The sequence below is a fragment of the Tropicimonas sp. S265A genome (genome assembly GCF_049800835.1).
Classification (GTDB): Bacteria; Pseudomonadota; Alphaproteobacteria; order Rhodobacterales; family Rhodobacteraceae; genus Dinoroseobacter.
In genome coordinates this window covers 112,757-167,987 of the sequence record NZ_JBNAFU010000004.1, presented here as the reverse complement: position 1 = coordinate 167,987, position 55,231 = coordinate 112,757, and the positions used below count along the sequence as shown (strand labels likewise).

The 55,231-nt window shown below is 60.5% G+C and carries 60 protein-coding genes, 1 other RNA gene and 1 riboswitch (2 of these 62 cut by a window edge); of the genes, 25 read left to right on the top strand and 36 right to left on the bottom strand.

From position 1 onward, the window contains the following. From otnK to ACP15N_RS12515, 3 genes are all read right to left on the bottom strand, one after another. Window positions 1-599 carry the 5' portion of a 3-oxo-tetronate kinase gene (gene otnK, locus ACP15N_RS12525; protein ID WP_425092629.1) on the bottom strand. Its footprint begins 673 nt before the window's first position, so 599 of the gene's 1,272 nt are visible here — the first part of the coding sequence; the start codon lies at window positions 597-599; the stop codon falls past the left edge of the window. Further along, window positions 596-1,495 (bottom strand): L-threonate dehydrogenase, encoded by a 900-nt coding sequence (gene ltnD, locus ACP15N_RS12520; protein WP_425092627.1) that lies wholly within the window; start codon window positions 1,493-1,495, stop codon window positions 596-598. Before ltnD ends, otnK begins: the two co-directional genes overlap by 4 nt. A 115-nt stretch (window positions 1,496-1,610) precedes the next feature. Then, window positions 1,611-3,281: a Hint domain-containing protein gene (locus ACP15N_RS12515; RefSeq protein ID WP_425092626.1), complete on the bottom strand. Its 1,671-nt coding sequence runs from the start codon at window positions 3,279-3,281 to the stop codon at window positions 1,611-1,613. Window positions 3,282-3,506: 225 nt separating this feature from the next. On the opposite strand from ACP15N_RS12515, the gene ACP15N_RS12510 reads away from it, so the two are divergent. Further along, entirely contained in the window at window positions 3,507-3,884 is a 378-nt protein-coding gene (locus tag ACP15N_RS12510) for a PAS domain-containing protein (RefSeq protein WP_425092625.1), read from the top strand. A gap of 27 nt (window positions 3,885-3,911) precedes the next feature. Here the strand turns inward: ACP15N_RS12510 and ACP15N_RS12505 are convergent, their stop codons facing one another. Next, window positions 3,912-4,322 carry a DUF4864 domain-containing protein gene (locus ACP15N_RS12505; protein ID WP_425092623.1) on the bottom strand — a complete coding sequence of 137 codons (411 nt, stop codon included), beginning with the start codon at window positions 4,320-4,322 and terminating at the stop codon, window positions 3,912-3,914. Window positions 4,323-4,373: 51 nt separating this feature from the next. Further along, complete coding sequence (locus tag ACP15N_RS12500) at window positions 4,374-5,954, bottom strand: lysine--tRNA ligase (protein ID WP_425092621.1); 1,581 nt, start codon at window positions 5,952-5,954, stop codon at window positions 4,374-4,376. Window positions 5,955-6,073: 119 nt separating this feature from the next. Here ACP15N_RS12500 and ACP15N_RS12495 point away from each other — a divergent pair, with 119 nt between their 5' ends. Then, complete coding sequence (locus ACP15N_RS12495; protein ID WP_425092620.1) at window positions 6,074-6,496, top strand: tellurite resistance TerB family protein; 423 nt, start codon at window positions 6,074-6,076, stop codon at window positions 6,494-6,496. Window positions 6,497-6,519: 23 nt separating this feature from the next. Then, window positions 6,520-6,699: a PLDc N-terminal domain-containing protein gene (locus ACP15N_RS12490; protein ID WP_425092618.1), complete on the top strand. Its 180-nt coding sequence runs from the start codon at window positions 6,520-6,522 to the stop codon at window positions 6,697-6,699. A gap of 4 nt (window positions 6,700-6,703) precedes the next feature. Here ACP15N_RS12490 and ACP15N_RS12485 read toward each other — a convergent pair whose 3' ends face one another. Next, window positions 6,704-7,300 (bottom strand): nicotinate-nucleotide adenylyltransferase, encoded by a 597-nt coding sequence (locus ACP15N_RS12485; protein WP_425092617.1) that lies wholly within the window; start codon window positions 7,298-7,300, stop codon window positions 6,704-6,706. Between the two features lie 140 nt (window positions 7,301-7,440). Here ACP15N_RS12485 and ACP15N_RS12480 point away from each other — a divergent pair, with 140 nt between their 5' ends. After that, complete coding sequence (locus ACP15N_RS12480; RefSeq protein ID WP_425092615.1) at window positions 7,441-8,343, top strand: trypsin-like serine peptidase; 903 nt, start codon at window positions 7,441-7,443, stop codon at window positions 8,341-8,343. On the opposite strand, the gene ACP15N_RS12475 is transcribed toward ACP15N_RS12480, so the two are convergent. Continuing rightward, a complete protein-coding gene (locus ACP15N_RS12475; RefSeq protein ID WP_425092614.1) occupies window positions 8,324-8,806 on the bottom strand; it encodes an MOSC domain-containing protein in 483 nt (160 codons plus the stop codon). The two genes, ACP15N_RS12480 and ACP15N_RS12475, sit on opposite strands and share 20 nt — an antisense overlap. 126 nt (window positions 8,807-8,932) lie before the next feature. Here ACP15N_RS12475 and ettA point away from each other — a divergent pair, with 126 nt between their 5' ends. Then, on the top strand, window positions 8,933-10,588 hold the full coding sequence (ettA, locus tag ACP15N_RS12470) for an energy-dependent translational throttle protein EttA (RefSeq protein WP_425092613.1): 1,656 nt from the start codon (window positions 8,933-8,935) through the stop codon (window positions 10,586-10,588). 204 nt (window positions 10,589-10,792) lie between these two features. On the opposite strand, the gene ACP15N_RS12465 is transcribed toward ettA, so the two are convergent. Then, on the bottom strand, window positions 10,793-11,506 hold the full coding sequence (locus ACP15N_RS12465) for a DUF6236 family protein (protein ID WP_425092611.1): 714 nt from the start codon (window positions 11,504-11,506) through the stop codon (window positions 10,793-10,795). Between the two features lie 573 nt (window positions 11,507-12,079). Here ACP15N_RS12465 and ACP15N_RS12460 point away from each other — a divergent pair. Beyond that, window positions 12,080-12,211 (top strand): hypothetical protein, encoded by a 132-nt coding sequence (locus ACP15N_RS12460; protein WP_425092610.1) that lies wholly within the window; start codon window positions 12,080-12,082, stop codon window positions 12,209-12,211. Window positions 12,212-12,289: 78 nt separating this feature from the next. Beyond that, window positions 12,290-12,418: an entericidin A/B family lipoprotein gene (locus ACP15N_RS12455; protein WP_425092609.1), complete on the top strand. Its 129-nt coding sequence runs from the start codon at window positions 12,290-12,292 to the stop codon at window positions 12,416-12,418. A 241-nt stretch (window positions 12,419-12,659) separates the two neighbouring features. On the opposite strand, the gene ACP15N_RS12450 is transcribed toward ACP15N_RS12455, so the two are convergent. Together ACP15N_RS12450 and ACP15N_RS12445 are read right to left on the bottom strand one after the other, a co-directional pair. Further along, window positions 12,660-13,058 carry an acyl-CoA thioesterase gene (locus ACP15N_RS12450; protein ID WP_425092607.1) on the bottom strand — a complete coding sequence of 133 codons (399 nt, stop codon included), beginning with the start codon at window positions 13,056-13,058 and terminating at the stop codon, window positions 12,660-12,662. A 66-nt stretch (window positions 13,059-13,124) separates the two neighbouring features. Continuing rightward, a complete protein-coding gene (locus tag ACP15N_RS12445; RefSeq protein ID WP_425092606.1) occupies window positions 13,125-13,337 on the bottom strand; it encodes a hypothetical protein in 213 nt (70 codons plus the stop codon). A 707-nt stretch (window positions 13,338-14,044) separates the two neighbouring features. Here ACP15N_RS12445 and ACP15N_RS12440 point away from each other — a divergent pair. The 7 genes from ACP15N_RS12440 to ACP15N_RS12410 all read left to right on the top strand — a co-directional run bounded on the left by ACP15N_RS12440 (window position 14,045) and on the right by ACP15N_RS12410 (window position 18,961). Further along, complete coding sequence (locus ACP15N_RS12440; RefSeq protein ID WP_425092605.1) at window positions 14,045-14,251, top strand: cold-shock protein; 207 nt, start codon at window positions 14,045-14,047, stop codon at window positions 14,249-14,251. Window positions 14,252-14,332: 81 nt separating this feature from the next. Continuing rightward, on the top strand, window positions 14,333-14,776 hold the full coding sequence (locus ACP15N_RS12435) for a TerB family tellurite resistance protein (RefSeq protein WP_425092604.1): 444 nt from the start codon (window positions 14,333-14,335) through the stop codon (window positions 14,774-14,776). Between the two features lie 130 nt (window positions 14,777-14,906). Beyond that, on the top strand, window positions 14,907-15,686 hold the full coding sequence (locus ACP15N_RS12430) for an ABC transporter ATP-binding protein (protein ID WP_425092603.1): 780 nt from the start codon (window positions 14,907-14,909) through the stop codon (window positions 15,684-15,686). A 37-nt stretch (window positions 15,687-15,723) separates the two neighbouring features. After that, window positions 15,724-16,452, top strand: coding sequence for a transporter substrate-binding domain-containing protein (locus ACP15N_RS12425; protein WP_425092602.1), 729 nt, complete (start codon window positions 15,724-15,726; stop codon window positions 16,450-16,452). A 45-nt stretch (window positions 16,453-16,497) separates the two neighbouring features. Then, the gene (locus tag ACP15N_RS12420; protein ID WP_425092601.1) at window positions 16,498-17,382 is read left to right on the top strand and encodes an ABC transporter permease; all 885 of its coding nucleotides are present in this window, start codon (window positions 16,498-16,500) and stop codon (window positions 17,380-17,382) included. Beyond that, complete coding sequence (locus ACP15N_RS12415) at window positions 17,379-18,185, top strand: ABC transporter permease (protein ID WP_425092600.1); 807 nt, start codon at window positions 17,379-17,381, stop codon at window positions 18,183-18,185. The genes ACP15N_RS12420 and ACP15N_RS12415 overlap by 4 nt, the downstream gene beginning before the upstream one ends. Before the next feature lie 65 nt (window positions 18,186-18,250). Then, the gene (locus tag ACP15N_RS12410) at window positions 18,251-18,961 is read left to right on the top strand and encodes a type 1 glutamine amidotransferase (protein ID WP_425092599.1); all 711 of its coding nucleotides are present in this window, start codon (window positions 18,251-18,253) and stop codon (window positions 18,959-18,961) included. Between the two features lie 37 nt (window positions 18,962-18,998). On the opposite strand, the gene phaR is transcribed toward ACP15N_RS12410, so the two are convergent. The 4 genes from phaR to ACP15N_RS12390 all read right to left on the bottom strand — a co-directional run bounded on the left by phaR (window position 18,999) and on the right by ACP15N_RS12390 (window position 22,740). Then, on the bottom strand, window positions 18,999-19,565 hold the full coding sequence (gene phaR, locus ACP15N_RS12405; protein ID WP_425092598.1) for a polyhydroxyalkanoate synthesis repressor PhaR: 567 nt from the start codon (window positions 19,563-19,565) through the stop codon (window positions 18,999-19,001). A 127-nt stretch (window positions 19,566-19,692) separates the two neighbouring features. Then, entirely contained in the window at window positions 19,693-20,142 is a 450-nt protein-coding gene (locus ACP15N_RS12400; RefSeq protein WP_425092597.1) for a phasin family protein, read from the bottom strand. A 209-nt stretch (window positions 20,143-20,351) separates the two neighbouring features. Next, the gene (locus tag ACP15N_RS12395) at window positions 20,352-20,798 is read right to left on the bottom strand and encodes a phasin family protein (protein ID WP_425092596.1); all 447 of its coding nucleotides are present in this window, start codon (window positions 20,796-20,798) and stop codon (window positions 20,352-20,354) included. A 127-nt stretch (window positions 20,799-20,925) separates the two neighbouring features. Then, on the bottom strand, window positions 20,926-22,740 hold the full coding sequence (locus ACP15N_RS12390; protein WP_425092595.1) for a PHA/PHB synthase family protein: 1,815 nt from the start codon (window positions 22,738-22,740) through the stop codon (window positions 20,926-20,928). Between the two features lie 102 nt (window positions 22,741-22,842). Between ACP15N_RS12390 and phaZ the strand changes: the two genes are divergently transcribed. Beyond that, window positions 22,843-24,111 (top strand): polyhydroxyalkanoate depolymerase, encoded by a 1,269-nt coding sequence (gene phaZ, locus ACP15N_RS12385; RefSeq protein ID WP_425092594.1) that lies wholly within the window; start codon window positions 22,843-22,845, stop codon window positions 24,109-24,111. Between the two features lie 60 nt (window positions 24,112-24,171). Here the strand turns inward: phaZ and ACP15N_RS12380 are convergent, their stop codons facing one another. From ACP15N_RS12380 to ACP15N_RS12360, 5 genes are all read right to left on the bottom strand, one after another. Then, a complete protein-coding gene (locus ACP15N_RS12380; protein WP_425092593.1) occupies window positions 24,172-24,795 on the bottom strand; it encodes an outer membrane protein in 624 nt (207 codons plus the stop codon). Window positions 24,796-24,910: 115 nt separating this feature from the next. Further along, complete coding sequence (locus ACP15N_RS12375) at window positions 24,911-25,669, bottom strand: LytTR family DNA-binding domain-containing protein (RefSeq protein WP_425092591.1); 759 nt, start codon at window positions 25,667-25,669, stop codon at window positions 24,911-24,913. Window positions 25,670-25,686: 17 nt separating this feature from the next. Continuing rightward, window positions 25,687-26,340 (bottom strand): hypothetical protein, encoded by a 654-nt coding sequence (locus ACP15N_RS12370; RefSeq protein WP_425092590.1) that lies wholly within the window; start codon window positions 26,338-26,340, stop codon window positions 25,687-25,689. After that, window positions 26,333-27,091: an alpha/beta fold hydrolase gene (locus tag ACP15N_RS12365; RefSeq protein WP_425092589.1), complete on the bottom strand. Its 759-nt coding sequence runs from the start codon at window positions 27,089-27,091 to the stop codon at window positions 26,333-26,335. The genes ACP15N_RS12370 and ACP15N_RS12365 overlap by 8 nt, the downstream gene beginning before the upstream one ends. Before the next feature lie 47 nt (window positions 27,092-27,138). After that, on the bottom strand, window positions 27,139-27,600 hold the full coding sequence (locus ACP15N_RS12360) for an MmcB family DNA repair protein (protein ID WP_425092588.1): 462 nt from the start codon (window positions 27,598-27,600) through the stop codon (window positions 27,139-27,141). 91 nt (window positions 27,601-27,691) lie between these two features. Between ACP15N_RS12360 and ssrS the strand changes: the two genes are divergently transcribed. Continuing rightward, a non-coding RNA gene (ssrS, locus tag ACP15N_RS12355) (6S RNA) lies at window positions 27,692-27,846 on the top strand. Window positions 27,847-27,854: 8 nt separating this feature from the next. Here the strand turns inward: ssrS and ACP15N_RS12350 are convergent. From ACP15N_RS12350 to ACP15N_RS12330, 5 genes are all read right to left on the bottom strand, one after another. After that, window positions 27,855-28,187, bottom strand: a complete 333-nt coding sequence (locus tag ACP15N_RS12350) for a hypothetical protein (RefSeq protein WP_425092587.1) — start codon at window positions 28,185-28,187, stop codon at window positions 27,855-27,857. A gap of 145 nt (window positions 28,188-28,332) precedes the next feature. Further along, window positions 28,333-28,815 carry a transcription antitermination factor NusB gene (gene nusB / locus ACP15N_RS12345; RefSeq protein WP_425092586.1) on the bottom strand — a complete coding sequence of 161 codons (483 nt, stop codon included), beginning with the start codon at window positions 28,813-28,815 and terminating at the stop codon, window positions 28,333-28,335. A 9-nt stretch (window positions 28,816-28,824) separates the two neighbouring features. Continuing rightward, entirely contained in the window at window positions 28,825-29,337 is a 513-nt protein-coding gene (locus tag ACP15N_RS12340; protein ID WP_425092585.1) for a 6,7-dimethyl-8-ribityllumazine synthase, read from the bottom strand. 2 nt (window positions 29,338-29,339) lie between these two features. Next, window positions 29,340-30,464, bottom strand: a complete 1,125-nt coding sequence (gene ribB / locus ACP15N_RS12335; protein WP_425092584.1) for a 3,4-dihydroxy-2-butanone-4-phosphate synthase — start codon at window positions 30,462-30,464, stop codon at window positions 29,340-29,342. A gap of 104 nt (window positions 30,465-30,568) precedes the next feature. Beyond that, on the bottom strand, window positions 30,569-31,168 hold the full coding sequence (locus ACP15N_RS12330) for a riboflavin synthase (protein ID WP_425092583.1): 600 nt from the start codon (window positions 31,166-31,168) through the stop codon (window positions 30,569-30,571). Between the two features lie 164 nt (window positions 31,169-31,332). Between ACP15N_RS12330 and ACP15N_RS12325 the strand changes: the two genes are divergently transcribed. The 3 genes from ACP15N_RS12325 to ACP15N_RS12315 all read left to right on the top strand — a co-directional run bounded on the left by ACP15N_RS12325 (window position 31,333) and on the right by ACP15N_RS12315 (window position 35,995). Continuing rightward, a complete protein-coding gene (locus ACP15N_RS12325; protein ID WP_425092582.1) occupies window positions 31,333-32,643 on the top strand; it encodes a capsule biosynthesis protein in 1,311 nt (436 codons plus the stop codon). A 141-nt stretch (window positions 32,644-32,784) separates the two neighbouring features. Beyond that, window positions 32,785-33,936 (top strand): polysaccharide biosynthesis/export family protein, encoded by a 1,152-nt coding sequence (locus ACP15N_RS12320; protein ID WP_425092581.1) that lies wholly within the window; start codon window positions 32,785-32,787, stop codon window positions 33,934-33,936. Window positions 33,937-33,943: 7 nt separating this feature from the next. Beyond that, window positions 33,944-35,995, top strand: coding sequence for a capsular polysaccharide biosynthesis protein (locus tag ACP15N_RS12315; protein ID WP_425092580.1), 2,052 nt, complete (start codon window positions 33,944-33,946; stop codon window positions 35,993-35,995). On the opposite strand, the gene ribD is transcribed toward ACP15N_RS12315, so the two are convergent. The 12 genes from ribD to ACP15N_RS12255 all read right to left on the bottom strand — a co-directional run bounded on the left by ribD (window position 35,992) and on the right by ACP15N_RS12255 (window position 51,484). Then, a complete protein-coding gene (gene ribD, locus ACP15N_RS12310; protein WP_425092579.1) occupies window positions 35,992-37,101 on the bottom strand; it encodes a bifunctional diaminohydroxyphosphoribosylaminopyrimidine deaminase/5-amino-6-(5-phosphoribosylamino)uracil reductase RibD in 1,110 nt (369 codons plus the stop codon). The genes ACP15N_RS12315 and ribD overlap by 4 nt on opposite strands. Next, the gene (nrdR, locus tag ACP15N_RS12305) at window positions 37,094-37,561 is read right to left on the bottom strand and encodes a transcriptional regulator NrdR (RefSeq protein WP_425092578.1); all 468 of its coding nucleotides are present in this window, start codon (window positions 37,559-37,561) and stop codon (window positions 37,094-37,096) included. Before nrdR ends, ribD begins: the two co-directional genes overlap by 8 nt. 132 nt (window positions 37,562-37,693) lie before the next feature. Then, on the bottom strand, window positions 37,694-38,113 hold the full coding sequence (locus tag ACP15N_RS12300) for a secondary thiamine-phosphate synthase enzyme YjbQ (RefSeq protein WP_425092577.1): 420 nt from the start codon (window positions 38,111-38,113) through the stop codon (window positions 37,694-37,696). Window positions 38,114-38,117: 4 nt separating this feature from the next. After that, window positions 38,118-38,552 (bottom strand): hypothetical protein, encoded by a 435-nt coding sequence (locus tag ACP15N_RS12295; RefSeq protein ID WP_425092576.1) that lies wholly within the window; start codon window positions 38,550-38,552, stop codon window positions 38,118-38,120. 44 nt (window positions 38,553-38,596) lie between these two features. Next, on the bottom strand, window positions 38,597-39,019 hold the full coding sequence (locus ACP15N_RS12290; protein ID WP_425092575.1) for a hypothetical protein: 423 nt from the start codon (window positions 39,017-39,019) through the stop codon (window positions 38,597-38,599). 99 nt (window positions 39,020-39,118) lie between these two features. Further along, window positions 39,119-41,116, bottom strand: a complete 1,998-nt coding sequence (gene rpoD, locus ACP15N_RS12285; protein WP_425092574.1) for an RNA polymerase sigma factor RpoD — start codon at window positions 41,114-41,116, stop codon at window positions 39,119-39,121. Window positions 41,117-41,255: 139 nt separating this feature from the next. Next, complete coding sequence (gene dnaG, locus ACP15N_RS12280; RefSeq protein ID WP_425092573.1) at window positions 41,256-43,238, bottom strand: DNA primase; 1,983 nt, start codon at window positions 43,236-43,238, stop codon at window positions 41,256-41,258. Window positions 43,239-43,320: 82 nt separating this feature from the next. After that, window positions 43,321-43,869 carry a sarcosine oxidase subunit gamma gene (locus ACP15N_RS12275; protein ID WP_425092572.1) on the bottom strand — a complete coding sequence of 183 codons (549 nt, stop codon included), beginning with the start codon at window positions 43,867-43,869 and terminating at the stop codon, window positions 43,321-43,323. Beyond that, complete coding sequence (locus tag ACP15N_RS12270) at window positions 43,862-46,795, bottom strand: sarcosine oxidase subunit alpha family protein (RefSeq protein WP_425092571.1); 2,934 nt, start codon at window positions 46,793-46,795, stop codon at window positions 43,862-43,864. Before ACP15N_RS12270 ends, ACP15N_RS12275 begins: the two co-directional genes overlap by 8 nt. Next, complete coding sequence (locus ACP15N_RS12265; protein WP_425092570.1) at window positions 46,792-47,061, bottom strand: sarcosine oxidase subunit delta; 270 nt, start codon at window positions 47,059-47,061, stop codon at window positions 46,792-46,794. The genes ACP15N_RS12270 and ACP15N_RS12265 overlap by 4 nt, the downstream gene beginning before the upstream one ends. Window positions 47,062-47,157: 96 nt before the next feature. Next, window positions 47,158-50,334: an efflux RND transporter permease subunit gene (locus ACP15N_RS12260; protein WP_425092569.1), complete on the bottom strand. Its 3,177-nt coding sequence runs from the start codon at window positions 50,332-50,334 to the stop codon at window positions 47,158-47,160. A 13-nt stretch (window positions 50,335-50,347) separates the two neighbouring features. Then, a complete protein-coding gene (locus ACP15N_RS12255) occupies window positions 50,348-51,484 on the bottom strand; it encodes an efflux RND transporter periplasmic adaptor subunit (protein ID WP_425092568.1) in 1,137 nt (378 codons plus the stop codon). Window positions 51,485-51,582: 98 nt separating this feature from the next. Continuing rightward, a riboswitch (TPP riboswitch) is annotated at window positions 51,583-51,683 on the top strand. Window positions 51,684-51,736: 53 nt separating this feature from the next. Between ACP15N_RS12255 and thiD the strand changes: the two genes are divergently transcribed. The 6 genes in view from thiD to ACP15N_RS12225 are tightly spaced (at most 3 nt apart) and all read left to right on the top strand, a layout consistent with a single transcriptional unit that may run on beyond the window. Next, window positions 51,737-52,537 carry a bifunctional hydroxymethylpyrimidine kinase/phosphomethylpyrimidine kinase gene (gene thiD / locus ACP15N_RS12250; protein ID WP_425092567.1) on the top strand — a complete coding sequence of 267 codons (801 nt, stop codon included), beginning with the start codon at window positions 51,737-51,739 and terminating at the stop codon, window positions 52,535-52,537. Continuing rightward, complete coding sequence (locus tag ACP15N_RS12245) at window positions 52,537-53,508, top strand: FAD-dependent oxidoreductase (protein ID WP_425092735.1); 972 nt, start codon at window positions 52,537-52,539, stop codon at window positions 53,506-53,508. The genes thiD and ACP15N_RS12245 overlap by 1 nt, the downstream gene beginning before the upstream one ends. After that, entirely contained in the window at window positions 53,492-53,686 is a 195-nt protein-coding gene (thiS, locus tag ACP15N_RS12240; protein WP_425092566.1) for a sulfur carrier protein ThiS, read from the top strand. Before ACP15N_RS12245 ends, thiS begins: the two co-directional genes overlap by 17 nt. Window positions 53,687-53,689: 3 nt before the next feature. Then, window positions 53,690-54,460, top strand: coding sequence for a thiazole synthase (locus ACP15N_RS12235; RefSeq protein WP_425092565.1), 771 nt, complete (start codon window positions 53,690-53,692; stop codon window positions 54,458-54,460). Continuing rightward, the gene (locus ACP15N_RS12230; RefSeq protein WP_425092564.1) at window positions 54,457-55,056 is read left to right on the top strand and encodes a thiamine phosphate synthase; all 600 of its coding nucleotides are present in this window, start codon (window positions 54,457-54,459) and stop codon (window positions 55,054-55,056) included. The genes ACP15N_RS12235 and ACP15N_RS12230 overlap by 4 nt, the downstream gene beginning before the upstream one ends. Next, on the top strand, window positions 55,053-55,231 hold the 5' portion of the coding sequence (locus ACP15N_RS12225) for a HesA/MoeB/ThiF family protein (RefSeq protein ID WP_425092563.1). It continues 790 nt past the right edge of the window; only the first 179 of its 969 coding nucleotides appear in the window; the start codon lies at window positions 55,053-55,055; the stop codon falls past the right edge of the window. The genes ACP15N_RS12230 and ACP15N_RS12225 overlap by 4 nt, the downstream gene beginning before the upstream one ends.

Genomic DNA, 55,231 nt, shown 5'->3' with positions numbered 1-55,231 from the left:
TCCACAACCACGTGCGCAACCCCCCCGATGCGCAGGCGCGCAAGCGCCGTCTTGAGCGCAGAGGCACCCTGTACGACCGTGTGCCGGTCAACAAGGCCTACAGGTTTCGTCACCTGAGGTTCCAGCAAACGCATCAGGTTGCTGTCTTGCATGGGCGTCAGCGGGTGATCTTTCATCGGGCTCTCAGCAAGTGGCTGGCGGCCCACAAACAGGTTTCCCATGAAAATCGCGCGCCCGTTCTCGGGAAAGGCCGGGCAATAAATCGTCAGATCTGTTTCCAACTCAACCATCAAGGCCTCAGCCACCGGTCCGATATTGCCTTCTGCCGTGCTGTCGAAGGTGGAACAGTACTTCCAGAAGAACCGCTGCGCCCCGGCCTGGCGCAACCAGGCAAGTGCGGCGCGGGTCTGGGCCAGCGCTTCGGCCACGGGGGCCGTGCGGGATTTCAGCGCGATCACCTCGAACGCGGCGGTGTCTCGCGGCGGCGCGTCCGGCACCCCGATGCGCAGTGACACAGGCATGCCGGAGCGCGCAAGCAATCCGGCCAGGTCCGTTGCCCCGGTAAAATCGTCTGCGATGCAGCCCAGAACGGTCGTCATGCGTCCCCCGGCAGGGTAAGGCCCGCATTGCGTGCATAAACCTTGGCCACGGCTGCGTCGTCCTCAGCCCCCAGTCCCTGCCCGGCCGCCGCCAGAAACTGCTGTAACGCAGCTGCGGTGATCGGAGCGCTGAATCGCGCGTCCCTGGCGATGTCGAGCACGATGCCAAGGTCCTTGGGCCAGATATTGACCGAACTGTGCGGCGTGTAGTCGCCCGCCACGATGTGCGGCGCGCGGTTTTCGAGCATCCAACTGGTCCCGGCACATTTCGAGATCACATCGAGAAACTTCTCGGGCGAGACGCCTTGGGTCATGCCAAAGGTCAGGGCCTCCGCCATCGTTGCGATGTGAACACCTGCCAGCAGCTGATTGACAGCCTTCATCGCCGATCCCGGCCCAGCGCAGTCACCCAGTACAAACACCGTCTCGGCGGTGGCGTCGAGCAGTGGTTCGGCGGCCGCGAACGCCTCTGCTGTTCCGGCGGCCATGACAGACAACGCCCCGGCTGCGGCTTTCACGGACCCTCCGGATATCGGTGCGTCGAGGTAATGCACCCCGTACTCCGCGCAGCGCGCTTCCATCTCGCGGGCGAAGTCCGGCGGGACAGTAGCGCAGGCCATGACGACCGATCCGCGGCGCATCCGCGGCACGAGGCCCGCGTCGCCAAAGAGGACACTTTCCGTTTGTGCGGCGTTCAGGACAACGATCGCCGCTGCATCGAGGCTCCCGCTCACGTCCTCCAGCAGGCCCGAACTGCCGCCTTCGGCGACGAACCTTTTAACGGCATCCGGATTGATGTCATAGCCAAACGTCTCGTGCCCGGCGCGCAGTACCGACAGCGCCATGCCATAGCCCATTGACCCAAGGCCAATCACGGCGATTTTCCGAGCGCTCATCTGCCCCTCCTCCTCGGTGGTCCGGCGTGGTGCCGCAATTGCTCCCGAAAGCAGCATAGTGCCGGAGGGGTCGACTGCAATCGGACTTTGCCGCGATGGTCGGGATCGCAGGGTACTAGGCTTCAAACAGACGGCGACGGTTCTTTGCATGGCGCGCGACAAGCCGTTTCTGCTTGCCCCCTTCTGGGATAAGGGCGGCCGGTTGCGGCAGACAGTCTGGGTCCTGCAGATCCTCAAAAAGCGCAAGAAGTTCCAACCGCGCAGCATCCGGCAGAGCGCGCAGCGCCTCGGGGCCTGCAAACATGCTTTCAGTCGCGGCCCCGTTCGAAAAGACGATCTGGTGCCGGTCAAACATGATGTGATAGTAATCCACGGTGTCGAAATCATGGGCGACCTCGACCCCGTCCAGCACCAAGAGTTTCCGGGCAGAAACGAGGACGTCGCGCGTTTCGAACATGCGCTCGGCAATCTTGGAACGGACGAGAACGCGGTGCTGTGGGGAAACCACCAGATCCCGAGCAGGCGTATTCACCCCCAATGCACCGGCTCTGATCCGGACAGGCCGCAAATTCGGGTTGTAGGCCAGATCGGCCGCATCGAGCCTGCGGCATGCGATCCAGCGAACTGGCCGCAAACCATTGTGCAGGGTGCGCACCTTGTCGCCCACACGGAGGGTTTCTATCGCGACAGCACCGCTGGCGACGTCAATCAGGGTGCCTTGCGTGAAGCAAGCCACATTCGTGTTGTCAAAGGTAATGGCGTTGCCGGTGACCGCCGCCCCGCCATTTTGCAGTGTCAGGTCGATACCACCAATCTCGGCACTGTAGTCAGTGCCACCGATAACCCCGTCAATCGTGCCGTCCGCTGCATCGGCCCTCAGCATGCCAAGTTCGGTCACGAAATCGTTGCCAGGGTCTGCATCCGCGTTGTTGACCGCATCGAGCGTCGAGGCGTTGTAGAAACCGCTCAAATCAACAAAATCGTTGTTTGTCTGATCCCCGTCGTCGATCGGCCCCGAATTGCCTGCGTTGAAATCCGTGATTGTGTCGGCGCCGGAACTCACCGCGAAGACATCATCTCCATCGCCACCTGTCAGTGTGTCTGTCCCCGCACCGCCATCAAGGATGTCGTCGCCTGCGCCTCCGATCAGGGTATCGCTGCCTGCACCACCATCGATCACGTCGTCGCCCGCGCGCCCGTCCACCGTATCGTTGCCGGCATTGGCCTGCACATTGGCGTCCTGCAACAGGATCTGGGTCGGATAATCACCTCCAGGGTCGCTCTGGATATCAACCTCGAGGACGTTCTGACCGGTACGCTCGAAATAGATGATGATGATTTCGTGCTCACCCGGCGTCAGATCAATGCTCCCGGCTCGGTTGCGCGGGGCGTGCAGGCTGTCATCATTTACCACCTGCACGCCATCCACGTACAGGATGACCCCGTCATCCGAGCGCACATCGAACGTGTAGGTTCCGGCGTTGGTGACTGTGAGCGTGGTTGTCGCGCGAATGCCGAAAAGCGCGCGGTCTCCGGTGACATCATTGCCCAGCACAGATGCGCTGGCATTGGTGGCAAGGCTGTTCAGATCATCGGTGCTGCCGGCATTGTAGATCGTGGTGCCGGGCAGGATGGATCCATCGGACGTGTCGAACCCCGCCTCCGTCAGATTTCTGGCGCTGTTCGAAAATTCGATCCACTCGAACCAGAAACCGGCGTTGCCGAACGTATTGACTGCGGACTGGTTGACACCGCCCAGATCGTCACTGCCAGTCGAGTTGACCACGAGGCAACCTCCTTCAAAAGCCCACGTGGGTCCGCACCTGCGCTATTCGCAACATATCGTCACGCGCCCCTTCGCACAGCCCCGCGTTCGCCTCCTTACACGGAAACTGAGTTCCATGTCTGCAAACCAGATCACTCTGGACACTCAAGATTGAGATTTCGTCACGATTGGCGCTCGCGAACACGCACAACAGCCCTAGCTATGCGGCGAGGAAAGGAAAAGCCCATGACCGAAACCGAGTTTGACATGGCCTATTTGCGCTCTTTGCTGGAGCAGGATGAAAGCGAGATGAGCGTGGTCTTTTCCGACCCGTCTTTACCGGACAACCCGATGATCTACGTCAGCGACGAGTTTGCTCTGCAAACCGGCTACTCCGTGGAGGAGGCTTTGGGTCGAAACTGCCGGTTTCTCCAGGGGCCTGACACCAACCCACACGCCATAGAGGCGATCCGGAGCGGCCTTCGGGCACAGACCTGCTTCACGATCGATATTCTGAACTATCGCAAGGACGGTGCGCCCTTCCTGAACCGTTTGCGGATCAGACCCATCTACGATGCGGACGGTGCCCTGTTATTTTTCGCTGGCGCGCAGAACCCGGTGTAAAATCCGCGCGTCCCAAGGAAAAAGCCTTTAGGCACCAACACTCGGGTCGCGCAGGATCTGCACGCCGTTGATCCGCCAACCTGCCTGGTTCCTGATCATCTGATACTCCAGCACGTGCACACCGCCTTGCAGGTCGCGAATAAGCACTTGCTGGTACAGGCTGCCACCGCGCTGTTCGAGTTCCAGATACCGCACCTCGTCTGGTCGCCAGACCATGGGATACCCGTTCCGTACCATCATGCCGAACCGGTCAGACGTGCCGAACATCGATTGGATCATGGGCGACGCATAGCTGAACGCCTGCGCGAAATCATCGGACTTGAACGCCTCAAGTTGCGCGCTGATCGTGGCCCGAATATCGGGGGCCGCGGATTCGTCTGCGTTGGTCCCCGTTGCGGCGAGCGCCAACAGGGTTACAAGGAAAGTCCGTCTGATCATGATCGCGTCCTCCGGTGTGTTCAGGAGAACGTATCTCGCCCTGCAGACCGGTCAACTCGCGGTCAGTTCCCCGGCGAGTGCCGCGTCGATCAGGGCAACCGTTTCGTCAACACCGTAAAGCGCTATAAACCCGCCGAACCGCGGCCCCTGGGACGCCCCCAGCAACACTTCGTAGATCGCGGTGAACCAGTTGCGCAGGGGATCGAACCTTTCCCGACCGGCGGCAAACACCTCGGATTGGAGCGCTTCGGCGTCCGGGCCTCCGGTCCACGTGGCCAAACGGGCACGCAGATCCTCCAGCGCCTCGCGTTCCAGATCTGTTGGTGCCCGGTAGGTCTTGGTGGGCTTCACGAAGTCATTGTAGTAGCGCACGGCACGCGCTACCATGACGTCGAGTTGCGGATTGGTGTCCGGGCTCGCTTCCGGAGCATACCGCTTGATGAACCCCCACAAAGCGTCCTTGTCCTCCGCAGACGCAACGCTCGCAAGGTTCAGAAGCATCGCGTAGGAGATCACCATGTCGGAGCCGGGCACACTGCTTCGGTGGATATGGTGGACCGGATTTGCAAGTTGCGCCTTAAGGTCCTGATCGGGGTAGGCGCGCAATTGTTGATGGTACTCGTCCACGGCTTTCGGGATTACATCGAAGTAAAGCCGCTTGGCCGTTTTGGGCTTCTGGTACATGAAATATGAAAGGCTTTCGGGCGCGGCGTAGGCCAGCCATTCCTCCATACTGAGCCCGTTGCCCTTGGACTTGGAGATCTTCTGCCCAGCCTCGTCATTGAAAAGCTCATAGGACAGGCTTTCCGGTGGCCTTTGCCCGAGGGCACGGCAGATCTTCGACGACTGGGTCACGCTGTCTATCAGGTCTTTGCCAGACATTTCGTAATCGACGCCAAGGGCGGCCCATCTTAGCGCCCAGTCCGGTTTCCATTGCATCTTGACGTTGCCGCCAGTGACAGGAATCTCGATCCGTTCGCCATCTGGTTCTTCGTAGACGATGGTGCCCTTCGCAACGTTGCGTTCCAGCGTCGGAACCTGCAGGACATGCCCTGTCTTCGGGCTGATCGGCAGGAATGGCGAGTAGCTTGCCTGTCGCTCGGCACCCAATGTTGGCAGCATGATTTCCATGATCTTGTCAAAGCGTTCCAGAGCGACCAGGAGCATCTCGTCGAACCGCCCTGCGGTGTAGTAGTCTGTCGCGCTGGCGAATTCGTACTCGAACCCGAAACTGTCCAGAAATTCACACAGCCGCGCGTTGTTATGCTGGGCAAATCCGGCATGGGTGCCGAACGGATCACGCACCTTGGTCAGCGGCAGGTGAAGGTCGGCCTGCAACTCTTCCTGCATGGGCACGTTCGAGGGCACCTTGCGAAAGCCATCCATATCGTCGGAAAAACAGATAAGCTTGGTGGGGATATCGCAGATTGTCTCGAAAGCACGACGCACCATCGTGGTGCGCGCCACCTCCCCGAAGGTGCCGATATGGGGCAACCCACTGGGTCCGTACCCGGTCTGGAACAACACATAGCCTTTTTCCGGCGCGCCTTTGGCATAGCGTTTGAGGACCCGGCGCGCTTCTTCAAAAGGCCAGGCTTTCGACGACATCGCCAGTTCACGCAGTTCGGTCATGGTGTTTGTGCTTTCCACTCCGCACGCAGCCCCGTGCCGCATGCGTGACGCGGTTGCTATTGCGGGCCGGGCGGGACGTCAATATTTACGGGCAGTAACACTTTGCAAAGGAAGCCCGCATGCCCGCTCTCGACACTGCCCTTTCGCCACAGGACGCTCTGGTTGCGCTCATGGTGGCGGTTTCCGCTTCTGACGAGACGATCCGCACAGCGGAGCTGCTGTCGATCGAGCAGATCGTCAACCACCTGCCGGTTTTCGCGGATTACGACATTGATCGAATGAAACAGGTCAGCCAAATCGTATTTGATCTGTTTTCCGAGGAAGACGGGCTGGATGCCCTGTTCGGGTTGATCAAGTCGGGCCTTCCGGAGCGTCTTGCCGAGACGGCCTATGCCTTGGCCTGCGACGTGGCCGCGGCAGACGGGCTGCTGCGTGAAACCGAACTCGCGATGCTGGCGGAGGTTCGCTATCAGCTGGAGGTCGACCGCCTCGCCGCCGCCGCAATCGAGCGCGGCGCACGCGCGCGGCACCTGACCCTTTGACGTGAACGAAAGGCAGTCACGACATGTCCATGGAACTTGGTCTGATTGGCGCGCTGGTTCTCGGCGCTGCCCTCTATGCCGTCTACAACATCTGGAACAGCGGCGCGAGCACGGGCGCGAAGGTCGTCTGGTCGATTGTCCTGTTCTTCCTGCCACTGATCGGGTTTATCGCCTGGCTGTTCTTCGGCCCGCGCAAGACCTGAACGCCTACCAGGCCCCGGCAGCGCGGATCGCGGTGGAGCTGTGCGGCGCAAGCGGGATCGTGACGTAGGCCCAGGCAGGGGCGTTTGAGCGACCCAAGCTGCGGATGTCTGGACCGCGCAACCGCGCCCCCGCGAAACAGCGCGCCGCCGGCGATGTCAGGGCTGCGATTTCCGCATCTGGGCGCGCCAGCACACCCACCGGAACGGTTGCCAAAATGCTCTTCCAACGGTCCCAGTGGTGAAAACTGGCCAGATTGTCGGCCCCCATCAGCCAGACGAACCGCACGCCTACATACCGTTTGCGCAAAGCCTCCAGCGTTTCAGCGGTGTAGCGTGTGCCCAGCCGTGCCTCGAGATCCGAGACCTCGACCTGCGGGTGCCGCATTACCGATCGCGCTTGGGCAAGGCGTTTTTGAAGGGGGGCCGGTTGGGTGGCCTTGAGCGGGTTGCCGGGCGAAACCAGCCACCACACGCGGTCAAGACCGAACCGCTTGAGCGCCTCTCGGGTGATATGGGCATGCCCCTCGTGCGCGGGATCAAACGACCCGCCTAGAACACCGACGCAAGCGCCGGAGGGGGCCATTGGCCAGCCTGTGCGCATGAAACCTCCCTCGTTCGCCCTGAGTGACGGCGCGCACCTGCATCGCGGCTTGTCACGTCTGTGTCAATGCACACGGTGCCCCTCTCGACAGGGCGCCAGAGTTCACGCATCCTTTCCGCATGAAAGTTTGTGCGCGGTTTTTGTCTGTTGTTCTTTCCATGCTGTTGCTGAACCCCGGGTCGGCCTCGGCCCAGGACGAAACACGCGACGATGTGAACACGCCTGAAGCCAACGCGGTTGTGCGCATTGGCGGATGTACCGGCACACTCATTACAGAGCGGATCGTCCTGACTGCGGCGCATTGCGTCCCGGCGGTCGTCACCAAGGCCCCGGAGGGGACCGTTCTGCCCTGCGAGAAGCTTTCGCAGCAGCGCAAGTTGCAAGGCCGGGCCGCCTGGCAGGACCCGATGGCATTTCATCCGATCGCGCCAAAACGCAAACCGACAATCCGATTTGGGGTCAACGAGAACCGGTTCGGGCTGGGGATACAGGCAAAGGAATACAGCCTGCCCTATTGTGCCGATATGGCGCTCCTGCGGCTGGCCCATCCGGTGCCGTCCGGCGTCGCCACGCCGATGCCGGTCTTGGTGGGGCTGGGCGACGGTCCAGGGCGCCTCAACTGGACCGAGCTTGACCTGCGGCATTCCGGCTGGGGCGAGGCGAAACACGACTTCCACGACCAACCCAAACGCCGTACTGGTCCGGTTCAGCCCTGGACCGCAAACGCCTGCCATCTGTTTACGCTTCCCCCTCTGCGCAAGGACGGCCGCAGGATCATCAACGGTGACAGCGGCAGCCCCCTGATCGCGCGGGACACTCAGGGCCGGGAGTTCGTTATCGGCGTGATCTTCGGGTCCGGCATCCCCGACGGAAAAACCTGCGGCGCGCCGTGGCTGCGTGTGCCCAAACGCCACGGGGCCTACACGCCCACTTGGCGCGGCGAAATCCCTGAAACCGATGCGACCTCACTCGGGGCATGGATCGCACATCACGCGCCCGAAGCCGCCTTGGTGTGGTCAGACCTTACTCAGGCAAAACGATGACACTGTCATTCAGCGCAATCGCCCCCGACTGAACAACCTCCGCCGTCATCCCGCCATGACCCCGCACCGCCGCGTAACCGCCGTGACCAAAAGCCTCCTCCATCCGGGAACAGGGTGCACAGGGTCCAGTGATACGCAGAACGGCCTGCGACCCGATCGCAATCTCGCGGCCCTTCAGCGAGAGCAGGTTCAGCCCGCCAATCCCCAGATTGCGCCGCAGAAGCCTGGGGTCGATCGGGTCCGGGTATCCCAGATAGCTGGCAATCGCCGCTAGGTGTTCGACCTGGAACAGGCTGACGGCACGCTTGCCCGCGCGGGCCCGATCCCCCTCCAGCCCGCCGCCGGTCAGGCGCGCGCCGGTCACCACATCAACCGGGGCACGACGCGCAGACCGCAGCCCGATCCACACAAGATGCCCGGGCTGCGCGACGCGTCCAATCAGGTCTTTCAACGGTACGGCCATGCAGTTCCCCCGGGCTGTCCGCGCGATCTTAACCCCGGCCGCGCACCGCGCACAGCCCACATTGCCCCGGGTCGCGCGAGCCGCTATCTACCATCCAACACTTGAATTCCAGCGGCGGAGAGACCCATGGCAGCCTATCAGTACGTCTACCACATGGATGGCGTGTCAAAGACCTATCCCGGTGGCAAGAAATGCTTTGAAAACATCCGCCTCAGCTTCCTGCCGGGCGTCAAGATCGGCGTGGTTGGCGTCAACGGCGCGGGTAAGTCAACGCTGATGAAGATCATGGCCGGATTGGACACCGACTTCACCGGCGAGGCGTGGGCGGCTGAGGGCGCGAAGGTTGGCTACCTGCCGCAGGAACCGCAGCTGGACGAAACCCTGAGCGTTCGCGACAACGTCATGCTGGGTGTGGCCGAAAAGAAGGCCAAGCTCGACCGGTTCAATGAACTGGCGATGAACTACTCGGACGAAACGGCCGACGAGATGGCAGCACTCCAGGACGAGATCGACGCCAACAACCTCTGGGACCTCGACGCGCAGATCGACATCGCGATGGAAGCGCTGCGCTGCCCCCCCGATGACGCGATGCCCGACCACCTCTCGGGCGGGGAACGCCGCCGCGTGGCGCTGTGCAAACTCCTCCTCGAGGCGCCCGACATGCTGCTGCTTGATGAGCCGACCAACCACCTCGATGCCGAAACTATCGCGTGGCTGCAAAAGCACCTGATCGACTACAAGGGCACGATCCTGATCGTCACCCACGACCGCTATTTCCTCGACGACATCACCGGCTGGATCCTGGAGTTGGACCGGGGTCGCGGCATCCCGTACGAGGGCAACTATTCCGCATGGCTCGACCAAAAGGCCAAGCGGCTGGAGCGGGAGGCCAAGGAAGACAAGGCCAAGCAGAAAACGCTGGCGCGCGAACTGGAGTGGATCCGCGCGGGTGCCAAGGCGCGGCAAGCCAAGCAAAAAGCCCGGATCAACGCGTATGAGGAAATGGCCAGCCAGTCCGAGCGCGAAAAGGTCGGCAAGGCGCAGATCATCATCCCCAACGGCCCGCGCCTCGGAAACAAGGTGATCGAGGTTGAAAACCTCACCAAAGCCTATGGCGACAAGCTCCTGATCGAGGATCTCAGCTTCTCCCTCCCCCCCGGCGGGATCGTCGGCGTGATCGGCCCCAACGGCGCGGGCAAATCGACCCTGTTCCGCATGCTGACCGGGCAGGAGCAGCCCGATGGCGGCAGCATCAGCACCGGCGACACCGTGCAACTCAGCTATGTCGACCAGTCCCGCGACGCGCTCGATGCAGACAAAACCGTGTGGGAGGAAATCTCGGACGGGGGAGAGATCATCGAGCTTGGCGATGCACAGGTGAACTCCCGCGCCTATTGCGGGGCGTTCAACTTCAAGGGCGGCGACCAGCAGAAGAAAGTCGGGCTGCTGTCAGGGGGCGAACGCAACCGCGTCCACATGGCCAAACTGCTGAAATCGGGCGGCAACGTCCTGCTCCTCGACGAGCCGACCAACGATCTGGACGTCGAAACCCTCCGCGCGCTGGAAGACGCCATCGAGGATTTCGCCGGCTGCGCCGTCGTCATCAGCCACGACCGGTTTTTCCTCGATCGCCTCTGCACGCACATCCTCGCGTTCGAGGGCGACGCCCATGTCGAATGGTTCGAGGGGAACTTCGAGGCTTATGAGGAAGACAAGGCGCGGCGGTTGGGGCCAGATGCCCTTGAACCCAAGCGCGTGAAATACAAGAAATTCACCCGTTAGGGTGCGTTTCTTGGAGTTCCGCTTGGGGGCGAGCGTGCGCGAAAGCGGTTTGGCCCCGCCAAATTTGGAGTGCCCACCGTTGAGGCTTAGAACACAGTAAAAGCCAAAAAGGGTGATGACTATTATGAGTGCAAGGTGAGAACCGCATAGCGGCTTAAGACTGTTTGCCGACCAGTTGTGGTTTCTTCGGGATACACGCGTTGTTCAACCAGCTACGAACTTGTTAGACGTGAAAGGCTTTATTTCATCCAGTAGGTTTCTCTCTCTGTATTGCAGTTTAATGATCGAACCAAATGGCGCTGTAGACGTCAATTTACGTATTGATCGCGGTGCTCCAGTTATCTTTAAGCCGCCTCTAAGTAAACCAATAGTTCCCCCCAAAATCGCTGCGGCTTCTGGTGCGACTCCGACGCCAGGCAATCCTTCAGAAGCCATTTCAAAGCCACGTACAGCGCCAGTGAATCCCGCCTCAACATCAAATCGAAAAGAAACTGTACTCCAGTCGTAACCAAAACGCGCTTCCTCAGTTACCCGTAACAAGTCGTGGCAAGCAGTACTTATCGACGCAACGGCCTTTGCCGCGGCTTCTTTTTGGTTCTCCGCTCGCAGAATGCTAACTTTGAATTCTGCAAGTTCATTTAGAATACGTTGTCTTTCATCCTTACGGTTTTCACGAAACCGAAGCCAATGATAAGGGTCTTCAATATCCGTGACTAAAGGTAACGCCCCAACCAACTGCATATCGATCGCAAGCCCAGCTCCGTAGCTTACCGGTTTCATCCAAATGGGCGTCGGCACGCCCAATGACCACCGTCCTTGATCTCTCTGATTAAGTGCTGTGAAAGAGTTCGTATAAAGAGAAGCTATCTGTTTTATGTGGCGTCCGCCATGTGTCGACGAAAACTGGTCTGACTTCATGAATTCGACTACACCGACAAACGGGTGCTCCGAAAGTTGGAGTAGTCCTTCTTCAACAAGCACACGTGTTCGGTTATCGAAAGATAACAGCACTCGTCCAGTGAACGGGCATGACAAGAATGGGCATGCTACGCGATCAAAGAACGTAGAAAATTGAACTATTTTGTTTACACTCAAGAAATGTGATCTGAATTCGGCAAACTTCAGCTGTGGCCGAGTCGGCTTCGCGTAAACGTTAAAGGGGTTAGTCTTCAATTCAGGCAAAGGACCTAGGATTACTCTCGTCTCACCTCGCTGGAGTATCGAGATATCTGCCGCAGTATTACGCGGCGCCGACAGGTTGAGGCAATCTACAACGTGGTGGTTCATTTGACTCTCCCGATGCCCTACTAAGGTGGGGCTTGTGACCATGAAGCACAAAATGCTGTTGTCGGATTTCTGCAAACCACAACAGAACCTCGGATGTACAAGAAGAATTCGAGGTAAAGAGCTAGGAGCTCAGAGTGGGTTTTAAGTCTGCTTGATAACCGTTCGATTCCAGCCTTTTTGCCAACTTCCACGAAAGGACGCCCGATGATCCCCAAGACCTTGCTCACCCTTTTCCTCGCCGCACCCCTCCTTCTCGGCGCCTGTGCGCAAGTTGATGAGGGTGTGGAAGAAGATGTCTCCGAGGCCGAGGCGATGGTGGAGGACCTGCCCAGCTAAGCGCGGGGCGAACCGGTCTTGCGCCTGCCTGAAAACCGCGCCTTAATCGGCGCGAAGACAACAGGAAAGACCATACCCATGAAAATCAAATCCTTCCTCGCCATCCTGCTCACAGCACCCTTCCTGCTGGCCGCGTGCAACACTGTTGAAGGTGTTGGCGAGGATGTGTCCGAAGCAGGCGACGCGATCGCCGAAGCGGCAAAGTAAGCACTTTCAGCCCCCAAATACCCTGTCGCCCGTGAATGTTTCAGCCGTTCACGGGCCACGAACTTGTTCTCACACCACCGCGAAACGGCCGTAATATCGGCAGAAACGGCGCGCAGGCTCCCTAGCTGGTAGAGTATCAGTCACGGAGAAACCCAATGCCCCAAGCGCCCCAGCCCCCTGCCCCGCAGCAGCCACAGCCGCAGGAAAAGCCGCCTGTCCGCTTCACTGACTGGGCAGCCATCTAGACCATTCGCGTCGTGGCCTCCGCAGGCACAGGGCGTGGTTGCCCGTGCTCGTCAATGGCCACAAACGTAAACGTGCCCTCGGTCACCTTTTCGCGCGCGCCGATCCGCCCGCGCAGCACCCACGCCTCCAACGCGATCCCCATGGAGGTGCGCCCGACCCGGTTGACGCTGGCATAGATGCACAGCACGTCCCCGACCTTGACCGGGCGGATGAACTTCATCGCGTCGATCGCGACCGTGGCCACCCGGCCCTGCGCCCGTTCCCCGGCGACGATCCCGGCGGCGATGTCCATCTGGCTCAGGACCCAGCCGCCAAAGATATCCCCGTTTACATTCACATCCGCCGGCATCGCCAGCGTTCTGAGCGTCAGCGCGCCATCTGGTGCGTCGGTCATGTCCCCTCCGGTCGTTGCTGCCCAACAGACTAGATGGCAGTCGCGAAGGTTGCAAAGAGGGCGCGATCACCGCGCGTTGAGAAGATCCCGTTTCAATCGCTCATGCCGTCGCCTGGCCCGGACGATCATCTCTGTTTCACCGCGCGCCCGGCGCTGTGCCAGAACCTCCAACGCCGCTTTGCGGCGGTCACGTGCCCTCTGGCGCAGATCGGGTCCGCCCGCTTGCGCCGGGAACACCAGAGGGGAGACGCCCCCCGTGCTGTTCGAAATGTCACTCATTAAACTAGCCCACACAGTGTCTTAACACCCTTCAGAAGATGCGCAGAGGGCACGCGTGGTCAAAGGAAATCAGGTTTTTTTGGGGCACTTTTTCCCGTTTGGCGACACTCCATCAGCCTGCCGGACACTGTCATGTGACCAGGGCATAATGGACGACAAAAAAGCGTCCCTCGGGACCTGAACCGGGGGACGCTTTTCGCTGTGCCTTGAGTGGCGGTGCGAACGGGACCATCGTCCGCACGGGATAATCTGTGCACCATCCTGGTGCCGGGGGCGCGCTCTGATCTGAAACCTTTGCGACGCCGAAGCCCGAGTTTGCCACACGCGCTCCGTAGTTTTGACATTCGATGGAATCCGTGGCGAAAACGAGGCAAAATCGTCGTCACAACAGTTTATTTTTAAGTCATTTTTTTGATAACTTGTCTGAGTGGTTAACGAAAGATGTCCGTTCCTGCGGATTTTCGCACATACACTTGCAATCGGTCACAATCTTGCCAGCAGCGCCGTCCGAGCGCCCAGATGCGATGGTTATTTCTTGTCAGGTGCGAAAATCCCTGCCATATCGGCCCAGCGACCGTTACCGCAATTCGACCAACTGGCTCCGATCACGGGTTCCCGGACCCGACGGGCTTCAGTCTCGACCTGCTAAAGACTGACGCCGACCCCGTCGCACTTCCGCGGACGGGTATGATCTAAGGAGAAAACGGATGGCTACTGGCACCGTTAAGTGGTTCAACGAAACGAAGGGCTTCGGCTTTATCGCGCCGGACGGCGGATCGAAGGACGTGTTTGTGCACATCTCTGCCGTGCAACGTTCCGGGCTGACCGGCCTGCAGGACAACCAGAAGGTCTCTTTCGACCTTGAAGCCGGCCGCGATGGTCGCGAGAGCGCGGTGAACATCGAGCTCGTCTGAGGCAACTCGGATATTTGGTACGGAGCGCGACCTTCGGGGCGCGCTCTTTTCGTTTCCGGCCCGCGGGCTTATATTCCCCGTATGTTTGGTGATCTACTCAAACGCCTGACGGCGCCCGAAACCGACCGGTTCCCGGAACCTGACGCACAGTTGGCCTTGGCGGCGCTGCTGGTGCGCATTGCGCGGTCGGACGGCGATTACGCCACCGAAGAAGTCGCGCGCATCGACAAGATCTTGGCGAAACGTCATGGGCTGACCCCGTTCGAAGCAGCCAAACTGCGCAGCGACGCCGAAAAGCTCGAAGCCCAGGCACCGGATACCGTCCGCTTTACCCGAGCGATCAAGGACGGCGTGGAGTACGAGGATCGTATCGGCGTGATCGAAGCGCTTTGGGATGTGGTGCTGGCAGACGGCGTGCGCGACGCGGATGAAAACACGCTTCTGCGGCTGGCGGCCAATCTGCTGGGCGTCAATGACCGCGACAGCGCCCTTGCGCGTCAACGGGTCGAGGCAACACTTTACTGAACGCTCAGGTTTTGATCACCCGACACGTTATTGGGCGGATGACCGGACGTAACTTCCGTTCCCGGCATTGCAATCTGTGAAAAATTAACCCCTACTGCGGGCTGCATCAGGGAAACGACGCCGGGCCAACGTGAACGAGCCAGACGCACCAGTCATTGAAATTCTCGAGCTCCACAAGGCCTACGGCGCTTTGGAGGTCCTCAAAGGGGTCAGCATCACGGCCAATCGCGGAGATGTCGTCTCGCTCATCGGCTCGTCCGGCTCCGGCAAATCCACGCTTTTGCGTTGCTGCAACCTGCTGGAGGACAGTCAACAAGGCGATGTACGGTTTTGCGGGGAGCCTGTGATCTGGAAAGGGCAAGGAGCCTCGAGGCGACCTGGCGACCCAAAACAGGTCATTCGTATTCGGACCAACCTGTCGATGGTGTTTCAACAGTTCAACCTCTGGGCGCACATGACCATTCTGCAAAATGTCATGGAGGCACCAGTAACCGTTCTGGGCCGAGACAAGGATCAGGTCGAAACGCTGGCGCGGAGCCTTCTGGACAAGGTCGGCATAGGCGACAAATGCGATGTCTATCCAGCACAGCTCTCGGGTGGTCAGCAGCAACGGGCCGCCATCGCCCGCGGGCTCGCAATGGAACCACGTGCACTCCTCTTCGATGAGCCGACCTCCGCCCTCGATCCGGAACTGGAGCAGGAGGTCGTGAAGGTCATCAAGGACCTTGCGGTCGAGGGGCGAACCATGCTGATCGTCACCCACGACATGCGCCTCGCGGCGGATGTTTCCGATCATGTCGTTTTTCTGCACAAGGGCCTGATCGAAGAAGAGGGCCCCCCAGACCAGCTTTTTGGCGCTCCGAAATCCGCGCGTCTGCAACAATTCCTCAGCGCGACGCAATCGCACTAAGGGCAAGAAGAAAACTATCAAAGGGAACCTCACAGCCATGAAAAAGCTACTCCTGTTGACATCACTCGCCGCCATCGCAGCCTCCACCGCCTTCGCTGCGGGTCATGGAGAGACCGTGCGCATGGGCACCGAGGGCGCCTACCCTCCCTACAACTTCCTGAATGATGCAGGCGAGGTTGACGGGCTTGAACGAGAAGTCGGAGACGAGGTGTGCAAGCGTGCCGAACTGACCTGTGAATGGGTGACCAATGACTGGGACTCCATCATTCCCAATCTGGTCTCCGGCAACTACGACACGATCATCGCAGGCATGTCGATCACCGCCGAACGTGATGAGGTCATCGACTTCACTCAGAACTACGTGCCGCCGGTGCCGTCTGCGTTCCTTGCACCCGTTGGGACCACCGACTTGTCCGAAGCGGTAATCGCCGCACAGACCGGCACCATCCAGGCGGGCTATATCGCCAGCACGGGCGCGACGCTGTTGGAGTTCGCCTCCCCTGACGAGACCATTGCCGCCGTGCGCAACGGCGAGGTTGACGCGGTTCTGGCCGACAAGGACTTTCTGACACCCTTTGCCGAAGAAAGCGCAGACCTCGAATTGGTCGGCGAAGAAGTGTCGCTTGGCGGCGGCATCGGCATCGGTGTGCGCGAGAGCGACCCTGAGCTCAAAGCCAAGCTCGACGCCGCAATCCAGTCAATGAAGGATGACGGGACGCTGAACGCGCTGATCGAAAAATGGTTGCCCGGCTCGGCGCTGTTCTGATCTGACAAGAGGTGAAGGGGGCCCCGCGCCCCCTTTGCACTTCTCATGTTCTCCTATTGCACCGATCCCTCCACGCTTTCGGGCCTGACTTGGCTCTCATGCTACCTGACCACGGGCAAGCATCTCGCATTCTACGGGTCATTCGGGACGGTGATGCTGCTGCTGGTGATCACGGCTCCCGCGGCGCTGACCTTCGGGTTTCTGGGCGCTATGGCTGCGCGGTCCCATATCGCGCCGCTCCGCTGGATCGGCAAAGTCTATACGGCAATGGTGCGGGGCATCCCTGACATCGCGTTTTTCCTTTTCGTGCCCATCGCATTGGACCAGGGGCTGGAATACCTTCGTCACAGGTGGAAATGCCCTGACTGGGGAGAGGCTGTACGCCAAGGCAACGATTTCGTTGTTTGTGCGGAGGCAAAACTGCCTCTCTCCACTTCTCCGCAATGGGTGCACGAATCCTATGGTTTCACCCTTGCCGTGCTGGCCTTCGCTTTCGTTTTCGGCGCATTTGCCGCCAACGTCCTGCACGGAGCCATGCAGGCGGTCCCGCGCGCGCAAATGGAAACAGCCGAGGCTTACGGGATGACCCGGCGGCAGAGTTTCTGGCGTATTCTGGTTCCCCAGATGTGGGTCTTCGCCTTGCCGGGCTTGTCGAACCTTTGGCAGATCCTCGTGAAGGCCACGCCATTGCTCTTCCTGCTCGGGATCGAAGATATCGTCTATTGGGCCCGAGAACTGGGCGGGGTTCAAACCGCGCGGTTTACCGACTACCCGCATGGCGACTGGCGCATGTACTATTTCCTCGGGTTGCTGGTGTTTTACCTCCTGCTCACCTGGGTCTCGGAAAAGGGTTTCGCGCGCCTGATGACGCGCTTGTCGCATGGGCAAGCCACCATGGCCGGCGAAGCGCAGCGGAAAGCCGCCGCATGAGTTGCGCCCAGACCATCCAGGATTATGCACTTCGCTCGCTCGGCTATGGAGAGCGTCTGCTTCCCAGGTCTGATTTCACCTTGTGTGAGCAATTCGTGCTGATCGGCTCGGGTTTAATCTGGAACATCTACTTCGGAGCGTTCGCGCTCATCCTGGGGTTCTTCGTCGCGACGGCTGTCGCTCTGGGCAAGGCAAGCCCGATCACGGCGGTGCGCAAACCGGCGGAATGGTTCATTTTCGTCTTCCGGGGCTCGCCGCTGTTTATCCAGTTCTTCCTGGCGTATTTCCTATTCATCCAGCTCAAGACGGTGTCGAGTTTCTTCGATCCATTCACCTCCGCCTGGTTGGGCGCGCTTGTCGTGCTGTTTCTGAACACATCTGCCTACACAGGCGAGATCTTCTATGGCGCGCTGCGTTCCGTGCCAAAGGGGGATCTGGAGGCCGCAGATGCCTATGGGCTCTCAGGCTGGACGAAATTTCGGCGCGTTACATGGCCGACGATGCTTCGACTGGCGTGGCCGTCTTACACCAACGAGGCGATCTTCCTTTTCCATGCAACAACGCTTGTGTTTTTTGCTGGCTTCCCGGCATTTCAGCAACGCGGTGATGCGCTCTACTATGCAAATTACTTCGCCGACAAAACCTTCAATCCGTTTATTCCGTATCCAATCGTGGCGTTCTACTTCATCTTGCTGACCCTCGGGGTGATCCTGCTGTTCGGCGGCGTCAACAAACGTCTCAATCGCCACCTCGCTGCGGGAAACCGCCCGCGCTTGAAACTGCGCCCGACCCTCATTCGTTAACGATGCTTGCCCGGTTTTCGCTTTGGGCGTAGCCTTTTCGGTGGGAAACAGACGGATAGGGCAGAATGCAGATCGGCATTCTAGAGTGTGGCAAGCCGCCGGATCGCGTGGTTGAGCGTCATGGCGACTACCCGGCGATCTTTGCCCGCATGCTGGCGCGGCACGGCTTCAACTTCAAAACGTATTCCGCCGAAACGCTCGACCTGCCAACGTCTGTTTACGCCTGCGACGGATGGCTCATCCCCGGCTCACGCCTCGGTGTCTACGAGAACCACGGGTTTTTGCCGCCCCTGCAAGCGTTCATTCGCAAGGCCCATTCGGCGGCGGTGCCGATGGTGGGTATCTGCTTTGGCCATCAGGTTATCGCCAAGGCGCTTGGTGGACGGGTGGAGAAATTCCAGGGAGGCTGGTCTGTTGGGCGTCATGTGTATTCATTCGAAGGACTTGGTGATCTCGCGCTGAATGCGTGGCATCAGGATCAGGTGCTTGATGCGCCGCCGGGCGCCAAGACGATTGCCACGTCCTTGTTTTGCCATCACGCCGGCCTCGCCTACGGCGACCGTGCGTGGACGGTCCAGTGCCATCCGGAATATTCACAGGAAATCCTGCATGACATGATCGCGGCGCGGCGCGGCACCTCGTCAATCCCGGAATCGCAACTCGACACCGCCGAGATGCTGCTGAGCGAGCCTTTGGATTTTGATATCATCTCGGCGGAAATCGCCCGGTTTTTCAAACGGGAGCGGCGGCCCGTGCAGAAAGCAGCGGGTGGCTAGAGGCCCCTGCCCGACCGCTTCCGTCTCGGACGCTGCGTTAGTTCATTCCTGCGAGTTTCTTTTGGAGATCCGCAAGCTGGCGTTTTATGTCCTCGATCTCGTTGCCATCCTCGGAACCGTGCGTGGCAACCTGCGAGTCCTCGGCGCTCGGTGATGTGGTTCCGGGTCCGCCAGACCAGCCGCCCATCATCGTTTCCAGAAACGCGCGTTGCTGTTTTTGCATCTGTTCGAAGCCCGGCACGGCTGCCATCGGGTTCGGCATGCTCGCCATGACCTTTTCCTGACTGTCGCGCAACATCTCGAACGAAGCCGCCAGGAATTGCGGGACAACAGAGCCTGACTTGGTAGCATAGCTGCGCACCAGATCCGTGAGAACCGAGACCGGCAGAACGTTGTCCCCCCGGCTTTCATGTTCCGCGATGATTTGCAGGAGGTACTGTCGGGTCAGGTTGTCGCCGGTCTTCAGATCGACGATCTGCACATCACGACCCTCTCGGATGAACGTGGCAATATCGTCCAGCGTCACGTAATCGCTGGTCTCGGTATTGTAGAGACGGCGGCTCGCGTAGCGCTTGATCAAAAGCGGCGTTTCATTTTCTGCCACAAGACCCCTCCTTCTTTTGGCGGTGCAGCGAAGCTTATGACAGCGCTGCAGAAAAAGGAAGCCTTACCGCTCAAAAGCAAAGGGCGGGGAAAACCCGCCCTGTACCACTTCGCGCTTAGAAAGCTGCTTACTTTTTGGAGGTCGCCTTGGCGGCCATCTTGGTCATCTCGTCAGAGGCAGACTTGATCGCAGAAGACATCTCTTCCTGCGCGTCCTTGCCCGCCGACATCAGCAGCTCGACCGTCTCCATCTGAACCTTCTTGGCGATCTCTGCATAGGCAGACACCATCTCGGCAGACATCTCAGCCTGAGCAGATGCAAATTCGGTCATCGCCTTGGAATAATCCTGCGGCTCGTCTTTCGACTTGGTGACGTCCGACATCTTGGCCAGTGTGTCCTTCGCCCATTTGGAAGACAGTTCGTTGGTCTTCGCGGCAGCTTCGAGCGCGACTTTTGCCATCTTGTCGTTCAGCTCTGCGCTTGACTTGAACGCAGTCTTGAACGCTTCACCATCCATTTTGTAGGAGGACAGCATATCGGTGATGTATTTTGAAAAATCGTCAGTCTTGGATGCCATGAATCGTATTCCTGTGCTTGCGCCCGGGTTGGGCGGCTTTTGCGCGCATACTTTAGCCTATTGCGCATGTAACACCAAAGGGTTTTTCTGCACTGCAGCATTTTTTCGCCTGCATTGTGCGCGCGAAAGTGAAAGCGGGGCGGCCCGTGAGGACCGCCCCTAAACAGAACACCAAGTTGGGAGGAGGAAGGTGTCCAGTTTACGTGCGCTTACTTTGCAGCAGCGACTTTCTTGGCAGCGCTGGTGGCTTCAGCGGTTGCTTTCTTGACGGCTGCAGTGGTCTCTTCCTGAACTTCCTTGCCAGCAGCAAGCATCAGTTCAACAGTTTCCATCTGAACTTTTTTCGCAACTTCAGCGAAAGCAGCCATGTTCTCGGAAGCCAGCTCTGCCTGAGCAGAAGCGAAATCGGTCATCGCCTTGGTGTAGTCGGTCGGCTCGGACTTGACGGCCGTCACATCGCCCAGCTTGGCGATTGTTTCTTTGGTCCACTTTGTCGAGATCTCGGTCGACTTGTCAGCCGCTTCCAGAGCCACTTTGGACATTTTCTCGCCCAGCGCTGCGGAGCTTTTGAAAGCGTCCTGCATTGCGGTCGTGTCCATCGGGAAAGAACCCATCATGTCGGAAACGTATTTGGTGAAATCTTCAGCTTTTGCCATTGTATTAGCTCCTCGCGCCCTCATCCGACCATCGGATGTTTTCTGCGTCTGCGAACTTTATACGTGCTGCGCCGCAGCAATTCAAGCAAAAATGCTGCGGCGCGGCAAAAATTATTCCTGAATGAAATCAATCGTCTGGGCGAGAAACTACGTAGGTGCCAGGTGCCGCGGCCAGAACCGGGTGAGTCGAATCGCCGGGCTGCCGCGCCTCGACCTGCTTGCCGGAGCGACGCGCAAGCCATCCTGACCAGCGTGGCCACCATGACCCGTCATTGAACGTGGCGGTTTCCATCCAGCCATCGGCGTCTTCCATCTTCGCGTCGTTCGTATAGTGCCCGTATTTCTTCTTTGACGGCGGGTTTACAATCCCGGCAATGTGGCCCGACTCCGAGACGATAAACGTCTTGTCCCGGCTTCCAAACTTTTTGAACCCCTCGAAGCTGCCCTTCCAGGCAGCGATATGATCGGTTTCGCAGGCAATCGCATAAACAGGTGTCTTCACATCTTTCAAAGACACGGTCTCGCCGCAGATCTCGAAGGTGCCGTTGGCCAGCTTGTTGTCCTGACACAAATCGCGCAGGTACTGCACCACCATTTTGCCGGGCAGGTTCGTGCTGTCGCCATTCCAGTGCAACAGATCGAACGCAGGCGGCTTGTCTCCCATCATGTAGGACCGGATCGCGGGACCGTATACAAGGTCATTGGCACGCAGGAAAGAAAATGTCCGCGCCATGAAGAAGGAGTGGAGATACCCCTTCTTGTCGACCTCTCGTTCAATACCGTCGACGAAATCATTGTCGAGAAAGACGCTCATCTCCCCTGCGTCCTCGAAATCGGTCAATGTGGTAAAGAAGGTCGCTGACTTGACCGACTTGTCGCCCCGCTTGTTCATAAGGGCAAGGGTCGCGGACAGCGTCGTTCCGGCGATACAGTAACCGACTGCATTGACCTGTGCTTCGCCCGTGATTTTCTTAACCTCGTCAATCGCGGTCAGATATCCCTCTTCGATGTACGTATCCAGGCTGACATCCGCGTAGCTGGCATCGGGGTTTACCCAGCTGACCACAAACAGGGTGTAGCCCTGTTCTACAATCCATTTGATCAGCGAGTTCTTTGGCTTCAGGTCGAGAATGTAGAACTTGTTGATCCAGGGCGGAAACAGGATCAGCGGTGTTTTGTGTACCGTTTCCGTCTTGGGCGCATACTGGATCAGTTCGAACATCCGGTTGCGGTAGACGACCGATCCTTCACTCGTCGCCAGATCCTGACCAACGACAAATGCATTTGGATCCGACAGTGTGACCAGATGCTCGCCGTGGTTTGCCTCTATGTCGCGCACGAGGTTTTCCAGCCCCTGCACAAGGCTCTCACCATTGGTTTCGACCGCGCGTTGCAGGGCGTCCGGGTTTGTTGTCAGAAAATTGGCCGGAGAAAACAAATCGACAATCTGCTTGGAAAAGAAGGACACACGGCGTTTGTCCATCTCCGCCAGACCATCGATATCGCCAATGGCCTTTTCGATCGACTCCGCCGAGATCAGGTATTGCTGTTTCACGAAGTTGAAATACGGATGGGTGTCCCAGAGCGGGTTCTTGAATCTGCGGTCGCCCGAGTGTTCATCATGCGGTGCGGCCAACTGTCCCTTGGCCAGCATGTGTTGCGCTTCCACGACATGTTTGAGGGTTTTTCCCCAATAGCCGACCTGATGTTCCACAAGTTTTGCGGGGTTCGACATCAATTCGGTGATGTAGGCCGCCATGGCCTTCATGTAGACGTCCGATCCCGGCCCTTGCAGGCCCTGATCGTGCGACTCGCGCTGTGCCAGCGCGCTTACCAATCGTTGCGAAAGCTCTTCCATTTTCGCAACATTCGCATTGAGTTTCTCTAGATTTTCACCCATTTCTTCGCTCGCGACGTTCTGCCCATCTGACTCGGTTGTCATGCCACCGAAACCCCCGTATGAATCTGGCCCGAAGGTACCGTCGCCGGCACGGGGGGGCAAAGCGACGAATTGATCCGGCTAGCCCCGGAGAAGGAGACGCACGTGAAATACCTCGTGACCTATGACTTGATGGAAAGCGTTCGAAACACGAACGAATGGCTTGGCGCGACGGCCCGCGCGATGGCTTCTTATCCAGCGCTTGGCATGGTGCCCAATCCGATGTTCAAGGTGATGGCGGGATGGGGTGAAGTCACGGAACGGACCTTCGCGCGCATGGTCGCCAAACCTGATTGGGGCATTCGCTCCGTCGTGGCCGAAGACGGTCGGGATCATCTCGTCGAGACCGAGATCGTTGTCGCGCGGCCGTTCGGCGACCTTCTGCGGTTCAACGTGCTGGGCCGTCCGGAGAAAAAGCGCAAGGTTATGCTGGTCGCGCCGATGTCCGGTCACTATGCGACGCTGCTGCGATCCACGGTTCTGAGCCTGCTGCCGGACTGCGAGGTCTACATCACGGACTGGCACAACGCCCGCGACATTCCAGTGTCGAAAGGCAAGTTCGACGTCGAAGACTATACGCTGTACCTTGTTGATTTCATGAAGGAAATGGGCCCTGACACGCATGTTATCGCGGTCTGTCAACCTGCACCGCTGACCCTTGCCGCAACAGCATACCTGGCAGGCGAAGAGCCGGAGGCACAACCTCGGTCATTGACCCTTATCGGCGGTCCGATCGACCCGGACGCCACACCCACCGAAGTCACCGATTTCGGAAACCGCGTGACGATGGGGCAATTGGAACACACGATGATACAGCGCGTGGGCTTCAAGTATGCAGGGGTGGGCCGGATGGTCTATCCTGGCCTGTTGCAGCTCGCATCCTTCATGGGGATGAACGCAGAACGGCACGGCAAAGCCTTTACGGATCAGATCGTCCGCGCTGCCAAGGGCGAAGCGGCCGACCACGATGCGCACAACCGGTTCTACGACGAATACCTCGCCGTCATGGACATGACGGCAGAGTTTTACCTTTCCACCGTGAACCGCATCTTCAAGCGGTGTGAAATCGCCAAGAACGAGTTCACCGTGAACGGCAAACATGTCGATATCGGCAAGATCACAACCGTTGCAGTGAAAACGGTCGAAGGGATGAACGACGACATCTCCGCGCCGGGCCAGTGCGTCGCAGCGCTGGACCTGTGCACGGGTCTGCCCGACAGCAAGAAGGCAAGCCACCTTGAACCCGGCGCGGGACATTACGGCATCTTCGCCGGCAAGTCCTGGCGGAACAACATTCGGCCGCTTGTCTTGGAATTTATCGACGCCAACAGTGACCCGGACTCGACCGTTGTCACCCTGACCAGCACCGGCTGACGCAAGACCAGCGGTTTTGCGACCTGCACGCGCCCGGCATCCGGGCGCGTTTTCCTAACTTCAGAACGAAACTTGCAGGCCGACGCTGACCTCAACCCCTGAGTAGTCGAGATCAAGCGTGCCTGTCCCTCCACTTTGGACAAGCGTCACAGATCCCGCATCGAAATACCGAAGCTCGGCAGTCAGTGAGAACCGGTCATTTATGGGGTAGCGCGCCCCAGCCATCAGTTGGAACATCGGAATGCCCGTGTCCGAGTATTCGCCCTCACCGGTCCCCGAGCCGATGTCGAAATCAATCTCGGTGGCATAGCCAACACCAGCGCCAAGATACGGCGCAATCGATCCAGCGGTCGCGAAATCATAGTAGCCGTTCAGGGCAACGGTCGTGGATGCCAGGTCACCGCCACCGCTGCCACCAAACGGGTCGGCGTCGGCAGTGCGATAAATGTACTCAATCTCAGACCGAAACGGGCTGCCTGCGTAATCATATCCAAGCGCACCACCAAACGCCTGCCCTGTCCCGAAAGAGGCTTCGCCAGAAATTGCCCCGACCACGTCCGGGTCGGATAGCGTAGACGCGCCCGCCGACAGGCGCCCGTAAAACTGGCCGTCGGCCTGCGCCGGGGCCGTAGACACAACGATTGCCGCTGCGACGAGCAGCCTTGAGTAAATTGGGTTTTGCATTCTGCTCTCCTGAAATGTTCGGCGGGATGGATCGCCAAGTCATTTCGAAAGCTGGCAAAAAATTCGCAGGCGTCCATCGCCGCTGCACGAACGGTAAATAGCAATGCACGAACGGTCAGAGGTTCAGGGCATCGGCAACCTGTTTGCGGCGCGCGCGCGCCACAGGCAGCACAAGACCATTGCGCAAACAGACGCGCCATCCGTTCTTGTGCCTGTCCAGTCGCTCAACGAACCGGCTGGAGACCCAGTGTGAGCGGTGAACCTGAATGCCATCGCCGACCTCTGTCATTGCCTTGGAAAACGCATAAAGCACCAGATCGTCTCCACGAGGTGTGTAGACCCGCGTATAGTGCAGCTCAGCGGACAGCGCGATGATGTCCACCAATCCGTCTTGCCGTAACTCGGGTCTGATCAGGCGGAGAAATCCGGAGGTTTCAGACCTCCGTGTGTCAACCGCTGTCGGAAGCCGAACGCCTCTCAACGCATTCAGCGCCGCCCAACACAGGATCACCGGTGGCGCCAGCGCCAGGAACTCGTCCAGCAGGCTGACAACGCCGGACATCGTGGCTTCTTTTTCATCGCCGGGCGTCGCAAACCAAAAATCGAAAAGCGTTGCGAACGGCGCGAAGGTAAGGGCCGCAAGACCAGCTGACAAAAGGATTGCGGGCCAGACAGGCACACGCGTCCAGCGGGAAAACCCGATCTGAAACCCTTGCGCCAGCGCAATGGGCATGACGACATGCAACACCCAAAACAGCATGCGCGGCCCTGTCGAGAGCCCGGAAGAGGCTTGCGGATTGAGCAGAAACAGGAAAACCACCAATGCAGCGGATGCACCGAGCAGGAACCCGATCCAACTCGTTCGCGGATCCAACCGCCGCAGGTGATGTCTTAAACTGGCGGGATGTCTGGCCACGGGTACGAGATTGCGCGGAACGGCGGAAAATCAAGGTACCGCTCGCTGCGCCCTTGCGGCGGCGATGTCGATGCGCTCGCCAGCAGTCCGCGCGGCGCGATGTAGGACAAGATCCGTTTCTCCGGTTGCTCCCGCCAGGTCAGATTGAACGCCGCTGTCTTGGGAAAGAAATAGACCTCGTGAAATACCAGGTGATCCCAAAGCCACCACGCAAGATCACGCCAATCCCGACCTTGCGCGTATTGGGCAGCAAACCATGGGATGGAGACACTGACACATGCGCCCATGCGCCCTTCGCTGTCGCGCCGGTCCCAGATATGACCCGCGTAGTTTTTCTCATTTGCCGCGCATTTTTGCGGACGCACCTGCGTGGCTCCGAAATGATTGAGCGAGGGCGACCTGTAACCAGACCGGATATCCACGGGACCAAAGGTTTCCACCAGCGGGTCCAGCAATTCCGTGGCCAGCTTGCGTCCCGAAGCCAGCGCAAGTGCGGGATCCTCTGGGATATTCGATATCTGATAGAGACTACCGATTTCAGTATGCAGAAAATCACGAAATGCAAAATATCTGCTAAGGCGCTGGCGTCCCAAATCCTCGAGCGCGATCAGGCTTTGCGGGCTACGCAAGGGTTTGTCCCCTGCCCAGTACCTCCGCGATGCTCGCCGCGATCAACTCAAGGCAGTCCGGCGTCGAAAACCGATGATCCGCCCCGTCAACAAGCGTAAGGCGCATGTCCGTCGCCTCTGCATGGTCAAGCAGACGCAGGGCGAGCGTGGTCGGGACCACCTCATCTGCGGTGCCATGCAAAAACCGGACCGGGAACGGCAAGGGCAGCGGTTCGGGAAAGACCAATATGCGGCGGCTGTCTTCGATCAACTTGTACGTCACGACATAGGGTCCTTCGTCATAGTCAGATGGCACTTCGATCCGGCCGTCCCGCTCCAGCACCGCGCGTTGTGCCTCGGAAAATCCGGCCCACCATTCGTCTTCGGTAAAATCTGGTGCAGCAGCAACCGTGACAAGCCCCGAAACGCGCTCCTTCAAAGCTTTTGCAACAACCAAAGAGACCCATCCACCCATGGACGACCCGACGAGAACCAGTGGTCCATTTGTAACAGCCGTCAACAGATCAATGGCATCCTCGGCCCATTCAGCTACCGAGCCATCTTCAAACGCGCCAGAACTTTCCCCGTGCCCGGAATAGTCGAACCTCAGAAACTTCTGGCCCCGGGTCTTTGCCCACTCCTCAAGGTAAAGCGCCTTGGTTCCCGACATATCGGAGCGGAGACCCCCAAGAAACACTACTGTGGGGCCTGTTCCTCCGGTTTTGACATAGGCAAGCTTTCGTCCGCGTGCGGTGTTCAGTGTGTCCATCATGTCGCCCGTAACTGGTGCGCATAGCGTAGGGGCACAGTGCGGGACGCTCAACCACCCAGGATCGCGTCAGGGTCCCGCAACCCTTGCAACCGACCAGCTGCCGCGCGCCCGAATTTGCGCGTCAGCACTTTGCGCCGCGCTGCTGCAAGCGCGCTAACATCCGGCATGGTCCGAATCTCTGCATCATAGCCATCGGCAAAGATCAGACCCGTGCTTTCAGGCAGCAGTTCAATAGGGAAATCAGCGTCCACCGCCCAGAAATAGCGGTCGCAATACTCCAGATACCCGGTCCACTTGGCATCCGAAACAAAGTCGGCCCGGCTTGACTTGCATTCTACCACCCACAGTTCGCCCTTTGGTCCCAGCGCCATGACGTCGACCCGTAACCCGCGTTCGGGTGCGAATTCCTCAAGGCAGGCGAAGTCGAGGCTCCGCAACATCCGACACACTCCCCGGGCCAGACGTTGACCGGGTTGGAGCAGATCGAGCGATGGGTCGTGTTGCGTCATGCGCCGAATATGAACACATCGTGAACATCTGTCCAGTGTGATCGCCGAATTGCCTTGTCCGGCCCGCCCGTACTGCCTATGTAAGCCGAGGCGGGTACTGCGGTGTTCGACACAGGTACAATTCCAGTGGCCTTAAGCAATTCCGAGGGAGCTGGCTCTGTCCGGATCCTGGTCCGTTTACCTGGCGCCCACCTGTATATACAGGTCCTCGGGAATCAACGCCTCCCCGGCACACGCGGGCCCGCCACTTTCCGTTACAGGTCTTCGGGGAAATGGCGGCGTTTCTTCTCTACCACCGGAATGTCCGACCGACGCGTGCGGGGTTGGGGCGTAGGGCGCGCCGGAACAACGATCTGTTCCTCATTCGGATCAGCCATACGCATGATCACGAACGCAAACTGCGCCCCCGAGAAGACAATCGCGTTGAACATCACCAGCATGATCGTCGCAGTGATACCCACATCCGAATTGGACACGAGCGTCCAGAGCCCGCCCACATCGAAGGTAAACAGGATGGCGACGAACAGGATCGCCAGGGCAAAGCCGATGGCGCATTGCTGAAGATAAAGGCGTACGAGGTTGGGCATGACGTGGCTCCGGGGCTTTGAGCAGACACATAGTCGGCACACCGGAATTGGCCAGTCACGGAAACGCTGCAGCGCAGAATCCTGCCGATGCAAGGTCGACTGCTTATTCGGGTTGCACTTCGCGGCGATCGCGCCCGGTCCGTAATCAGGCGTTGAACGCCTCGGGCTGGGCTTCGCGCGCCATATGATCCAGAACTGCGTTCACGAATTTGGGCTCTTTGCCTTCGGGAAAGAAAGCGCGCGCCACATCCACGTATTCGGTGATCACGACCCGGGGCGGCGTGTCGTTGGCGACCATCTCAGCACCAGCCGCGCGAAAAAGCGCGCGCAACGTCGGGTCGATCCGGTCAATTGGCCAAGCAGCAACCAGCGCACGGTCCGTCATCTGATCAATTCTCGCCTGCCAGTTCACCGCGTCGCCGATGGTCTTGCGGAACAGGTCGATATTGCCTTCGGCAAACGTGCCCTCTTCGTATTCAGCCCCGAACCGGTGATCCTCGAACTCCTGCACCACAACATCACTGCTTTGCCCGGAGGACTCCATCTGGAACAGGGCCTGAACGGCATAGAGCCGCGCGGCTGATTTCATCTGGCGACGATCCTCGGACGAGGGCTTGGGGCGTGTCATGACATGTCCTTATTGCGTGGTGCCGGCCTTGAAGCCGATACCCTTCGTCTGGCGCGCGTAACTGCGTGAAAGTGCGATCAGATGCAAGGCCGCCGCTGCGGCCCCCCCACCCTTGTTCTGCCCCTCGGGGTCTGCGCGTACGAGTGCCTGGTCCTTGTTTTCAACGGTCAGAATCCCATTGCCCAGCAGCGCACCTTGCAGTCCCAGCAACATCAGACCGTGAGAGCTGTCATTGCACACGGTCTCGTAATGGGTGGTCTCGCCCCGGATCACGCAACCAAGGGCAACGTAACCGTCATACTCAGCCTGCGCATGGGCCACCCGGATGGCGGTCGGGATCTCCAGCGCGCCGGGGACATGAACCATGTCCACCTCTGCCCCGACCTCGGCCAACACCGACCGTGCGCCTGCCTCCAACCCGTCCGCGATATCCTTGTAGTAAGGCGACAGCACGATCAAAACCTTGACCGGTTTGTCAAAACTCGGGAGCGGCATTTCATAATGGGTCTCTGATCCGGCCATGCTCAGCCCTCCTTCAAACGGCGTGAGGGAATTTTGCGGGTCCCCGTGATCGTCAGACCGTAAGCCTCCAACCCGATGACCTTCGGCGAGGGCGAATTTGTCAGCAGCACCAACTCGCTCAGTCCCAGGGATGACAGGATCTGCGCCCCCAATCCGTACTGGCGCAAAGTCTGCGGCGAGGTGGCGTTCTCAGGCACCATTTTCATCGTGGTGTCCCTGAGCAGGACCACCGCCCCGCGCCCTTCGTCGGCCACTTCACACATGGCATCACCGAACTCGCCCGCACGCCCCGCGCCACCGACGCCGATAATGTCCAACATCGGGTCAAGCGCATGCATCCGTACAAGGACGGGTTCAGGGGTGGTGATATCGCCCTTGATCAACACGATATGCTCTGCCCCCTGCGTCTCGTCGGTATAGATGCGCTGCTGCCATTCGCCACCGAATTCCGAGGAAATCACCTCTTCCTTGGTGACTTTGACCAGATTGTCGTTGCGGCGGCGATAGCCGATCAGGTCGCTGATCGTCCCGATCTTGAGGTTATGGCGTTGCGCGAAGGCGACCAGATCAGGCAGTCGCGCCATCGAGCCGTCTTCGTTCATGATCTCGCAGATCACGCCGGAGGGGTTCAGCCCCGCCAGACGACTGACATCCACCGCCGCCTCGGTATGACCGGCGCGGACCAGCACGCCACCATCTCGCGCACGCAACGGAAAGACATGGCCGGGCGTTGCGATATCCGCGGCGGATTTCGCGGCATCAATCGCCACGGCGACGGTGCGCGCGCGATCCGCGGCGGAAATGCCCGTGGAAACGCCCTCGCGGGCCTCGATCGACACCGTGAAAGCGGTTTCATGACGCGATGAGTTGTAGGAGGCCATCAACGGCAGTCCAAGCTGGTCAATCCTCTCTCCGGTAAGCGACAGACAGATCAGTCCGCGTCCGTGCTTCGCCATGAAGTTGATCGCGTCCGGCGTGGCCATCTGCGCCGGGATCACCAGATCGCCTTCGTTTTCGCGATCCTCGTGGTCGACCAGAATGAACATGCGCCCATTTCGCGCATCCTCGATGATCTCTTCGATCGACGAGATTGCATCGGAATAATGGGTAGCTGTCGCGTCCGCCATAATCGGTCCTTACTCCAGTTCGCAGGGGGCATACCGCAGGTGCGCAGGCGTGGCCAGTGGATCAATCGGCATGCGCAGAAGCTGTGCGTCCATGCGACGGAACGTTACGACCATTCCGCAAGCCGCGCGACATAGCGGGCAAGGGTGTCGATCTCAAGGTTGATGCGATCACCGACTTGGACAGCGCCCCATGTGGTCGCGGTCTTGGTGTGCGGAATGAAGTTCACACCGAACCGGCAACCGTCCACCTCGTTCACCGTCAGTGATGTGCCGTCCAGCGCGACAGAGCCCTTCGGCGCGATAAACTTGGCCAGCGCTTCAGGCGCTTCGAATGTGACGCGGGTGCTGTCCCCTTCATCCTGCATGTCCACGATTGTCGCAACGCCATCCACATGGCCCGATACAATGTGTCCTCCCAACTCATCGCCAACCTTCAACGCGCGTTCAAGGTTCACGGCGGAGCCCACTTTCCAATCACCGATGCTGGTCTTGGAGACGCTTTCCGCGCTGATCTGAACGTCGAACCAGGCCTGTTCGCCCTGCATCCCCGTCTCGATCACCGTCAGGCATACGCCATTGCACGCAATTGATGCGCCCAGATCGATGCTTGTGGGGTCATAGGAGCAGCCCAAACGCGCGCGCAGATCGCCCTGCTGGTCGAGCTGCAGCACCTTGCCGACATCCGTGATGATCCCGGTGAACATGGGGTCTCTCCTTCTTGCACAGGGTTGGGCTTGTCCTAGTCAGCGCAGCAACGCCCGACAAGGGGGCTGATCCAGTTTCTGCTGCAAGCTGGCCTTAGTTTTATCACTTGGAAAGGTACAAGGTTTAGCCATTATGTAGACAAACAAGAGCAGCCCAACCCACAATGCATCCGCCCACAGCCCGTCCCGTCGCGCCAGGTCGCCGTGTCTTTGTCCTCCTCCAGGGGCCGCATGGCCCGTTTTTTGGACAACTCGGCGAGATGCTGAAGCTGGCGGGCGCGAATGTTTGGCGCATCGGGTTCAACGCTGGAGATGCGCGCTTCTGGCCAGACGCCGACAGCTACATCCCCTACACCAAAACGCCCGAGGATTGGGACCACGATGCGGCGCGCATGCTCTCCGACCTGAATGCCACGGATGTCGTCCTGTACGGAGATGTGCGCCCAATTCACGCCAGCGCCGTCAAAGCGGCAAAGGCTATCGGGGTGCGGGTGCATGTCTTCGAAGAAGGCTACTTGCGCCCCTCCTGGGTCACGTATGAGCGGGATGGAGCGAACGGAAATTCCGCGTTGATGTCGCTGTCGATCGCCCAGATGCAGGCGGCTTTGAACGCCTACGCGCCAGAACTGTCGGCGGCCCCGTCGCGTTGGGGCGAAATGCGCCATCATCTCTGGCACGGCGCGCGGTACCAGTTCCACGTGATGATGCGGAACCAAGTGTATACAGGGTTCACGCCGCATCGCGCCTTGAATGTCCGGCAAGAGTTTGCGCTTTATCTGCGCAAGTTTCTGGGTTTGCCCGTGGTTGCAGCACGCCGCGCGCTGGCCACGCGCCGGATAAGGACAGGTGGCTTTCCTTACCACCTTTTCCTCCTGCAACTGGAACATGACAGCTCTTTTCAGGCGCATTCGGATCACGCCAGCTTTGCCGACGTGCTCGAAGAGGTGTTTGGTGCCTTTGCCCATGGGGCACCCCCGCACCACCATCTGGTGCTGAAGGCACATCCCCTGGAGGATGGTCGCGCCGACTTGCGGCGCACGACCTGCGCCCTCGCTGCGCGTTTTGGAATCTCGGACCGGGTTCACTTTGTGGCCGGTGGAAAGCTCGCCCCGCTCCTCGATCAGGCGCGCAGCGCGTTGACCGTTAACTCCACCGCAGCGCAGCAGGCACTTTGGCGCGGGTTACCTGTCAAAACTCTGGGGCGGGCGATTTACGCGAAGCGGGAGTTGGTCTCGGACCAGCCGCTGGCAGCCTTCTTTGCCCGACCAACACCGCCCGACATGCGCGCTTATCGCGATTTTCGGCACTTTTTGTTGGAAAGCTCGCAAGTGACCGGAGGGTTTTACAGCCGTCGTGGCAGACAAAACCTCTTGCGCCAGGTGATCGATCTGATGATGGACGAAACCGACCCGTACGATGCATTGATGTCCGGGCACCCGCGCAGAAAACACCCGATCCGCGTTGTTTCGACATGATAAGACGGTCCGCCAAGCGTGGTAAAAACCTCACGCTTACCTAAGCTATCACGTGCAGCACGTTGAAATGGCCTTTGAATATGAAAAACCTGCCGTTAACTTCTGCGGCAACGGCGAAAACGCCACTCGAGGAGCAGCCAAGTGTACAAGAAACTCGATCCCTTGCGCGCAACGCGCGTGGCACGCAGTTTGATCGCCTTGACGGTCGCTGGCGCGGTCGCAGCCTGTGGCGGCGTTGTGCCCAAGGCCGGCCCGAACGAGCGCCAGTTGCTGGACTCGTCGGTTCAGCAGGCCGGCAATGCCTTCGTAGTTCCGGTTGATGACGAAGTGGCGCGGGAAACAGCCGTGTTTAACCGCCTCGGGTTCTCTTCGAATTTCATCAATGCCGACGAACTCAGCCCTGACACGATCCGTCCGGGTGACGTTCTGGGCCTGACAATCTGGGAAAACGTTGTCGAAGGTCTGTTGGCGCGCGGCGGCGGTGCCGCCGTGATTGAACAGGTGCAGGTCGACAGCGCCGGGTTCATCTTCATTCCCTATGCAGGCCGCATTCGGGCTGCCGGGAACACACCCGAAGCGCTGCGCGGCATCATCACGCGCGCGCTGGAAACCCAGACACCGGATCCGCAGGTCACCGTGCGCCGGATCGCCGGAAACGGCGCAACCGTGACCGTCGTGGGCGGCGTCGGCTCGCAAGGCGTCTTCCCGATTGACCGTCCCACCCGGAAACTATCGTCTGTTCTGGCACAAGCCGGTGGTGTGGTCGTGGAAGCGGACGTCGCTCAAATCTCCGTTCTGCGCGGCAACGAAATCGGCCGGATCTGGCTGACCGATCTTCTCGAGGACCCTTCGGTTGATATCGCTGTTCGGGGCGGTGACCGCGTGATTGTCGAAGAAGACCGCCGCACGTTCATCTCGCTGGGGGCGACCGGCACCCAGACTCGCGTGCCATTTGTGTCGCAGGACCTTTCGGCGATTGAGGCGATTGCCTCTGTCGGCGGCCTGAACTCCAACCTCGCCGACGCCACGGGCATCTTCGTTCTGCGCGAAGAAGATCAAGCGACAGCGCGCAAAGTCCTGAACAGAAACGATATCCAGGGCGAGCAGCGAATTATCTATGCGATCGATCTGACGCAGCCAAACGGCATGTTCACCGCAGGCGACTTCATCATTCAGGACGGGGACACGATGTTTGTCACCGAAGCCGCGCTCGCACGTTGGAGCAAGGTCATCAGCCTGACATTCGGCTCGATCGTCCAGCCTGCCGCGAACCTTAACACCCTCGCAAACTGATCGCAGCATGATCATCCAACGCGGAGCATCCGGTCCCCCGGGTGCTCCGCGCTCTCGTTTGTATATCTCTTCTCTCAGCCATCTGACCAACCGCCGCGTGCGCCGCATCCTTTCGCTGGCCGGGTATACTTTGTGCATGGGGTTGCCGGGGTCCGATGATTTGGTCGCGCTTTGGGGGCAGGGTCATACGGCCACGCGCGGCGCAAAGCTGGCACGGATACACGGTGCGTCTCTGCTGCATCTTGAGGATGGGTTCTTCCGCTCCGTCCTGCCGGGGCGCACCGGGGCCCCGACGCTGAGCCTGATCGTCGATCAGCGTGGCCCCTATTTCGACAGCGCGGTGGAAACGGATCTGGAGCACCTCCTACAGAATTCGCCTCTCGAAGACCCCAAGGATCTGGCACGCGCAGAACATCTGATCACGCGCCTCGTCACTTCTGGTGTCAGCAAGTACAATTCGGCCACGGCACCTGCCCCCGAAGCGGGTTTCGTCCTCGTGGTCGATCAGACGCGAGGCGACCGCTCCATTGCGGGTGCTCAAGCCTCCGCCGACACGTTCGCTTGGATGCTGGATACCGCCCGACGAGAGCATCCTGACCGCCGGATCGTCGTTCAGGAGCATCCGGAAACCAGCCTGGGGCTACGCCCGGGTCATTTCGAAACCCTGCCGTCCGAAGTGACCCGCCTCGAAAAGCCGGTGCCGCCTTATGCGCTGTTGGACGCAGCGCACGCGGTCTACACCGTCAGTTCCCAACTCGGGTTCGAAGCGATCCTTGCCGGGCATCGCCCAGTGGTATTCGGACAGGCGTTCTATGCGGGTTGGGGGTTGAGTGACGACCGCGCCGCACCGATCCAGCGGCGCACACGGCTCCTGACAAAGGCGCAACTCGCGCTCGGCACCCTCGTCAAGTACCCGCTCTGCTACGATCCCTACCACGACAGACTGTGTGCGCCAGAACAGGTTATCGATGCGCTGGAGGTCCAATCACGCGCCTACCGGGAAGACCACGTGGGCGCGATTGCCCTCGGCATGCGGCTCTGGAAACGCAGCAGCATTGCGCGGTTCTTTCGCGATGGACCAGTGCGATTTGCCACCAACGCAGCCGAGGCGGGGCACCTCGCACAAACCTCCAAACGGCCCGTCCTCGCCTGGGGCAACACGCGGACGGTCGGCCTGAAAACAGCGTGCCGACTGGAGCGGGTGGAGGACGGGTTCATCCGCTCTGCGGGACTGGGGGCAGAGCTTGTTCCGGCGCTGTCGCTGGTGCGTGATCCGATAGGAATTTACTACGACCCTGCGGCACCCTCCGGATTGGAGCATCTGATCGCAGCGTCGCGGCACTTGCCCGCGTGCGACCTCCGGCGTGCGGACACGCTCCACCAACGCCTCGTTCGCCTCGGCGCGTCAAAATATAATCTCAGACGCGCCGAGACAATCCTGCCAGAGACTTCTCGGCCCCGCATCCTTGTTGTGGGTCAGGTTGAAGATGATGCCTCCGTGCTGTGGGGCGCTGTCGGCTCGGTAAAGACCAACGCAGCCTTGCTGCGCGCCGCACGTGCCGCACACCCAGAAGGCTTCCTGATCTTCAAACCCCACCCGGATGTAGAGGCAGGCTTGCGAGACGGGGGCCGCAACACACAGGGCGCGGACCTGACCGCGACGTTCGCAGACCCGGTGGCGCTGCTATCACAGGTTGACGAAGTCTGGACAATGACGTCGCTGCTTGGGTTCGAGGCGCTGCTGCATGGCCGCAAGGTCGTGACCTGCGGTCTTCCCTTTTATGCGGGTTGGGGCCTTACACGGGATCTCGTGCCGCAAACGCATGCGGGCCTGACAAGACGGGCCAGTGTCAAAGGCCAAGTCAGGCTTGCTGGGCTCGTGCACGCAGCGTTGATCGACTACCCCCGCTACGTGGACCCGGTGACAGGTCTGGCCTGCCCGGTGGATATCATTCTGGATCGGCTGGAAAGCGGGACGCTGCCGGAGCCTTCAACTGGCCTGCGGGCGTTATCAAAGCTGCAGGGGGTTTTCGCAAGCCTCCAAGGCTATTGGCGCTAGGGCTGCCGGGACCAGTGTGACATGAGGTCTTTCCCCACACGACGCTGCTCCAACAGGGTACAGCGCGGTGCATCCGCAAGGGCCGAAAGGGAGAGGTTGCCAAGGCCCGCACGCCCCTCGGCACCGATTGCAGCACCCGCTGTGAACAGCACGATGTCGTCCACCAGACCAGCGCGCATCAGGGCCGCGCCGAGACTGCCGCCACCTTCGCAGTAAACCCGCGTCAAACCGGCGTCGGCAAGGCCGCGAACAACCGAGGCAGGGTCCAATCCCTCCGTGTTTGATTGGCACGCAAACAGCTTTGCGCCTGCGGCCTCGAACATCTCCCTCCGGTCCTTCAAGGCCTGCGCGCCATGCATGATCCAAAGCGGGGCGACATGCGCTGTGGCGGTCAGCTTCGATGGAAATGGCACATTGAGGTCGCGACTGACGACGACCCGGACGGGTTGATGCGCAATCCCGAGATCTCGCACAGTCAGGGTCGGGTCATCCGCACGCGCGGTCTCCGCCCCGATCAGAACTGCGTCGTGACGCGCGCGCAAGGCATACCCCGCCCGGCGCGCCTCGGGCCCCGTGATCCATTTGCTTTCTCCCGTTGCCGTTGCAATGCGGCCATCGAGTGTGGTCGCAAGCTTCAACGTGACCATGGGGCGCCCGCGGGTCACCTTGCTGAAGAACCCAGCATGACTGCGCCGTGCCTGAGTTTCGCGCACACCGGTCGTGAGGGCCATTCCGGCAGCGCGCAGTATTGCATGCCCACCGCCATCGACTCTCGGATCAGGATCACTGACGGCGGTTACGACCCGGACAAGTCCCGCATCGACCAAGGCCGAGGCACAAGGCGGCGTCTGGCCCTGGTGTGCACAGGGTTCCAATGTCACGTATGCCGTTGCTCCGCGCGCCCGGGCTTTTGCCTGTGCCAGAGCCTGGGCTTCGGCATGTGGCCGCCCCCCCGGCTGGGTCCAGCCACGCCCGACAACGCGCCCGTCCTTCACGATCACGCACCCGACAGAGGGATTTGGCCAGCAGCGACCCAACCCGCGCCGCCCAAGGCTCAAGGCCAGTCGCATCCACCGGTCATCATCGGATGAAGGCGTTTCAGCCATCCTTCGGTGTGGGCGGCCGCAACTCGGCCACGAACTCCTCGAAATCGTCGGCCGCCTGGAAATTCTTGTAGACGCTCGCGAAGCGCACGTATCCGACGGTGTCGATCCGTGCGAGCGCTTCCATCACGATCTCGCCGATGACCTTGGAGGGAATATCCGTATCCCCCATGGACTCCAGGCGACGGACAATGCCCGAAATCATCTGGTCCAGACGCTCCGGCTCGACCGGTCGCTTCTGCATGGCGATCCGGATAGAGCGCTCCAGTTTTACCCGGTCGAAATCCTCGCGTTTTCCGTTCGACTTGATGACGACAAGATCACGCAACTGCACACGTTCATAGGTCGTGAACCGTCCGCCACATGCCGGACAGAACCTCCGCCTCCGGATGGCAACATGGTCTTCTGCCGGGCGGGAATCTTTTACCTGTGTGTCAACGTTTCCGCAAAACGGGCAGCGCATGGGCCCCTCTCCTCGGTCCTTGAGTGCAATTTGGGGTCTTACGCCCCGTTGGACACTGTGACTATAGGCGAGCGCCAATACCTTGGGTAGGGGCGTTTTTCTGCCACAGATTGTTGCGGCAGGAAGGGCACATCAAAGCGGGTCGGCCTGAAAATGAAGGGCAACCGAGCGTGTATGCGGTCGGGTCCGGTGCTCTACCACGAAGATCCCCTGCCATGTTCCAAGCCGCATTCTGCCTTGCCGCACCGGAACCTGAAGGCTCACTGGCAACAGGGCGGACTTGATATGTGCGGGCATGTCATCGGGGCCTTCATAGGTATGGGTCAAATACGCCATGGAGGGATGATCAGAAGGCGGAACAAGCCGGTCAAAGAAGGCCGTCAGGTCGCCTTGCACCTCTGGATCGGCATTCTCCTGAATAAGAAGACTGGCAGAGGTATGTCGGATCATCAGGGTCAGAAGACCATCCTTCGGCGGCAACCAGGCGGCGACCTGATCGGTGATCTCGGTCAGCCCCGGACCACGTGTCGATACTGCGATGTCGCCCTGCACCGGATTACCGGCAGAACTGCAAAGCGACCGCGACTGAGCGCACTTGCCGCGGCTCCGAGATATCGATCGTGATGCCACTTCCGGACGAAGGGGCCTCTTCGGGCGCACGCAGTTCGAACATGACACTTCGGAAGTCCGGGTTGGTTCGGCTTGGGCCTTCGGCGGTCGTGCTGACCAGAATATCCGTCATCTCGGCACGCAGGACCTGTCGCGCGTATTCCGCAGCCGCACAAAAATACTGCGGACCGGCGGCACCCGGGCGCGAGAGCACTTCAAAGGTGGGACTGTTGTCGATCGACGGCACAACACGGTGGTCGTTGGAAGCGATGAAGGGACGCTCCGGGCTGACATTCGGCACGGGAATCTTGTCTCGCATCATATAGATGATCGCCCCGGCTACAGCGGTGAGCGCGAGAACAGCCAAAAACCGATCAGACATTCATTCATCCCAAATACGTGCCGAACACTGTCGCGCGTGGCGTATCAAAACCTGCGCTTGAACCGGGGTGGGCAGAACTTGCGTGCAACGACGACCGACATTTCTTCGCCGGGGCGGTCGACCTGAACATTGATCGACGAATTGCCACCGCGTTCTCCCTGCCACGGGACAACCGAAAAGAAGACGCTGCGAAACCTGGGTCTGGATTCACTGGGCGCTTCGCCCTTGACCACAACCAACCGGTCTGAGTTCCCGGCCTCAAGGCGGCGGACGGCATAATCCCCCGCCGCGCAGAAATACTGAGGACCAGCAGCGCCCGCGGTCGAGAAGACCTCCATCTGGGCCCCTTCGATGGACGCGGGAACAACCCGCTGCTTGTTCGCCGCGACAAACTCGCTGGCAGCGCCGACACTGGTCGATCCCGTAACGAAAAAGATCGCCGTGACAAGGACCGGAGCCCACTTCACACACCCGACTGGCATTTCGAGACCTCCGTCGTCGTTACAGAAAGCAAGATTGTTGAACCAACCTCACGCACGGGCCTGAAACCAAAAATACGGATGCGCCTACTGATCCAGGAACGAGCGCAGCTTTCGCGACCGACTTGGGTGTTTCAGTTTCCGCAACGCCTTGGCTTCGATCTGACGAATACGCTCGCGGGTAACGCTGAATTGCTGCCCAACCTCTTCAAGCGTGTGGTCGGTGTTCATGCCGATCCCGAACCGCATCCGCAGCACACGCTCCTCCCGCGGTGTAAGCGAGGCCAGCACGCGTGTCGTCGTCTCTTTCAGGTTTTCCTGAATGGCACTGTCCAAAGGCAGAACGGCGTTCTTGTCTTCGATGAAATCGCCAAGCTGGCTGTCTTCCTCGTCGCCGATAGGCGTCTCAAGGCTGATCGGTTCCTTGGCGATCTTCATCACCTTGCGCACCTTCTCAAGGGGCATCTGAAGCTTTTCGGCCAATTCTTCGGGCGTGGGTTCGCGGCCGATCTCGTGCAGCATCTGCCGCCCGGTCCGCACCAGCTTGTTGATCGTTTCGATCATGTGCACCGGAATGCGGATGGTGCGGGCCTGATCTGCGATCGACCGGGTGATCGCCTGTCGGATCCACCATGTTGCATAGGTCGAGAACTTGTACCCGCGCCGGTACTCGAACTTGTCCACCGCCTTCATCAAGCCGATGTTGCCTTCCTGAATCAGGTCGAGGAACTGCAAACCGCGGTTGGTATACTTCTTGGCAATGGAGATCACGAGGCGCAGGTTGGCCTCCACCATCTCCTTCTTGGCCTGCCGGGCTTCTTTCTCGCCCTTCTGGACCTGCTGGACAATGCGCCGGAACTCCCCGATGTCGACACCAACATACTGGCCCACCTGCGCCATGTCCGCGCGCAAGTCTTCGATCTTGTCGGTCGAGCGGTCAAAAAGCGCCTGCCACCCGCGGCCCGGATTCTCGCGCATGCGGTCGATCCACGTCGGGTCCAGTTCATAGCCACGGTACGCCTCAACGAAGTCCCTGCGGTTGATCCGCGCCTGGTCGGCAAGCTTCACCATGGAACTGTCGATGGACATGATCCGGCGATTGATGCCGTAGAGCTGGTCGATCAGCGCCTCGATCCGGTTGTTATGCAGGTGAAGTGCGTTCACCAGGGTCACGATCTCGGAGCGCAGTTTCTGGTATTCCGCTTCGTCTTTGGTCGAAAAGCTTTCGTCTTCGTTCAACGTCGCCGAAATGCGCAAATCCTGCATCTCGGACAGTTGCGTGTAATCGTCCGCTATCCGATCAAGCGTTTCCAGCACCTGCGGCTTCAGGGTCGCTTCCATTGCCGCCAGCGACATGTTGGCCTGGTCGTCCTCATCGTCCTCGTCATCTGTCTTGGCGATGGGATTCCCATCGGCATCAAGCTCGGGTTCTTCGGATTTCTGGGCGGCCGGCGCAGTGGGACTGTTGGCGGCCATCTCAACGACGCTGGTCTCGTTCTCGTCTTCGTCCATCGCGCCACCCATGGTGGCTTCAAGGTCGATCACATCCCGGAGCAAGATGTCTTCGGACAGAAGTTCGTCGCGCCAGATCGTGATGGCCTGGAATGTCAGCGGGCTTTCGCACAGCCCGGCAATCATCGTATTGCGCCCCGCTTCAATCCGCTTGGCGATGGCAATTTCGCCTTCACGGCTCAGAAGCTCGACGGACCCCATCTCGCGCAGATACATGCGCACCGGATCATCTGTCCGATCCAGCGTTTCCGACGAACTTGAGGAGACCGCGACTTCGCGCGACGACGACGTCTCAACTACATCCGTCGAGCCGCTGCTCTGCCCCTCGCCGTCTTCGGCCTCGTCTTCCTCGATGATGTTGATCCCCATCTCCGAGAGCATCGACATCACGTCTTCGATCTGTTCGGAGCTGACCTGATCAGGCGGCAACACCTGGTTGAGCTGGTCGTAGGTGATGTACCCACGCGTCTTGGCCTCTGCGATCATCTTCTTGACCGCAGCCTGGCTCATGTCGAGCATCGGCTCATTGTCCTGGTCGTCGGTTTTCGGGTCGTCCGTATCTTTGGCGGCCATTCAATAATCCTTGGTCCAGAGGCGCGTCGGTCCAACACGTCCTACGATCAATTCAGGTATCCCCACCCGGAACGAATCAGCCAGTGAGTGATTCGCATTCCACTCTTGTACCTGTGTTTACTTAACTTCCTGGTCAGGGTCAGCCCCCAGACGACTCACCTTTTGAGAAGATGATCCGGTTTAGCAACTGATCAAGGGCGCTTCGTTCGTCACGACTGATTCGCGCCCCATTATCCGCAACGTCATATTCGGTTTTGTCCTCCTGTTGGCTGCGCTCTGCGCGGTTGCGCGCCTCTGCGGCCTGCCCGAGCCGCCATGTCAGCCCCTCGTCTTCGCGGCTGGAGAACTCATCCAGCGCTTCGGAGATTTCGCGATCGCATCCCCGGCTCGCCGCTAGTTTCGCGAACGCTTCCGTGAGGGTCTGTCGCGCGATGTCCTCCCGCACCTCCGGTTTCAGCGCCGGGGCTATGCGCAGATGGGCGTGGGACAGAAGCCTTTCAAGGGTTCCGGAACACCCCTTCGCCTCAAGATGCGCCAAATGATCGGGATGGTTTTGCGGTGCAGACAGCAACGCCGCCGCCAGGCGCCCCAGATCGGCGTCCTGAAAGGCATGTTCCAGAAGCGCGTCATCATACTCTGCAATCAGATGAGGATGCCGGGACAGAGTGGCAAGCACCAACGCCTCGCGCAGCCAGTCTTCCACCGCGTCGGCCCTGACCAGATCCGAGGACCGCGCCGAAGCGGTCGGCAGTGGGACCGCACGGCGCGCGCCCAAAGTCCCGCGCGCAGTCCAGCTGCCCGCGCGTACCGGGATGCCGTTTCCGGAGCGGTTGCCATAGCCGAACAGATCCTCCCGCAAACGACGCACTTCTTCGCCGTAGTGGCGTTTGATCGATGGGTCCCTGATCGCCGCGATGCGCCCACGAAGATCCTTGTCCAACGCTGCCCGGCGTTCGGGGCTGTCGAAGACCTTGCCCTCGGTGGCCCTTTGCCACATCAGGCTAACCATCGGAAGCGCGGCCTCCAGCAGCGTCTGCATCGCCTCCGCCCCCCCCGCACGGATCACATCATCCGGGTCTTGTTTGTCGGGCAGCAGACAGAACCGAATGGCCTTGCCCGCCTCCAGTAGCGGCAGGGCAAGGTCCATGACGCGCATCGCCGCTTGCACTCCTGCGCGGTCGCCATCCATGGCAAAGACCGGCTCGTCCGACATGCGCCAGATCATCTGCAACTGTGGCTCGGTCACCGCTGTTCCAAGCGGGGCAACCGAAGCCATAAAACCGGCCTCCGACAAGGCGATTACGTCCATATACCCTTCGGCCACAATCACCTGAGCCGCCTTGCCCGCCGCCTCGCGCGCCCGCGCCAGATTGAACAGCACGCGGCTCTTGTCGAACAGTTCAGTTTCCGGCGAGTTGAGGTATTTCGCCGGATCATTCGCGTCCATGGCACGGCCACCGAAGGCAATCGCGCGTCCGCGCGCATCGCGGATGGGAAACATGATCCGGTTGCGGAACACGTCATAGGGTTTTCCGCCCGCTTTCGACGATGGCTTTGCAAGACCCGTGGCAAGGATACTCTCTTCGGCTACGCCCTTGGCGCGCAGATGATCCCACAAGACCTGCCATCCATCCGGCGCAAAGCCTAGATCCCACCGCGCTTGCGCCTCCTCGGACAGGCCGCGCCCTGCAAGATAGGCGCGCGCGTCGGCTCCGGCCGCTGTCGAAAGTTGCAACCTGAAAAACCGAACTGCCTGCTCGACAACTGCGATCAGCTCGCTGCGGCGGTCCGCCTTTTCCGCGGCCTTCGGATCACGCGCCGGCATGGGCAGCCCGGCTTCGCCCGCCAGTATTTCCACGGCTTCCATGAAGCTGACATTCTCGGTCTCGCGCACGAAAGAGATCGCGTCGCCTTTGGCGTGACAGCCAAAGCAATAGTAGAACCCCTTGCGATCATCGACATGGAAGGACGCGGTTTTTTCCTGATGGAACGGACACGGGGCCCAAAGATCGCCTTTGCCCTGGTTGGATTTGCGCGGATCCCAGACAAGTTTGCGCCCGGCCACCTGCGCAATCGAGGTTCGCGTGCGCAGTTCGTCCAAGAATCCCGGTGGCAAGCTCATGCCTTTCAATATCGGCTGGCATCCTCCCCTCGGCAAGGGCGCAAACCATCATTCAAGTCTGCAAAACATCCGCGTTGCAGGCTCAGACGCGCAACGACTGACGCGCGTTAACAGTAGATATGGCGTGCTTCAGGTCCTCTTCGACGGACCTGGCAAAGGATCGCATCACCCAAACCTCAATCTCGGGCTGCCCGGAAATGATGAGCGCGGAAACATGCCCAACAGGACTTCTCAGCGCGGTCGGCCCGCTCAGGGCCGACGCACGCAGGTCCACCGGACAAACGCGCGCCATCACCTCCGCACGCCCCGCACCAGACAGCCCGAACCGCACCCACCCATCGCTGACATCGACCACGGCACCGTGGTTCTCAAGACCGGCGGGCTTGTCTGCGTCTTGCAGAATGGCCGCCTCGCGCCCTGCCCAAAGGCACCGTCCCTTCGGCAAATCCAAGACCTGACCCACTTGAGGCAAGCCAGTCCCGAAAGTGTTTCGAAACGCATCCGACATTGCCACACCACTGCCAGGCCACGGTCCAAGCCAGAGCAGGCGGGCGCGGGGCAGCTGACGCAGGCATGCGGTGCCGTTTCCAAAATCAGCCGAAGCCGGAGCAGGGTCGGGGATGTCAGGCACGCATGCGTCCTCCGTCCGGATCGACGGGACAAACCGGAGTGACCGTACATCGCACGGTCTTCTTCCGGACGTGGTCCACTGCCATGATCTGCGTCCCGAGGCGCGCCGCACCGTCCTTGAGGAAGGCAAGGGCGAGCCCATGGCCAACCGTCGGCGAATAGCACGCCGAACTGACGTGCCCTTCGGAATTCTGTCGCACGGCTTCTGCGCCCATAGGAAACAGATGCGCGCCCGCTGACGGTCCTTCAGAAGCTTCTGACGGTTGCAAGCCAACCAATCGGGGGCGGTGTTTGTCCTGCAAACCGGGCCGGGCCAAAGCTGTCTTGCCGATGAAATCACCCTCCTTTTTCACCAGACCTCCCAGGCCAAGATCGCCTGGCGTGACCCGCCCATCTATTTCGGCATGGGTGACGAACCCCTTTTCAATCCGCAGAACGTTCAACGCTTCCATACCGTAAACGCCACCTCCTGCGGCTTCTGCCCGAGTGGCCATGCCTGCGTGGAGTTCGGCACCCCGCGCTGCGGGAACTGCCAGTTCAAAACCCATTTCCCCTGAAAACGAAATCCGGTAAAGCCGCGCAGCCCCACCCCCGACCGCGACGGGGGCCGTACCCAGAAAGGTAATTTCATCAACCACATCAGGCGTATCGACAACCGACCGCAACAGGTCTCGGGCCTTTGGTCCGGCCACTGCCACCTGCGCCCAGTGATCGGTGACAGATACAAACCGCACCCGGAGCGAGGGGCAAAGTACCTGCTGAACGAACTCCAGATGCTGCATGACCTGCGCGGCTGCGGCGGTCGTCGTCGTCACAAGATACTTTCCCGGTTCAAGACAGGCACATGTGCCATCATCCATGACGATCCCGTCCTCGCGCAGCATCAGGCCGTAGCGGACCCGCCCGGGTTTGAGGCTCGACATGCGACCGGCATATACGAAATCCAGAAAGGCAGCGGCATCCGGTCCCTCGACCGCAATTTTGCCGAGGGTCGAGACATCGCATACCCCGACGGCCTGTCGTACGAACGCCACCTCACGATCACAGGCATCGCGCCACGACTTGTCCCCATGCTGCGGATAATACGCCGGGCGATGCCACAACCCTGCCTCTAGAAGCGGTGCACCGCACGCTCGGGCGTGATCGTGACTCGGCGTCCGGCGCGCCGGTGCAAACCCCGCGCCTTGGGCCCCGGCCCCAATCGCGGCAATCGAAACCGGTGTAAACGGCGGGCGAAACCGCGTCGTGCCGGTCTCGGCCAGGCTGCGCCCGGTCGCATCCGCCAGTACGGCCATGGCCAGCACGTTCGAACTGCGCCCCTGATCCGGGGCCATGCCCTGGGTGGTGTAGCGTTTCATGTGTTCCACCGCGCGCATGTTCTCGGATGCAGCAAGGTGGACATCCTTCACCGTGACGTCGTTTTGCAGGTCCAGCCAAGCCCGCCCGGGTCCCGGCACATGATAAACCGGCGTGATGCGATAAGGCATATCCTCTGCCGCTGGAACCTGCATATCTCGCGCCTTGAAGCCGATACCTTCCACCGCAGCGCGTGCCTGAGCGACACCGGAGGCTAGCGCACCGTGAGTGGAGAATTGTCCGGCCGCCGCACCCGCCGCCAACATGCCCGGCACCGCTCCTGGCTTGGGCAGGAATGCGTGGAGCGTGTCGTCCCAAACCGGCGAGGCATCAAGATGACAGCTGAGTTGTACATTCGGGGTCCACCCGCCAGAGACTCCGAGCGCCTGGACATCGACCTCCGCCACGCCCGTGGCATGGGTAACGATGATCTTGCGCAGCCCGTAGCGCCCCCTTGTCCCCGTGACCTGCGCCGAGGTGAAAACGGGCGCTCCATCGAATGTCGGCGCATCCTGGCGCGTATCGATCAACGCGGCGACCTCGACCCCCGCTGCACGCAACCGACCGGCCGTTGCATACATCCCGTCATGACACCCGAACAGCGCCACAAGAGGGCCCGGCGCCACGCCCCAGCGGAGCGCATATGCCTCCAACGCGGCCGCAGACATGATGCCCGGGCGGTCATTCTGGGCAAAGGCAATCGGGCGTTCAGATGCGCCAGAACACAAAACGCTCCGCTTTGCAGCGATACGCCAGAAACACTCACGCGGCAGCTCTTCAGGCGGCGCTGCAAGGTGCAGCCCGACCCGCTCCAACGCGCCGTAGGTCCCGCCGTCATAAGCTCCGGAAACGGTTGTCCGGCACATGTACCGCACGCGCCCAGTCTCCTCCAATTCAGCGCAAGTTCGCGCCGCCCATTCGGGCGCGGGCATCCCGTCGATCTGTTCATCGCTGGCCAGCAAGCGGCCCCCGGGGCGTGTATCCTCGTCTGCCAGAATGACATCAGCACCGGATCTTGCCGCCGTAAGCGCCGCGACCAAACCAGCCGGACCAGCCCCGATGACCAGAACGTCGCAACTTGCAAAAGCTTTCTCGTAGGTCTCGGTATTATGCCGTCCGGACAGTTTCCCAAGCCCCGCCGCGCGCCGGATCGCAGGCTCGTACAACCGTTCCCAGAAGGACCGGGGCCACATGAACGTCTTGTAGTAGAAGCCGGCGCTCAAGAATCGCGCGGCAAGGTCATTCACCTCCATCGCGTCCCAGCGCAGGCTCGGCCATCGGTTCTGACTGAGCGCATAGAGCCCGTCATAAAGCTCCACCTGTGTTGCCCGCGCATTGGGAACATGCCGTGCGCCCTTGCCGACACCAACCAGCGCATTCGGTTCCTCGCTGCCCGCGCCCCACAGGCCGCGCGGCCGGTGATACTTGAACGAACGACCCACAAGCCGGACATCGTTGGCCATCAGGGCCGATGCCAGCGTGTCGCCGGCAAAGCCGGACATCCAGCGATCATCCCATTGGAATTTCACCACGCGCGTGCGATCGACCTCTCCGGGGTTCGCAAGCCTCATCCCTGCTCACCTTGGGTGTCGCGGACAAGCCGCGCGCCTTGGATTGCATGGGTCACGGTATGCCGCTCCACCTCCAGCCAGGCACCACACCCCATGGCGTGAAACCACAGATCGCGCACGGGTCCCGCCGGATTGTCGCGAAGATGGAGGTACGCATGATACCCTTCGGCATCGCCCTCCTCAGGACGTGATAGATAAGTCTCGTCCCCAAGATAGGTGAACTCTCGCAGGTCTCGTTCCCCGCAAAGCGGGCAGGGAATGCGCATGTCGGCCCCCGGCTGTCGCATCTTTGCGGCAGTAAAAACCGACGCGCCAATCCCATCAAGCCATCCGCGACACCCGACAGGCCCGTTTACGACAGATCACTCCGCCGGCGCCGCGGCCGTGGCGGGCTTTGCGTCAATACGATCCTCAGGTGCTGGCGCCACAAGCGCAAGACGCAGGAGTGGCGGCACCGTCAACAGGGTCAGAAAAGCCGACATAGACAATCCGCCGACCACGACTGCTCCGAGCCCGCGATACAGTTCCGATCCCTCCCCCGGGAAGATCACCAACGGCAGCATCCCGCACACACTGGTCAGCGTGGACATGAAGATTGGCCTGATCCGGTTGCGCGTCGCCTCTTCGATGGCATCGATCGGGCTCATGCCTTCGTCACGCAGGTGATAGAGAGACTGATGGACGATCAGGATGGCGTTATTCACCACGATCCCGACAAGGATGATGAACCCGAGCAGGGTCAGCATGTCCAGCGGTTGTGTCTGGTACGTGTTCAGAAGTGCAAGCCCACCAACCCCGCCCGCCGCCGCCACAGGAACGGAAATCAGGATGACGAGTGGCAGGACAAAGCTTTCGAACAGGATCGCCATCACGAGGAATACGATAACAAGTGCCACGATGAGGTTGATCTGAATGGCATTCCAGGTCTGGCTAAGTTGGTCCGCGGTACCCGAAACGGACAAGCGTGTGCCCGGAGGCAGACCTTGCTCCTCCAGCACGTCGACCACTTCGGTCTGCAAAAGCTCGACCGCGCTTTCCAGCGCCAGAGCATCCGAGGGTCGGACTTCAAGGGTCACTGTGCGCAAGCGGTCGCGATGCCTGATCTCGGTCGGACCGGCCGTAACTACGACTTGCGCAAGCGCGGACACCGGCACGATGTCTCCTGAGGGCGTCACAACCGGATAAGCGCCCACGTCCTGCGTGCGCAAACCCGCGAGGGTCGCCGTTTCGCCTTTGAGCACCAGGTTCAACCGATCCGCGCCTTCGGTGATTTCAGCGACGCGCAGGCCATCATTGTAAGCATCCACCGTTGCCGCAAGCGCGCCCGCATCCACGCCCGCATCCGCAAGTCGCAAACGATCAGGTACAAGGCGTACCTCCGGCGCGCCCAGTTCCAAACCGGGAATAGGACGGAATTGGTGCCCCTCGGATCTGGGTAGCAGGCCAGACACGATCCCCGCCGCGCGTCCCGCAACACCCAGGATCTCTTCCAGGTTCTGACCGGAAACATTCAATTCGATGGTGCGCCCGCCGCCGACCCCGCGCCCAAAGAGAGAGGGCTGTGTCATGAACCCGAAAGTTCCGGGTTCGGCAAAAATCGGCCCCGAGAGCAACGGGATCAATTCAGCCACGCGCGGACCATCGAGCGCCGTTGCGCCCACGAAGGAGTTGCCGGGAGTTGCAACGAAAAAGAAATTATCGACCGTCGGGGTTCCCTCGGGCGTGGCCAGCTCCGGTGCGGATTCCCACATCGGACGCGCCGCGTTCTCAATCCGTTCGGCAATCGTCTCGGTGGTGTCGAGGTTGTAGCCCGGCGGCGGAATGATCAGACCAAAGACCAGGTTGCGGTTGCCTTCGGGCAGGTATTCCAGACGCGGCAGGAAAAGGATAGTAGCCGCCGCCGCGGTCCCTGCAATCAGCACGACCATAAGGATGCCAAGCGCGCGGATCCGCACGGTGAGCCGCACGTACCACATTACCAACGCCTTGAAGGCCCGGGCCAGGTGGTCAATCCCCGGCAATGGCAGCATGGTTTGCTCGCCGTCTTTCAACAATCGCTTGGAAAGGGCGGGGATGACCGTGACCGCCACGATCAGAGACAGCACGACCGAGACTGAAATCGCGACGGCGATGTCGCGGAAGAGTTGACCTGCCTCCAACTCCATCACGAGGATCGGAACAAAGACCAAAACAGTTGTCAGCGCTGAGACGAGGATCGCCCCCCAAACCTGTTTGGCGCCATGATAGGCAGCCTCCGAACGCCTGAGCCCCTGCTCTCTCAGTCGATAAATGTTCTCGAGAACGACGATTGCAGCATCCACAATCATGCCCACGGCAAACGCGATACCGGCGAGGCTGACAACGTTGAGCGTTCGCCCGGTCGCCGCCATCGCCACGAAAGTCGCGACGATCGAAACTGGGATCGCCAGGGATACGACGAGCGTTGCCCTCGGAGATCGGAGGAAAAGCAGCAGGACGAGCGCGGCAAGCCCGCCACCGATCCAGATGTTCTGAGTTACGAGTTGGATGGCGCCTTCGATGTAAATGGTCTCGTCATACACCTGCTCCATGTGCAGGCCCTGATCCGCCACGGGACCATCGCGTAATTCCGCAAGGACCGTCCGGACTTCGGCCATGGTCTCGATAACATTGGCCCCCTGTTCGCGCACGATATTGAACGCAAGACCGGACTCGCCCTTGAACCGAAGTCGTGCTCTGGGCTCACCATAGCCGAACTCGACGCGTGCGACGTCCGACACAAGCACACGACCCAACAGGCCGCTGCCTGCTTCGGAACGCAACACCACACTCTCAACCGCCTCGACGGTATCCAGAGACCCTTCGGCGCGCACGACGTAACGGCGTTTGCCTTCGTCGACGTCCCCGGCGGACAGCGAGATGTTTTCAGACCGGAGGCGCGCAACCACCTCGGGCACGGTCAGGCCAAAATTTGCCAACCTGCGCGGGTCAACGACGATTTGCAGCTCGCGCCCGACACCTCCGAACACATTGACCGCCGAGACACCCTCGACACGCTCGACGCGATCCTTGACGACATCTTCCATGAAATCGCCATAAGTCGGCAACGGTCTGGTGTTTCCGTCCCGCGCCGTCACGATGACCCAGGCGATCGGGCTATCGTCATCTCCGGATGTATCAAGCGACGGCTCGCCAGCTTCATCCGGATAGTCACCCACACGGTCCAACCTGTTGGATACCAACAACAAGGTCTGTGTCATGTCGGTGCCGGGGGAGAACTCCAAGGTGATCTCCGCCTCTCCGGTCTGCGACCGCGACGTCATGATGTCGAGCCCTTCGAGGCCGCGCAGCGCCTCTTCCTGCGGATTGACGATTTCGCGCTCCACCTCGGCGGGGGCTGCACCGGGCCATTCCGTGCTGATCACCACAATCGGCTTGCGGACATCCGGGGCAAGCTGAATCGGAATGCGGCTCAAAGCCAACACACCGAACAGCACGGCCATGATCACTGCCGCAATTACGGCGATAGGTCGTTCGATAGAGAACTTGATCGGGTCCATGACCGCTCCGGTATCAGTTGGAAGCCGGGGGCGGACCACCGGCAGGCTGGATGGCTTGGCCGGGGCGCAACCGCTCGTTGCCGCGTACCACGACCTCATCACCCTCCGACAGTCCGCCCAGCACTTCGAACCGGTCGCCCATCGCGACGCCGATCGTCACGGGGCGCGGTTGTGCTGTGCCGTCTGCATTCACGAACACCGTCCATCCCTGTGCCCCTTGAACAAGGGCGTCTTTGGGCAGGCTCAATGCGTCGCGGGGCCGGGCGATCGGCACTTGCAAGGTCAATGACTGGCCCAACGCGACAGACCCGTTCAAGGCGCCAAGGTCGACGGTGAACCGCACCGGGCGGGTCCGCGTTGCCGTACTTTCCGTTGGCAGCACCGCGCGCACGGTCAGGTCAAGCTCAATGCCCTGTTCCGTCTCTCCGCGCACATCAACACCCGTTTCCACGGCTGCAATAAATTGAGCTGGAACCTGAGCTTCGACCTCCAAGGCACTGATATCAAGAAGCCTTGCGACCTCTGCCCCTACGGAGATGAATTGGCCGGGGTCCGCCTCCACCGACAGCACGACCGCATCGAACGGTGCTGTGATCTTCGCGCGCGACAGGGTGTAGGACACTTCGGCCAGAGAGGCCTCGGCGTTGGAAAACCGCGCCTGCGCCTGTGCCAGTTGCCCCTGCGCCTGCGCCAGTTCAGCGCGCAGGTCTTCGAACCTTCCGGAAGAGAACGCCGCCGTGTCTCGCAATCCTTCGGTGCGCGACAGCGTATCTCTGGCGCGGGCCAGTTGAGCCTCGGCGACTGCGATCCCCGCTTCGGCTTCGGACCGCGCGGCCAACGCCTGATCGTACTCGATCTCGGTCAGTTCGGTATCGAGTTCGGCAAGCAGGTCTCCGGCTTTGACGCGGTCGCCCACAAGCACCGCAACAGTGTCCACGATCCCGGCCACGCGCGCGGCAACGGCGCTGTCGCGCGAGGCGACAATCTGGCCGAACACCGGCAGTGTTTCCGCGAGCGTGCGGGTTTCGACCAGTTCTGTCACCACAGCCGCAGGTCGCCCCTGCGCCTGCGCTACGTGCGAAACCGGAAAGGACAAGGCGCAGGCAGTGATCAGAACGATCGCAAAGGCGGGCATTGGAAAACGGCGCATGGGTCTCTCGCTACAATTATATCCCTAGATAGCGCACACCGCGCAAAGGTATAGACACTGCGCACTTGCACACGCGCACAATTGCCCCTAATTCTCGCACACTACCGTTGGGGTGCCCGGGATCGGGCTGAGATGCGCAAGCGAACCCATGGAACCTGATCCGGGCAATACCGGCGGAGGGAACGGTTCAAAGCACGGCGTCCGCCCTCTTTCCGTTTCCCGCCCCGCGCTGCCCTTGCCGAGGGACGATGTATGGCAATTGCACTGACCATAGCCGGAAGCGACAGCGGAGGTGGCGCGGGCGTTCAGGCCGACATCAAGGCGTTCTCCGCACTCGGTGTGTACGGTGCCAGCGTGATCACGGCCGTGACTGCGCAAAACACCCGGGCGGTCACGGATGTGGCGATGATTGCGCCATCCACAATCACCGCCCAGATCGACGCGGTGCTGTCGGACCTTGACGTCGCTGCGATCAAGATCGGGATGCTGGGAACAGCGGAGGTGATCGAAACGGTCGCTGCCGGGCTTGATGGTTTTGCAGGCCCGGTTGTTTTGGATCCGGTCATGGTGGCGAAATCCGGAGACGCCTTGTTGATGGCAGAAGCGGAGGCCGCCCTCGCCGAAACACTGCTGCCTCGAGCAACCATCCTGACGCCCAACCTGCCCGAAGCCGCACGGCTTCTGGAAACAGAGGTGGCGCAGTCGGAGGACGAGATGCGGGCGCAAGGTACAAGCCTTCGGGCGATGGGGCCGGACGCGGTCGTGATGAAGGGCGGTCATGCCGCCGGGGACACCTGCGTCGATCTGATGTTCGATGCGGACCCGACTCCGCTGCGTCTTTCTGCAAAACGTCAGATCACGCAAAACACCCATGGCACGGGCTGCACGCTGTCTTCTGCGATCACCGCAGGTCTCGCGAAGGGACTGAAACCACGTCAGGCCGTGATCGATGCGCACGCCTACCTGCAAGCCGCCATCGCCGCCGCGGATTCCCTGAACATCGGAACCGGTCACGGGCCCGTGCATCACTTTCACAACTGGTGGTCGCCGTGATCGCACCTGTCGCCATCCTGGGGGCTGGGGTCGCCGGACTTTGTGTCGCCACGGAACTCGTGGACCGCGGAGTGGAAGTAAGCCTGCACGATCCCGCCGGAGGGCCCGGGGCGCATGGGTGCTCATGGTGGGCGGGAGGAATGCTCGCACCCTTCTGTGAATACGAAAACGCCGAGGAGCCTGTTTTGATCAATGGTCAGATGGCGCTGGCTTGGTGGGCTGACAAGACAACGGTGACGCGCAAGGGCACGCTTGTCGTGGCCCAACCCAGAGACCGGCGTGACATTGCGCGCTTCGCCGCGCGCACCGAGGGCTGCGAACCCCTCGACGCCAATGCGATCGCGAGCCTCGAACCCGATCTTGGCACACGGTTTCCAGCCGGACTCTACTTTGCGTCCGAAGCGCATCTGAACCCGCGGCAAGCTCTTGATGATCTGACCGCAGCACTGCGCAAGCGGGGTGTTTCGATCCAGACAGACGCCCCATCCAAGTCGGCGCAAATCATCGACTGCCGCGGTCTTGCCGCGTCCGATACCTTGCCCGATCTGCGCGGGGTTCGCGGCGAGATGGCTATCATCCGCTCAAGCGATGTCACCTTCAGCCGCCCGGTCAGGCTGTTGCACGCCCGCATACCGCTTTACGTCGTGCCTCGGGGGGATGGGGTCTTTATGCTCGGGGCCACGATGATCGAAAGCGCGGCGCGCGGCGCTGTGACCGTCCGTTCTGCGCTGGAATTACTCAGCGCTGCATATGCGTTGAACCCCGCTTTCGGGGAGGCCGAAATTCTGGAGTTCGGCACCGATTTGCGCCCCGCCTTTCCCGACAACCTACCCCGGGTGATTGCACTTGACGGGGTCGTCCACGTGAACGGCCTTTACCGTCATGGCTACCTCATGGCGCCCGCTTTGGCCCGGCAGGTTGCAGAAATGCTCGCCCCAACGAAGGAGGCGTCCCATGAAACTTGTCATTAACGGGGATCCCCAAGAGGTCTCCGGAGCCACCCTTGCGGATGTTCTGACAGAAATTGGGGTCTCCGCCCGCGTCGCGACTGCCGTGAACGAAGTGTTCGTTCCGGCGGCAAAGCGTGCCGAGACGCCACTCTCGCCAGGCGACCGGATCGAAATTCTGGCACCAATGCAAGGAGGGTGAACCATGCACCGGTTTTACGATACCGCACTAGAGACACCCTTGATGCTGGGAACGGCACAATACCCCTCCCCGGCCATTCTCGCGGACGCGTTTCGCGCGTCCGGCGCATCGGTTGCGACGGTTTCGCTGCGACGCGAGGGGGCGGGCGGTGCGGGACAGGCATTTTGGGACATGATCCACGATCTGGGCGTGCACGTGCTGCCCAACACCGCCGGGTGCCACACTGTCAAGGAGGCCGTGACGACCGCCCACATGGCACGCGAAGTGTTCGACACGAAGTGGATCAAGCTTGAGGTGATCGGCCACACCGACACCCTGCAACCAGACGTTTTTGCGCTGGTCGAAGCTGCAAGGATACTGACAGCCGAGGGTTTCGAGGTCTTTCCCTACTGCACCGAGGATCTTGTCGTGGCCGACCGTTTGATCAGCGTCGGATGCGAAGTTCTGATGCCTTGGGGCGCACCCATCGGGACCGGACTGGGTCTGTCCAACCCTTACGGTCTGCGCACCATTCGCGCGCGGTTTCCGGATGTCGCGATGGTGGTGGATGCTGGAATTGGGTTGCCCTCTCACGCGGCGGCAGCAATGGAGATGGGGTTCGACGCGGTCCTGCTGAACACTGCGGTCGCCAGGGCCGGCGACCCGGTAGGGATGGCCCGCGCCATGGCGCTCGCCGCGCAGGCCGGGGCGGCAGGTTACGCCTCGGACCCAATGCCGCCGCGCGAGATGGCGGAACCATCCACCCCCGTCATCGGTCAGGCATTTTTGTCATGAGCTCCCTGCCCCGGTTCTATCCGATCTTTGATAGCGCGGGATGGGTCCTGCGCGCCTTGCCGCTTGGGGCCCGGTTCATTCAGCTGCGCATGAAGGACCATCCGCCCAGCGTGATCCGGTCCGAAATCCGCGCCGCAAGAGGTCTCTGCGCGGAACACGGCGCGACATTGGTGATCAACGACTACTGGCAAATGGCCATCGACGAAGGCTGCGACTGGGTGCATCTGGGCCAGGAAGACCTCGACACAGCCGATATTCCCGCGATCCGCGCTGCCGGTATCAGGCTTGGCATCTCGACCCATGATCATGCCGAATTGGATCGTGCCCTCGCGCTGGAGCCCGATTATGTGGCCTTGGGGCCGGTCTACCCAACCATCCTGAAAAAGATGAAGTGGCACCAACAGGGACTCGACCGCGTAACGGAATGGAAACGGCTGATCGGAGACATTCCCTTGGTCGCGATTGGCGGGATGACCGTAGACCGCGCGCCAGGCGCGTTTGGGGCCGGAGCAGACCTTGTTTCCGTTGTGACCGACATCACGCTGAACACCGATCCCGAAGCCCGCATCGCCGAATGGGCGAATGTGTGTGAATGACCCGCTATGCCCGCCAGACGCTTGTATTCGGCGCGCAGGCGCAGGCGCGCTTTGGCGCGGCACGGGTTCTGGTTATCGGCGCGGGCGGGCTGGCAGCGCCGGTACTGCCGTACCTCGCGGGCGCGGGAGTTGGTCGGATCGAGATCGTGGACCCTGACGTGATCAGCCTGTCGAA

What these genes read in the sequence shown, in the direction of transcription:
- dnaG (WP_425092573.1), bottom strand. Translation starts at nt 43,238, where the DNA reads ATGAGCTTGCCACCGGGATTCTTGGACGAACTGCGCACGCGAACCTCG.
- ACP15N_RS12485 (WP_425092617.1), bottom strand. Translation starts at nt 7,300, where the DNA reads ATGCGCACAGGCTGGCCAATGGCCCCCTCCGGCGCTTGCGTCGGTGTT.
- ACP15N_RS12315 (WP_425092580.1), top strand. Translation starts at nt 33,944, where the DNA reads ATGATCATCCAACGCGGAGCATCCGGTCCCCCGGGTGCTCCGCGCTCT.
- ACP15N_RS12445 (WP_425092606.1), bottom strand. Translation starts at nt 13,337, where the DNA reads ATGAGTGACATTTCGAACAGCACGGGGGGCGTCTCCCCTCTGGTGTTC.
- ACP15N_RS12465 (WP_425092611.1), bottom strand. Translation starts at nt 11,506, where the DNA reads ATGAAGTCAGACCAGTTTTCGTCGACACATGGCGGACGCCACATAAAA.
- ACP15N_RS12425 (WP_425092602.1), top strand. Translation starts at nt 15,724, where the DNA reads ATGAAAAAGCTACTCCTGTTGACATCACTCGCCGCCATCGCAGCCTCC.
- ACP15N_RS12260 (WP_425092569.1), bottom strand. Translation starts at nt 50,334, where the DNA reads ATGGACCCGATCAAGTTCTCTATCGAACGACCTATCGCCGTAATTGCG.
- rpoD (WP_425092574.1), bottom strand. Translation starts at nt 41,116, where the DNA reads ATGGCCGCCAAAGATACGGACGACCCGAAAACCGACGACCAGGACAAT.
- nrdR (WP_425092578.1), bottom strand. Translation starts at nt 37,561, where the DNA reads ATGCGCTGCCCGTTTTGCGGAAACGTTGACACACAGGTAAAAGATTCC.
- ACP15N_RS12350 (WP_425092587.1), bottom strand. Translation starts at nt 28,187, where the DNA reads ATGCCCAACCTCGTACGCCTTTATCTTCAGCAATGCGCCATCGGCTTT.
- ettA (WP_425092613.1), top strand. Translation starts at nt 8,933, where the DNA reads ATGGCAGCCTATCAGTACGTCTACCACATGGATGGCGTGTCAAAGACC.
- thiS (WP_425092566.1), top strand. Translation starts at nt 53,492, where the DNA reads ATGAAACTTGTCATTAACGGGGATCCCCAAGAGGTCTCCGGAGCCACC.
- ACP15N_RS12490 (WP_425092618.1), top strand. Translation starts at nt 6,520, where the DNA reads ATGTCCATGGAACTTGGTCTGATTGGCGCGCTGGTTCTCGGCGCTGCC.
- nusB (WP_425092586.1), bottom strand. Translation starts at nt 28,815, where the DNA reads ATGACACGCCCCAAGCCCTCGTCCGAGGATCGTCGCCAGATGAAATCA.
- thiD (WP_425092567.1), top strand. Translation starts at nt 51,737, where the DNA reads ATGGCAATTGCACTGACCATAGCCGGAAGCGACAGCGGAGGTGGCGCG.
- ACP15N_RS12255 (WP_425092568.1), bottom strand. Translation starts at nt 51,484, where the DNA reads ATGCGCCGTTTTCCAATGCCCGCCTTTGCGATCGTTCTGATCACTGCC.
- ACP15N_RS12400 (WP_425092597.1), bottom strand. Translation starts at nt 20,142, where the DNA reads ATGGCATCCAAGACTGACGATTTTTCAAAATACATCACCGATATGCTG.
- ACP15N_RS12435 (WP_425092604.1), top strand. Translation starts at nt 14,333, where the DNA reads ATGTTTGGTGATCTACTCAAACGCCTGACGGCGCCCGAAACCGACCGG.
- ACP15N_RS12460 (WP_425092610.1), top strand. Translation starts at nt 12,080, where the DNA reads ATGATCCCCAAGACCTTGCTCACCCTTTTCCTCGCCGCACCCCTCCTT.
- ACP15N_RS12500 (WP_425092621.1), bottom strand. Translation starts at nt 5,954, where the DNA reads ATGACCGAACTGCGTGAACTGGCGATGTCGTCGAAAGCCTGGCCTTTT.
- ACP15N_RS12505 (WP_425092623.1), bottom strand. Translation starts at nt 4,322, where the DNA reads ATGATCAGACGGACTTTCCTTGTAACCCTGTTGGCGCTCGCCGCAACG.
- ACP15N_RS12450 (WP_425092607.1), bottom strand. Translation starts at nt 13,058, where the DNA reads ATGACCGACGCACCAGATGGCGCGCTGACGCTCAGAACGCTGGCGATG.
- ACP15N_RS12360 (WP_425092588.1), bottom strand. Translation starts at nt 27,600, where the DNA reads ATGACGCAACACGACCCATCGCTCGATCTGCTCCAACCCGGTCAACGT.
- ACP15N_RS12390 (WP_425092595.1), bottom strand. Translation starts at nt 22,740, where the DNA reads ATGACAACCGAGTCAGATGGGCAGAACGTCGCGAGCGAAGAAATGGGT.
- ACP15N_RS12380 (WP_425092593.1), bottom strand. Translation starts at nt 24,795, where the DNA reads ATGCAAAACCCAATTTACTCAAGGCTGCTCGTCGCAGCGGCAATCGTT.
- ACP15N_RS12265 (WP_425092570.1), bottom strand. Translation starts at nt 47,061, where the DNA reads ATGCGCATTCCCTGCCCGCTTTGCGGGGAACGAGACCTGCGAGAGTTC.
- ACP15N_RS12510 (WP_425092625.1), top strand. Translation starts at nt 3,507, where the DNA reads ATGACCGAAACCGAGTTTGACATGGCCTATTTGCGCTCTTTGCTGGAG.
- ACP15N_RS12495 (WP_425092620.1), top strand. Translation starts at nt 6,074, where the DNA reads ATGCCCGCTCTCGACACTGCCCTTTCGCCACAGGACGCTCTGGTTGCG.
- ACP15N_RS12415 (WP_425092600.1), top strand. Translation starts at nt 17,379, where the DNA reads ATGAGTTGCGCCCAGACCATCCAGGATTATGCACTTCGCTCGCTCGGC.
- ACP15N_RS12410 (WP_425092599.1), top strand. Translation starts at nt 18,251, where the DNA reads ATGCAGATCGGCATTCTAGAGTGTGGCAAGCCGCCGGATCGCGTGGTT.
- ACP15N_RS12270 (WP_425092571.1), bottom strand. Translation starts at nt 46,795, where the DNA reads ATGAGGCTTGCGAACCCCGGAGAGGTCGATCGCACGCGCGTGGTGAAA.
- ACP15N_RS12295 (WP_425092576.1), bottom strand. Translation starts at nt 38,552, where the DNA reads ATGTCTGATCGGTTTTTGGCTGTTCTCGCGCTCACCGCTGTAGCCGGG.
- ribB (WP_425092584.1), bottom strand. Translation starts at nt 30,464, where the DNA reads ATGGCGGACGCGACAGCTACCCATTATTCCGATGCAATCTCGTCGATC.
- ACP15N_RS12475 (WP_425092614.1), bottom strand. Translation starts at nt 8,806, where the DNA reads ATGGCCGTACCGTTGAAAGACCTGATTGGACGCGTCGCGCAGCCCGGG.
- ACP15N_RS12365 (WP_425092589.1), bottom strand. Translation starts at nt 27,091, where the DNA reads ATGATGGACACACTGAACACCGCACGCGGACGAAAGCTTGCCTATGTC.
- ACP15N_RS12455 (WP_425092609.1), top strand. Translation starts at nt 12,290, where the DNA reads ATGAAAATCAAATCCTTCCTCGCCATCCTGCTCACAGCACCCTTCCTG.
- ACP15N_RS12440 (WP_425092605.1), top strand. Translation starts at nt 14,045, where the DNA reads ATGGCTACTGGCACCGTTAAGTGGTTCAACGAAACGAAGGGCTTCGGC.
- ACP15N_RS12330 (WP_425092583.1), bottom strand. Translation starts at nt 31,168, where the DNA reads ATGTTCACCGGGATCATCACGGATGTCGGCAAGGTGCTGCAGCTCGAC.
- ltnD (WP_425092627.1), bottom strand. Translation starts at nt 1,495, where the DNA reads ATGAGCGCTCGGAAAATCGCCGTGATTGGCCTTGGGTCAATGGGCTAT.
- ACP15N_RS12340 (WP_425092585.1), bottom strand. Translation starts at nt 29,337, where the DNA reads ATGGCCGGATCAGAGACCCATTATGAAATGCCGCTCCCGAGTTTTGAC.
- ACP15N_RS12395 (WP_425092596.1), bottom strand. Translation starts at nt 20,798, where the DNA reads ATGGCAAAAGCTGAAGATTTCACCAAATACGTTTCCGACATGATGGGT.
- ACP15N_RS12420 (WP_425092601.1), top strand. Translation starts at nt 16,498, where the DNA reads ATGTTCTCCTATTGCACCGATCCCTCCACGCTTTCGGGCCTGACTTGG.
- ribD (WP_425092579.1), bottom strand. Translation starts at nt 37,101, where the DNA reads ATGGCTGAAACGCCTTCATCCGATGATGACCGGTGGATGCGACTGGCC.
- ACP15N_RS12235 (WP_425092565.1), top strand. Translation starts at nt 53,690, where the DNA reads ATGCACCGGTTTTACGATACCGCACTAGAGACACCCTTGATGCTGGGA.
- ACP15N_RS12325 (WP_425092582.1), top strand. Translation starts at nt 31,333, where the DNA reads ATGCATCCGCCCACAGCCCGTCCCGTCGCGCCAGGTCGCCGTGTCTTT.
- ACP15N_RS12230 (WP_425092564.1), top strand. Translation starts at nt 54,457, where the DNA reads ATGAGCTCCCTGCCCCGGTTCTATCCGATCTTTGATAGCGCGGGATGG.